Origin of the sequence: uncultured Alcanivorax sp. (assembly GCF_947258575.1) — a bacterium.
In the GTDB taxonomy this organism is placed as follows: Bacteria; Pseudomonadota; Gammaproteobacteria; order Pseudomonadales; family Alcanivoracaceae; genus Alcanivorax.
Window position 1 is genome coordinate 1 of the sequence record NZ_CAMYIV010000011.1, and the last position, 57,671, is coordinate 57,671.

Consider the following 57,671-nt stretch of genomic DNA (forward strand, 5'->3'; position numbering starts at 1 on the left):
GAAGGAAAGGAGCTAGCTTCTAGCTGCTAGCTCCGAGGTAAGACATTTTGTACGAGCGGCGCTTGAGCCGCGAACTGTTTTGGGGAATGCCTTAGCAAGTAAGTTCGCGGCTCAAGCGCCGCTCGTACAAAATGTCTTACCTCGGAGCTAGCAGCTAGAAGCTAGCTCCTTTCCTTCACCCCACCAACGCATAGCACGGCACGTAATGACTCCCGGGCAGCTTCATGCGGTGTTGCTCCACAAATGCCTGCAGCAACTCATCAAGGTGCTTCATCAACTCGCCCGGGGCGTGCAGGCGGTAGGGGCCGTGTTGTTCGATGGCGTGGATGCCCTGTTCTTTCACGTTGCCAGCGACGATGCCGGAGAAGGCGCGGCGCAGGTTGGCGGCCAACAGGTGGACCGGCTGATTGGCGCTGAGATCCAGGCTGGCCATGGCCTCGTGGGTAGGCTCGAACGGTTGTTGGAATTCCAGGGGGATTTTCAGTCGCCAGTTGAAGTAGAAGGCGTCGTCGTTATCCCGGCGGAACAGGGTGAGGCGATCAATGCCGGCGCACATGGCCAGGGCCACGGCCTCCGGATCATCAATGATGATCTGGTAGCGCTCGGCGGCTTTCTCTCCCAGGGTATAACGGATAAAGGCATCCACCTGGCGAAAATACTCCGCGCTGCTGGCTGGCCCGGTCAGCACCATGGGCAGCGGCATATCTGCGTTGTCGGGATGCAGTAACACGCCGAGCAGATAAAGAATTTCCTCGGTGGTGCCTACCCCGCCAGGGAAGACAATGATGCCGTGACCCACCCGCAGAAACGCTTCCAGTCGTTTCTCGATATCCGGCATGATCACCAATTCGTTGACGATAGGGTTGGGGGCCTCAGCGGCGATAATGCCCGGCTCGGAGATTCCCAGGTAACGACCGTCCTTGAAGCGTTGTTTGGCATGGGCCACATGGGCGCCCTTCATGGGCCCTTTCATGGCGCCGGGCCCGCAGCCGGTGCAGATATCCTTGTGGCGTAAGCCGAGCTGGTAGCCCACGCTCTTGCTGTAGTCATATTCGACCCGGGAAATACTGTGGCCCCCCCAGCACACCACCATATTGGGGGACGCCCCGGCTCGAAGCGCCCCGGCATTACGGAGGATATGGAACACCGCATTGGTGATGCCCTGGCTGCTGCTCAGGTTGAAGCTGTCGTTATTCTGGATTTCGTTGGCCACATAAACCAGATCGCGCAGCACTGCAGACAGGTGCTCGCGAATCCCGCGAATCATGCGCCCGTCCACAAAGGCCCCGGCAGGGGCATTGTCCACCTTGAGTCGTAGCCCCCGGTCCTCCTGGATCACCTCGATATCAAAATCCTTGTAGGTCTCCAGCACCTGACGGCTGTCATCGGTGGGGGTGCCGCAGTTGAGCACCGCCAGGGCGCAACGGCGTAGCAGCTCGTGCAGGCCGCTGCCGGAGGTGTCACGCAGGCGTTCGACTTCGTGCTGGCTGAGTACTTCCAGGCTGCCTTCCGGAGCAACAATGGTGGATACCGTTTCGGTCATAGGGTCGGGTCCGTCGCAAAATAATCGTTATTCGGGGGCTGCCGGGCAGCCCGTGCGGCTACGAAGCCGTCGCCGCCCATCCCAAAGACAGGGGCACTTTACAAGAGTACCCCAGATGACAATCCCTGTGAGTGAAGAGTTGCAGGCCCGGCGTCCCTGGGGTTACGACAGACTCTTTTACAATTTGCCGGGAACGCCACGCCGCCCCAGGCGTCCGAATCTTTATCAAGTCTGGCACACTGACTGCATGGTTGATCTGTGTCATATGGCTGTCGCTAAGCGTCGCCATACTTGGTCGATTGGGAACCGGCACAATGCCGGCCCGTTAATGAGGTTTTATCTGGAGCAAAGCATGTTGCTCAAATATCTGAATCAGCTGGAACAGGCGGTGAAGGCCGCGTCCGAACACCCGGATACGGATTCCATGAACCGCTGTGCCGATTGTGTGGCCACCCTGGATGCCTACCTGGATGCCCAGATGGAGCCGGTACAGCGCCGGGGCCGGGAACTGATGGATGGGCTGATCCCTTCGGATTTGCACAGTCGCGTCTGCCAGCGGGTGCATTGAAGCTCCCACGTTCCCGGTAGGAGCGTCGCTGGCGGCGCGATAGCCAAAGGCCGGAAAAGATAGATTTACCACAGAGGGCACAGAGCTCGCTGAGGAAAAGAACGGATTTTCTTGGTGAGCTCTGTGCCCTCCGTGGTGAAAATCCTTTTGATCCGGGTCTGTTATTGGCGCCGCCCCTAGAGCCGATTACGCTGATGCCGCAGCGCTTTTTCCCTTTCTTCCGGAAACAGGTCCGGCTGCTGCGGGGCTTTCAGGTCGCGCAGGCGAGCGCCGATACCGATCAGGCGGGCAGGGCCCTGGCGGCGTTCCCATAGCTGTCGCAGAAGTGCCTCGAAATGGGCCGGGTCCAGATCGTCTCCCACTTTGTCGCAGCTCAGGCTGACAAAATCCTGATACTTCACCTTGGCGGTCAGCCCGCTGATCAGATAGTGCTGGTCGAGCTTGTCGAAGCGGGCCTTGAGCTTTTCCAGCAGGCCATCCAGCTCTCTCAGCCAGGCATTCAGATCCACCTGATCCTTGTCGTAGGTTCGCTCTACAGACACGGATTTGCGACGCCGGCCGGTTTGCACGGGCCGATTATCTTCGCCACGACTCAGGTGGTAAAGCCGCTCACCGAAACTGCCGAAGTGCTGAGACAGTTCCAGCCGACTCATGTTCTGCAGGTCGCCGCAGGTATGCAGGTTTAGCCCGGCCATGCGCTCGCCGGTAACCCGGCCCACGCCGGAAATCTTTTTTACCGGCAGGGCCGCCACAAAGTCGTCTACCTGAGCGGGGGGAATCACAAAGAGCCCGTCCGGCTTGCGCCAGTCGCTGGCCACCTTGGCGAGAAACTTGTTGGGGGCCACGCCAGCGGACACGGTAATTCCCAGTTCCCGACGAATGTCCTGCCTTAACGCCTCGGCAATGCGGGTTGCGCTATTATCGAACTGGTCGCTGGCGCTCACGTCCAGAAACGCCTCGTCCAGCGACAAGGGCTCGATCAGGCTGGTGTAACGGCGAAAGATGTCATGGATCTGTGTGGAGACCTTGCGATACTTGTCGAAGTTGGGCGGTACAATGACCAGTTCCGGGCAGAGTCGCAGAGCCTGTGACGAGGCCATGGCTGAATGCACCCCGAAATGACGGGCCGGATAATTGCAGGTGGCGATAACGCCGCGTCGGTTAGGGTCGCCCCCGACGGCCACGGGACGATGACGCAAGGTCGGGTCATCACGCATTTCCACGGCGGCATAGAAGCAGTCGCAGTCCACGTGGATAATCTTGCGTGAGGCCTGTGCCATGAATGAACTCTGGGATGTGGCAGGATTGAAAATCGGGTTGCCTGTGTCACACGGGCAGCCCTAAGGAGAGTGTAACATCGGCATTACCGGTAACCGCACACCGCAGGTCCTGATTGTTGGCGCCGGCCCCACAGGCCTGGCGCTGGGGATCGGCCTGCGTCGACACGGCATTGATTGCTGCATTATCGACCGGCTCGCCGAGCCGTCCCCCTGGTCCAGGGCCCTGGGGCTACACGCCCGTAGCCTGGAAATTTTTGCTGCCCTGGAAGTGCTGGCACCGATCCGCAAGGCCTCGCGCACCATGCGCGCCGTGTCTGTCTATGGTGACAAGGGCTTCCTGTTCGAGTTGGATCTGACCAGCCTGGATGCCCCGTATCCCTGGGTGCTGAGCTGCCCCCAGTCCGATGTGGAAAAAGCCCTGACGGAACGCTATCGAAGTCTTGGTGGCGAGCTGATCCGTGGCACAGAGTTGCTCGATTTTACCCAGGATGGTGCAGGCGTCCGCGCCCGGATACGGCAAGGTGCCGACGTGGAAACGGTCAGCTGTGATCTGCTTGTCGGCGCAGATGGTGTCGGTTCCACCGTGCGTCAGCAGTTGGGCATCGGCTTCAATGGCGTCGATTACGACGAACATTTCCTGCTTGCGGATGTGGACTGGCAAGGGCCCTGGCGCAGTGATAGCTCCCATGGCTTTTTGCAGGAGGACGGTCTGCTGATCGCCTTGCCGTTACCAAAAGGCTGGCGGTTGATCATGGCCAGGGAGCAGGCCTGGGAAGGTGAACTGAGCCTGCAGCCCTTTACCGACCGGCTGACGTCTATTCTTGGCGAAACGCCGGATCTGGGTGAGCCTCGCTGGATCAGCCGCTTTTCCGTGCAGAGGCGGCTGGCGCATCATTACCGGCGCAACCGGGTGTTTCTGGCCGGCGATGCCGCCCATGTACAGAGTCCGCTGGGCGCCCAGGGAATGAACACTGGCCTGGCAGATGCCTTTAATCTGAGCTGGAAACTGGCGTTCTACCTCAAGGGCTATGGCAGCGGTGCCTTGCTCGACAGCTACGAGCAGGAACGCAAACCGGTGGCAGATAAGATGCTGCACGGGGTGGACATGTTATCGCGGGCCTCGTTGGTGAAGCTGCCCATGCTGCGGCGCACCCGCGACTCCCTGTTGAAAATGGCGGGAGGACGGACCGGTCTGTCCAGGCGCTTGCTACGCAGGGCCAGCCAGCTGGATGTGCATTATCGGTCCTCGCCGCTGGTGGGCTGTGGCCCGGAAGCAGAGCTGGGCTGGCGCAATCGGGGACCGTTGCCCGGTGACCGGCTTCCCGATGCGGCGCTTCGCTCTGTGCGCACTGGCCACCTTCACCAGCTCCATGATCTGTTGCGAAAACCGGTTCATCACCTGTTGCTGCAACTGGGCGATAACCCCGAGCACAATGAACGGCTGGTGCTGTATGCACTGAGCGATCGTCTTGGTCAGGAATATCGTGAGCGTGTTCACCTGACGGTTATCGTGGCCCCTGATACCCCGAGTGAAGAGATCCCCCGGGAGGGCACCACCCGTATTTGGCAGGATCATCAAGGAGAGTTTGGCAAGGCCTTCGGCGACGGGCCGAGAATGTGGCTGATGCGCCCTGATGGTCATCTGGCCTACCGGGCGCCGGTGAGCAATGCCAACCATCTGCTGGAGTATCTGGATACGGTGCTGGGGAGAGGTAACAGTTAACAGTGAATAGTTAACAGCGACGCGCGCAGTGTCGTTTCTGTTCGTAAACGCAAGAAGCCGCGCCCAGCCTCTGGGCGCGGCTTCTTTGCTATGAATACAGCAAGCGTTTTCCGCGCAACTGCTCACTATTCACGGTTAACTGTTCACTGCTTTTGTCCATCGCTGAATCACAAAGTGCGCATTCATGGCTTTGCCGGCCAGCTTGCCGATACCAGCTTTGGCCTCGGGCTTGGCGCGCCAGTGATGTGGCGTCATGGCCAGCAGGTTTTGTAATTCCTGCTCGTCATCGGGAGTCCACTCCAGGTGGATATCCTGGCTATCGATCTGCGTAAAACGTTCATCCAGAAACTTGCCTGCATCGAACCCGGATTGACGAACCTCCTCATAGAGGGCTTCGCGCAAGGGCAGTAGATGCTGTTCTCCGGTGCCCACCACAATCAGTTCGCCACCGGGTTTCAGTACCCGGGCAATATCATCGGTGAATAGCCGTGTGAACAGCACAAAAACGCGCTGCTGGCTGGCGTCGAAGAGAGGCAACCGAGCGCCACTGGCCACCAGCCAGGTCAGTGCCTTGTCCCGCTTGGCGGCTGCATCCACGGCAAACTTGGAAATATCAACGCCCATGCCGTTGTCGCTTCCCAGCCGTCGGGCGAACTGGCAGGTATACCAGCCTTCTCCGCAACCGATATCCAGCCAGGGCTGGTCATCGTCGTCCAGCCCGGCCAGCAGCGCATCGGCGAGGGGCTGATAACGCCCCATTTCCAGAAATGCCGTACGGGCCTGCACCATGGCTTTGTCATCACCCGGTGCGCGTGAGCGGCGGTGCTGGGCCAGCAGCAGGTTGGTATAGCCGCGTTTGGCCCGGTCGAAGCGGTGGCTGTTGTCGCAGAGCCAGCTATTGCCGGTGAGTTGCAGGGGCTGGTCGCAGCTGGGGCATTTGAGGTTGGGCATGGTATGGATGCGACCCGGGAAGGGCGCATTTCACTGTGGAAGAGGGCTGCATTGTCGCAAATTATCCAGACAATAAAAAAGGGCCAGCAACGGCTGGCCCTTTTTGTGCTTCCGGTTGATGGTCAGGCTTTACGGCGATAAAGCCCTAACAGCATCAACATGGACAGTAATCCAGCCGGCAGGCTACCGCCGCCACCGCCAGAACCGCCCGGTGCCAGAGTAGCAGGAGGCGCCACACTGGGGCATTCCTCAAGGTCTTCGCGGCTGAAATCCAGTGCAACGTTAGCTTGCAGAACGGAGCCTACCTGCGCCCCGTTGTCGCTATCCACATTGATTGAAATAGTTTCGGTAGTTTCAGCTGCGGCCTTGATCGCAATGGTTGAGGTTTGTTCTGCACCGGCTTCCAGTAGGCCGAGCTGACATTCATAGTCGCCGGCTTCCACGGTACAGGATGTGCTTCTCTTGCTGACCAGAGTGATCGTTTCCGGTAGTGAGCCGAAGGCAAAAGTGCCTGTGGAATCAATCACATCGTCCAGGTTGGCCACGCTTGTTTCGATGCGCATTTCCACACCGTTATTTCGGTTGGACAGACAGACTGGCTCTGCGGTAATGGACAGTTCGGGCTGGCCCAGTTGCAAGGTGACAGTGCCGCTGTTGTTAAGACGGTGGTAATCCCGGCTGTTATCCAACTCGACAGAGACCTGGAAGGGAACAGCGATGCCGCTCTGGCTGTTGGCATCAACCGCTGTAAAGGCCAAGGGTTTGGTTGAGCCGCCGGAGATGGCCTCGCCGTCATAAACGCATTCGGTAACGTCATTGTCAGAAGGGGAGCAGGACAGCCCGGCTTCTGCCGCAGAGGGTGTCAGGGTGAATTCCTTGGGGTGTTCAATGACAAGAGAGAAATCAGTCGCTCCTCGGGTACCTGCGTTTTCTACCGGAACCTGGAAATCGATATTCACGAATCCCTGAAAATTGTTGCTTCCATCAGCAATAGTGAGGTCACGGAGCGCCAGGTTTTCACTGCTGGTTTTTCGTTCGATCCAGTCGAGATATTGTGAGACCCGGGTGTAGACAGACGGGATCTCCGGGTCGCCACATTTGTCATCCAGGGAATAGCCAAAACTGGTAATGCCGACCTGGGGGCTGTCATTCAGTGTCGCGCTGGTCAGGAACAGTGGGCCGCCACTATCGCCCTGGCAGGAGTCTTCGCCAAAAGGGTCGCCAGCATCGGGTGACGGTTCATTGGCGCAGAGCATGGTATCCAGAATCTGGTCGCCATTGGTATAGAGATCAATGATGGTCTGGCACGATGCATTGGTGACATAGTCCAGGGCTACTTCCTGAAGCTCCACAAACGCCACGGGTTCCAGGTCGGGGTCTTCGTCCCGGTTCTCATAGGTGGCGATCCCCCAGCCTAATACGCTGAGAATGTCATCGTAGCTGACAAGGTTTTCCAGGGCGTTATCGGTATCAAGCTTGGCCAGCACCCCGGTCTGGATAGTGGCAGTGCCTGTATCGGCTGGTTCTGCCAACCGGATCAATGCAATATCGTTTTCAAACGTATTTTCGTTGAAGCCGGCGTGGACGATGATATTCGCGGCGTCGAGCAAGAGCGGGCTATCTGGGGAGACCTCCAGAGTTTGGCTGCCGACCAGGAGTTCGAGTTCACTGGCCGGGGTTGTAACGATGCCGGAGCGGACACAGTGTGCTGCGGTCAGCACCCAGTCCCGGGACAGCAAGGTGCCGCCGCAGACCTGTCCTTGACCAACCGGGAAAGGTTGCTCTGCATCGATGGCGTCTTGTTTTCTCTGTTTATCAATCAGAGCAACCAGTGTGTTCCAGTTAGTGTCAGCGGTCTCCCCGCCGACAACTCTTGGTGAGGCGGTTGCAGCGAACAAGGTGCTGCAGGCCAGTGTGGAAGCCAGTGCGGCAATCAAGCGGTACTTCATGTGAAATTCCCCAGATGAATCAAAATGCCCAAAAAGCGGCATTCTAGGTGCGGTTAGCGCTGAAAGATGTAGGAAAAACGCCATACTTTTTGTAGTCAGCATGACTGGTGTGACGTGCTTCACATTCCTTGTCAGCGTTTCCGAGAGGGGTTAAGGGCTTTTTGGTAGTGGATTCCCGAACCGTTCCAGATACACCTTGCCAATCTCCGTTGACCCCACATGGTTAAGATGACTTTCATCCCGGTACAAGGGGATGCCATTCAGTACGGTCTGGCAGCGGTTTTCGCCGCAGACGGCCTGTCTCGGATTGATCCAGATGATCTCCGGGAAGCGTTCCTGCACGGTTTGCTTGAAGCGATAGAAGTTGGCCAGGCGCTTTTCGGCTTCCACCGCATCAATGGAGCAATCGTCCATATTTTTCAGCAGGCATTCCGCGTAGGACGCGGAGGGCAGTTCCGGGACGTCTTCAATGAGGATAACGGTGTGACCCTGGGCGTGCAGCCAGGCCACGGTGTCCACAAAGTAGGTCTGGAACGAGTCGTTTTGCAGGTAGGCATTCCACCAGGCGTTGACGAAGACGGTCATGGGACGCTGTTGCAGATACTCGGCCAGGGCGGCGTTGCGTTCGGTTTTTTCCGGGTCGCCGAAGGCGTTGGCGGAGTGTTCGGGGATCACGAAGGGTGTCGAGGCGCGGGTAACCACCAGCATGGAATGGCGGTTACCGATCAGCTGCTCCACGAAACCCAGCAGGGCGATGGCGTGGGAATCACCGATCAGCATGGTATCCGGCTGGCCGTTTTTCGGCTCGGCGCCGAACATGCAGGCTTTGCCCTTGTTGAACTCCGTGGGATCTCCCTTGAAGCATCGCTTGTAGAGGTCTGCGGCATTGTTCTCGGCGATGATGCTGTAAAGCTCGCGGCGATCTTCCGGGATGCGGAAGCTCAGGTCATCGGCGATGCGGATAGTGGACTGGATCGCCCAGATGATCAGCAACGGCACGAAGATGAACACCATGAAGGATTTCTTGAAGCTCCAGGGGCGGTTGCGGTAGCGGTTTTCCACCAGGCGGTAGCTCAGCCACGACAGCGCCACGACGACGGCCATCAGCAGCAGACGATTGCTCCAGGTCAGTTCTATCAGCTGATAGTGCAGCAACGCCACCGGCGGCCAGTGCCACAGATACAGGGAGTAGGAAATGCCGCCCAGAAACACCATCACCGGCAGGCTGAGCAGGCGGGCGGTTAGAGTGCCGGTCTGGTGCAGGCCGGCATAGATCACCATGGCGGTCCCCAGGGTGGGCCACAGGGCGTTATAGCCGGGGAAATGGTCATGCTTGGTCAGCAGCAGGCCGGTGGCGATGATCATGGCCAGTCCCAGACCTGCGAGAATTTCTGCACTGGGCCGGTTCAGGGCCGGAAGCTGACGGCTGAACAGGGCCACGCCGGTGCCCAGCATGAATTCGAACAGGCGGGCGGGTAGCAGGTAATAAGCGGCCGCAGGGTAGGCGCTGGCCAGGTACACCGACAGCGCAAAGGTGCCCACCAGGGTTATGCGGAACGGCCAGTGGCCGTCACGCCCCTTGCCGAACCGGTAGGCAAGGTACAGGGCCAGAGGCCAGATCAGGTAGAACTGCTCTTCCACAGCCAGCGACCAGGTGTGCAGCAGCGACAGGGAGCGGGTTTCCGGGGCGAAGTACTGGGCCAATTCCTGGAAATAGTAGATATTGCTCAGGCCTACCAGTGAGGACAGCCAGCTCTTGGCAAAGATGTAGTAGGCATCGCCGATATAGAAGGGCGAGATCATCAGGAAGGTGACGGTGGACACCAGCAGGAACAGGGGCACCAGACGGCGGATACGACGGGCGTAGAAATCGCGAAACTGGAAGGTGCCTTTTTCAAAAGCCCGCTGCAGGAGCTGGGTGATCACGAACCCGGAAATGACGAAGAACACATCCACGCCGATGAAACCGCCGGTGATGCCAGGGACGTCGTAGTGGTAGAGAATCACCAGCACAACGGCCAGCGCACGCAGCCCTTCGATATCGGCACGGTAGCTTGGCGTGGTCTTCAAGGTGTTCTCCCCGGAATGATCAGCAAAGCGGGGAGAATATAGGGCGGTGGCAGGGCAAACAAGACTGGGCGGGCTTGCCCACGCAGGGATAACGTCCTTCTCGCGTTTACCGTTTGAGCGTGACGGAGCATGGCTCGAACATGATTCAGGGTGGCGTTGATGCATGGTAATGTGAGCGCCGAGCCAATTCCTCCGGCTGTTATCAAGGAGCATTCTGTGGCGACATCCCTGCCGTTTTCCCTGCTGGAACTGGCTTCGGTCCGTGAAGGCGACACCATCGGCCAGACCCTGGCCAACAGCGTGGCCTATGCCCGCCATGCGGAGTCCCTCGGCTTCAGCCGGTTCTGGTTGGCCGAGCATCACAACATGGAGGGCATCAGCAGTGCCGCCACGTCGGTGTTGATTGGTCACATCGCCAATGCCACGGAAACCATACGGGTGGGCTCAGGTGGGGTGATGTTGCCCAATCATCCGCCACTGGTGATCGCCGAGCAGTTCGGCACCCTGGAAATCCTGCATCCCGGCCGGATCGATCTGGGGCTGGGCCGGGCCCCGGGCACCGACCCGATGACCAGCCGCGCCCTGCGCCGGGAAGGCCTGGGTGCCGAGCAGTTCCCCCATGACGTGGCCGAATTGCAGCGGCTGCTGGGGCCGCTGGATCGTTCCCGTCCGGTCAATGCCATACCCGGTGCCGGCACAGAAGTGCCGATCTGGTTGCTGGGCTCCAGCCTCTACAGTGCGCAACTGGCGGCCCAGCAGGGGCTGCCCTATGCCTTTGCCGGGCATTTTGCGCCGCGTCTCTATCGCGAAGCGCTGCGCCTCTACCGGGAGCAATTTCAGCCGTCGGCCCAGCTGGACAAGCCCTACGCCATGCTGGCGGTACCGGCGGTGGCGGCGGATTCCGATGAGGAAGCCCATTTTCTTACCACCACCAGCTATCGACGTATCCTGTCCCTGTTTCGCGGCCAGCCTCTATGGATGCGTCCGCCGGTGGAAAGCATGGAGGGGTACTGGAATCCGGAAGAAGAGGCGGGCGTAAGGGGGTTTCTGGCGCTGCAATTGCTGGGCACTGCCAACACTATCCAGGGGCAGCTGGATCAATTGCTCGATAGCGTAGAAATTGATGAATTGATGGTGACTGTCGATCTCTACGATCCGGAAAAGCGTCGCCACGCTCTGGATATTCTGGCGTCGCTGCCGCAGTTTTGTCGCGAGCAGTAGCGACAGCGCCAGACTGTGTTGTTGCAAAGCGAATGGTCCTTCGCCTTGTGAAAAAGGCGCCAACAGGACAGGAAGGGGCTAGCGGTGTTGTGCTTTGGCGCGCGTGTTGCGCAACACCAGTAGCAGCCCGGCCAGCAGGGTGAGGATGCCCGGGGCTCCACCGCCACTGCTGCCACCTCCCGTCTGCGTCGGGGCCGGGGAGGGGTATCGCAAGGTCAGTGTGACCCTGCTGTCGCTATCGTTTGGCACGTCCCCATTACCAGAGAAACCGGTAAAGGTAACGGCCTGGTTGTCTCCGGTGTCCGAGACAAACGTCAGATTCAAGGTTCGGCTGCCGCTGGCGGCTAAATTGCCAACCGGGCAGCGCAACGGGTTGGACAGGGTGCAGCCCAGTTCGTCAGCGTTTGCCAGGGTTGTATTGAGCGGCAGGGAAAAGCGGATTTCTCCATCGGTTGCGCCATTGATGGTGGACCGATTGCTGAGCGTTACCGCTACCCTGGCTTCACTGGTGTTGCCGCTCTGCTGGATGGCGGACAGTGCCAGATCCGGCTGGTTGGAGAACACCACCTTCTGCGTAATGCGGTTATTGCGGCGTCGGTAATCATCCTGATTGGCAGTGGCGGAGATGGCCACAGTGACCACCTGATCGGCGCCGCTATTGCCATCAATCACCAGATCCTGGGTAACACTGCCGCTGGCCGCGAGGCTGGCGGCGGGCCGACAGCGGTTGCCGGAAAGCAGGCCGCCACACCCGAACCAGCCCCCACTGGCAAAGGTATTGCCAGTGAGACTAAACCCCAGGATCGGATTGGTAACAGTGTTTTCCTTACTGTCGTTTTTCAGGGTCAGGGTCAGCGTCTGGCTGCCGCCGGGGGGCTGGTAGTAATACTGCGGTGGTGGTGTGAGCCATTCAGGGAGTAAGTCCACCAGAGGGATACCGGCGGAAGCGGTCAACACTTCCAGCTCCCGGGTTTCCGCAGACAGATGCGTATAACCCGATGGCGCGCCGGTGGCACAGTTACGCAGGCCAAAACTGGTCAGGCCGACCAGCCAGGGTTGTCGGTCCCGGTCCAGAAAAAGGGGGCCGCCGCTATCACCAAAGCAGGAGTCTTGCTGGACGCCGTTGACCGGGTTCAACTCGGCGGCGCAGACCGCAAAGTTGGTGATGGTAAGACTGGATAGCTCTCGACAGCGCTGCTGGGGGATGTAGTCCAGTTGCACTTCTCGGAGCACATTGCTGAGGTTGCCAGCGCCGGTATCGCCCCATCCCAGAGCAGTGACAGACTCATCCAGCGCACCGGTACTTCGCCGCTCCAGATCGTCAAAGTTGTCCTTGCTGATGATGCTGGGCCACAGAGTATTACCACGGGGGTCGATACGCAGGAGGGCCAGATCGCGGTCCAGATTTTCGTACTGACGATGTACCAGGATCTGTCGGACGGGAATGCCGTTCTGTGGGACATTATTGCGATCGGTGTCACCGATAAAAACGAAGGTTCGATTCGCTTCCGCGCGCTCGCCGCTGAGATATTCCATGCAATGAGCCGCCGTCACCAGCCATTCCGGACTGAGGTGGCTGGCGCCGCAGAGCAAATAGCCGCTCACGCTGGGGTCATCCACGGCCACTTGGGCCATCCAGGGCCAGCGGTCGACCGGTGCCGGTTCGCCACCCACAATTCGAGCGGTGGCGGTGTCTGCGAGGGCGCTGGAGAAGGGGAGTGTGGCGAGCCCTGCCAGCAGAGCGATACGACGGAACATGACAGCTGCCTTGCACGTTTCCCACCATTTTATCGGCTTTCACGGCAAGGCAGTGTGAGCTTATGTATCTGACCCGAATTCACTAATTCGGGTCTTGTTTTGGGGCCTAGGGTTCAGTGCATGGGCGGGGCGTGGGCCAGCCAATGGTCGTTGTCGTCCCGGGTGCGGGCCATGGAGCTTTGCAGGTGGGCCAGCGCCTGTTCCAGAGCGGCATCACCATCAGTCAGGGTCATGATGGCGGCGCGCAGGCCAGGGTGGCGGTCGCGCAGATCATTGAGTAGCTGCTCAGCGGCGGCGGTGGCGGTGCAGGGCAGCAGCAGGGCCAGATGCTGTTCGTCATAGCGCGCGGCCACATCGCTGCGGCGGATACGGTGGGCCACCCGGTTGGCCAGCTGGGGCAGCTCATCGTGATGCACCAGCGCCAGGGTCATGGGTGAGGAAATCCGGTCGTGCAGCGGCACCAGCCAGCCGGCGGTGCTGATCAGCGCCTCGCGGCTGATGAAATCCGTATCCGGATCCCGCCAGGTGGCTTCCAGGGCCGCCCGGGCCAGGGCCTGGTTACGCCATATCATCAGCCCGAAATAGAGCATACAGGCGCTCAGGGCGATGACCAGAAACAGGCTCGCCGAGGCAGACGGCGTGGTCACATAGCTCAGCCGGATCGGCAACACGAAGGCCAGCACGATTTCCGCACCGGCCAGCATGATCAGGAAGCGTTTGATACCGTGCAGCAGGCCGTTGCTGAGTACGGCAATAAACAATAGCGCCATGGTGGGCGGCGGGTTGCCCGGGTCCAGCAGTAGCACAATGCCCAGGGTCAGCAGATCCAGACCGGAAGCAAACGCATCGCCATTGGCAGGCCGCCAGAACAGCAGCAGTAGCTGCAGGCCCACATAGGCAGCAAACAGCAGCCAGGGCGTGGCCTTTGGCAGCGCAAAGAAGAAGCTGTCCGCGTGATGGAAATAAATCACGGCCAGGGCGGCAAACAGGGCCCGGGCCAGGTACTGCATGATCACCACACCCTGATCCGAGGTGATACGGCTGGAAGTCGTCATGATTCATCGATCCCCGGTTACTGAGCCGCCTATGTTGCGTCAGGGCCCCCCGGGAATAAAGATGTGATGCACGCTAATCTTGTTAAAAATGCGTTTTTTTGCGGTTGTCATGGCCAAGTCGAATGTGCTCAGGCATAAATGAAGGCCATACCGTTCGGCAGTTATGAAGGAGCCACAGTGGATAACAGTGTCAATACGCCCCTGAGAGATGATGTCCGTTTACTGGGGGACTTGCTGGGCGAGTGTCTGCGTCAGCAAGCCGGTGAAGATCTGTATCAGACCATCGAAACCATCCGCAAAGCCTCGGTGGCCACCCGCGGCGAGCAGGGAGCCGCATTGTCTTCCCTGCGTGATCTGCTTTCCCCCCTGGATGACGCCACCCTGCTGGAAGTGGCGCGGGCCTTCAGCCAGTTTCTCAATCTGAGCAACATTGCCGAACAGCATCACCGTGAACGCCTGCACCGTCAGCATCAGCGTTACCCCGGAGATCCCGGTGGTGATCAGGGGATCGCCAATGTGCTGCAACGCCTGCAACAGGAGCAGATCAGCGCTGATGTGATCGATGGCACCCTGCAAGACCTGTCCGTGGAGCTGGTGCTCACTGCTCACCCTACCGAAGTGACCCGTCGCACCCTGATCCGCAAATACGACCAGATGGCGGATCTGCTCGGCGAACTGGACCGGCCGGACCTGACCGATGACGAGCTGGCCTTTCGTCGTGAGAAGCTTTACCGGCTGATCCTGGCTGCCTGGAGCACCGATGAGATCCGCCGCGAACGGCCCACCCCGGTGGACGAAGCCAAGTGGGGTTTCGCCACCATTGAGCAATCCCTGTGGCAGGCGGTACCGGAAATGGTGCGGCAACTGGAGCGGGAGCTGGCCGAGCAGGGCCTGCCCCAGCCGCCGGCGGACTGGGCGCCGGTGAAGCTGGCCTCCTGGATGGGCGGCGACCGGGACGGCAACCCCAATGTGACCGCGCCCGTGACCCGGGAAGTGTTGCTGCTGGCCCGCTGGATGGCCGCGGACCTTTACCTGCGTGACGTGGAAAACCTGCTGGCGGATCTGTCCATGGAAGCCGCCAGTGAGGAATTGCTGGCAGAAACCGGCCCCAGCCATGAACCCTACCGGGTGATTCTGCGCCAGGTGCGCCAGAGGCTGAAGCTCACCCGGCGGCAGATGGAAGCCCAGGTAGAGAATCAGCCGGTGCCCGAGGGCGAGGGGTTCCTGCGCCGTGAGCAATTACTGGCCCCCCTGCAACTGATCGACCGTTCCCTGCGTGAGGTGGGGTTGGGCGATATCGCCGATGGCGATCTGAAAAACACCCTGCGCCGGCTTAATTGCTTCGGCATTACCCTGTTGCGGCTGGATATCCGCCAGGAATCCACTCGCCATCGCGATGCCGTGGATGCGGTCACCCGTTATCTGGAGCTGGGCAGCTACGCGGACTGGCCGGAGGAGCGCAAGCAGGCGTTCCTGGTGGAGGAACTCCAGGCTCGCCGTCCACTGATAGATGACAGTTTCCACGCCAGTGAGGCATGCACCGACGAGGTGGCAGAAGTGCTGGCCACCTGCCGGGTGATTGCCGAGCAGGGCAGTGAAGGGCTGGGTGCCTATGTCATCTCCATGGCCCGTGCCCCCTCGGATGTACTGGCAGTGATGCTGCTGCAGAAAATCGCCGGCGTCAGCAATCCCATGCGGGTGGTGCCGTTGTTTGAGACCCTGGATGACTTGGACAATGCCGAGGCCACCATGTCGGCCTTGCTAGCGGTGCCGTTCTACCGCCAGCGAGTGGCCGGGGGCCAGGAAGTGATGATTGGCTATTCTGATTCTGCCAAGGATGCCGGCTTTCTCGGTGCCGCCTGGGCTCAGTACCGCTCCCAGGAAAAGCTAACCGCCCTGTTTGCCGAGCACAAGATTCCACTGACCCTGTTCCATGGTCGCGGTGGTTCCATCTCGCGGGGTGGTTCGCCTACTCGCATGGCGTTGCTGTCCCAGCCGCCGGGCTCGGTGGCCGGGCGCATTCGTGTCACCGAACAGGGCGAGGTGATCCGCTTCAAGTACGGTCGCCCGGCGGTGGCCGTGTTCAACTTGGCGCAATATGTGGCCGCCACCCTGGAAGCGACCCTGTTGCCGCCCCGGGCCGCCAAGCCGCAATGGCGGGAACAGATGCAGACCCTCACCGACGTGTCCGTGGCCGGCTACCGCAGCGTAGTGCAGGAAGAGCCGGAGCTGGTGCGCTACCTGCGCACGGTAACCCCGGAAACCGAACTGTCCCGGCTGGCCCTGGGCAGTCGCCCGGCGCGGCGAAAGCAGGATGCCGGCATCAGCTCCCTGCGGGCTATCCCCTGGGTGTTCGCCTGGACCCAGATCCGCCTGATGCTGCCCGCCTGGCTGGGCACCGGCGCGGCGCTGGAAGCGGCCCAGGCGGATCCGGCGCAGAGCCGTACCGTGCAGGAAATGGTGGCGCAGTGGCCCTTCTTTCAGGGTGTGGTGGACATGCTCGAGATGGTGCTGGCCAAGGCGGACCTGCGCGTGGCGGCCTGGTACGAGCAACGCCTGGCCGGGGATGACGCTGATCTGGCCCGGTTGGGTGAGGTGTTACGCGAGCGACTCACCGGCACGGTGGATGCCCTGTCTGCCCTCACCGGGCGTGAGGATCTGCTGGACAACAACCCGGTGATGCGCTGGTCCATCCGTGTCCGCGACCCTTACACGGACCCCCTGCACCTGCTCCAGGCAGAACTGATGGCGCGCCTGCGCCAGCAGGATGGCGATAAAGTCCTGGAAAGCGCCTTGATGGTGACGATTGCGGGTATTGCAGCGGGGCTACGAAACACGGGGTGAAAACAGTGAACAGTGAATAGTGAATAGTTAACAGTGACGCGAATGGACGCGTCCCAAGCTGCAAGCGGAGAGGCCGCGCTCATACATTGGGCGCGGCCTCTCCGCTTTCTGATTCAGACATTTCTATTTCGCGCCGCTGTTACTTGTTCATTGTTCACTATTCACTATCTTCGAATGGCTGCCATCACAAACCGGCCCCTTGCCGCTGTGCTTGCAGCCGCAGAAGAACACGATCTTGTCCCGTGGGGCGGTGTAGGCCACCGGGGTGATGCCGGTGCCTTTGTGGCTGCCATCACAGTACGGCTGATTCTCGCTGCGGCCACAGGCACACCAAAACACCTTTTCCCCTTTCTTCACCGGCAACGGGTAGGGAAACCGGGAAGCAATGACAGGCTTGTCCATAGGGTCTCTCCTTTTCAAAAATGGCCGGGGCGTTGTAATTGCTACGCGCATTGCGGCGGGATCGCGCCTCCCTATTCACCCCGGAATGTCGCTCCCCCGCCTTTGCGCGCGGTCTCATGCGTTTCAGCAGCCACAGTGCCACTTCCGCGCAACTATTAACTATTCACTGTTAACTATTAACTGCCTTTAACCCCTGTCGCACAAATGTCACTCAAATGTCACTGCTGTGCCACGTCCACTGGCGAAACTGCCCGAAACTGCCAGTGGAGTACACTATGCTTGCGCAAGCCGCAGGAAAGATCAAAGCCCTTAGCCCCCACTTAAGAGGGGCCCTGGCCAAGCCGTTTACGGCCACTGCCGATATTCTCCGTTTCCCCAGGGACATGACGGCGGATGCGGAAAATGCTGGACGGTTCAGTGCCTACTTCACCCGCTCCCGACGGGAAATCATCAAGGTCCAGCGTCTGCGCTACCGTATTTTCTCCCAGGAATACGGCGCCAGTTTCAGTGCTCCCTTCGGGCTGGATCGGGACCGCTTTGATAAGCACTGTCTGCACCTGGTGGTGCGCGATAACCAGAGCGGCGAGATCGTCGGGTACACCCGGGTGTTGCCCGGTGAGCGCCTGCATCGCACCGGCGGTTTCTATTCCAGCGGCGAATTCGATCTGTCCATGCTGCGCCATCTGGATGGCCGGGTGGCAGAGATCGGCCGCACCTGCATTCATCCCGCCCACCGCAGCGGTGCCGTGATCACCGTGCTGTGGGCGCGGTTGGCCCAATACATGCTCGAAAACGATGTGCGCTACCTGCTGGGCTGCGCCAGCATTGCCCTGAGTGAGGGCTACAACGTGGCCGCCATTCAGCAGCGCATCAACCAGCGTCACCTGAGCGAGCCGGCACTGCGGGTGCAGCCGCACCTGCGTCTGGAGCGCCTGCCGGGCAATGCCGACGACGAGAGCGTGAAAATGCCGCCGTTGCTCAAGGCCTACCTGCGCATGGGCGCCCGGGTCTGTGGCGAGCCCTGCTGGGACCCGGATTTCAACTGCCTGGATTTCTTCGTGCTGATGGCGGTGGATGACCTACCGGCCCGTTATGTGCAGCACTTCCTGCAGCCCGCCCAGGCGGTTTAACGACCATCGTTTTCCCGTAGGAGCGGCGCTTGAGTCGCGAATGTACTTGCGACACACCTGCCATCTTCGCGGCTCAAGCGCCGCTCCTACGGGGCCTATACGATTCGGCTCAGGCTCTGAACTATGAGTGAAATGAACGATAGCGTCAGCGTCAGTCCTGATATGCAAAGCGGCCTCTGGCCGCAACTGCGCAGGGTGCTACGGGTTGCCCGCATCGTGCTTTATCTGCTGTGGGGTTTTGTGCTGGCATTTTTGCTGGGGGCGTTCTGGTCGCCTTATCGGCCGGTGGTGCTGGTGGCCAAGCAGCGTTGGTGTCGTCGCTTTCTGCGCATCCTCGGCGTGGAACTGACCGTCACCGGCACCCCGGTCGACGCCCCGGTGTTTCTGGTCAGCAATCATGTGTCCTGGCTGGATATTCCGTTGATCGCCAGCCAGCGCCATCTGTATTTCCTTTCCAAGGCGGAAGTGGGGGATTGGCCGTTAATCGGCACCCTGGCCCGGGCCATGGGTACCCTGTTTATCAAGCGGGGCAGCGGTGAGTCCAGCCGCAAGGCCCGGGAAATTGCCGACCGCTTGAAGCAGGGCCACACCGTACTGGTGTTCCCGGAAGGCACCACCACCGACGGCACCAGCCTGCGCCGTTTCTTCCCACAGCTGTTCGATGCGCCGCTGATGGCCGATGTGCCGGTACAACCCCTGGCGGTGCGCTACCTGGATGACAGCGGCGCCCCGGATGCCGCCATGGCCTTCATCGGCGACGACGAATTCCACCACCACCTGTGGGCCATGCTGCTGCGCAATCGCATCCGCGTGCGCCTGCACTTCTGCGAACCGCTATCGGCACAGGGCACGGATCGGAAGGGGTTGTGTGAGGGGGCGTGGGGTAAGGTGGCGGAGCAGTTAACAGTGAATAGTTAACAGCGTCGCGAATTGGGCCGTCATGGTTTCCAAGCGCAAGAGGCCGCGCCTGCATGTTGGGCGCGGCCTCTTGCGTTTGAAAACCCGAAGAGCTGCTTTCGCGCCGCTGTTAACTATTCACTATTCACTGTTAACTGGCTAGCATCGCCCTTTCCAACACATCAAGGATCTCCCCCAACCATGACCCGCGCCAGCGATCTGAAAAAATCCGACGTTATCGAAGCCAACGGTACCCTTTACGCCATTCGCCAGATTGAGGTGCAGTCGCCCTCGGCCCGGGGCGCGGCGACGCTGTATCGGGTGAAGGCCAGTGCGGTCGGTGGTGGGCCCAAGTTCGAGGAGCGGTACAAGGGGGATGACGACGTGACCACGGTGGAGTTGTTGCGCCGGCCGGTGCAGTTCTCTTATCTGGATGGTGACGATTACATCTTCATGGATAACGAGGATTTCTCCCAGTACCTGCTCAAGGCCGAGGACATTGCCGACGAGTTGGCCTTTATTACCGAGGACACCGAAGGCCTGCTGGCGCTGCGGGTGGAGGATGCGGTGATCGGCCTGGAGCTGCCTGCCTCCGTGGTGTTGGAAGTCACTGAAACGGCTCCGGCCATGAAGGCCGCCTCTGCCTCCGCACGGACCAAACCGGCCACCCTGAATACCGGGCTGGTGGTGCAGGTGCCGGAATATATCGTGGAAGGCGAAAAGGTGCGGGTGAATACCGCCGAGCGCAAATTCATGTCCCGGGCCTGATCCCGGATCATGAGGGTATTGCGGGTCGCCACGCTGGCATGCATGACCCTTCTGGGCGGCTGCCAGCTTGGCTACTACAGCCAGGCCGCCAAAGGTCACCTGTCGCTGATGGGCCAGCGTGAACCGCTGGAGGCGGTGCTGGCGGACCCCCAGATACCGCCGCAGATCGCCGCTTCCCTGCAGTTCAGCCAGCAGGTGGTCCGCTTTGCCGGGGATCAGCTGGCGCTGCCCGCCGAGGATGTTTATCACCAGTATGTGGCCCTGGAGCAGGACGCGGTGGTGTGGAATGTGCTGGCGGCCCCGGCCTGGTCCTTGACCCCCAAAACCTGGTGTTACCCGTTGATCGGCTGCGTCAGCTACCGGGGTTACTTCCTGCGCCAGGCGGCGGAAAAGACTGCCGCCAAACTGGCCGGGCAGGGACTGGATACCTATGTGGGCGGTGCCATTGCCTATTCTACCCTGGGCTGGTTTGCCGATCCGCTGACCACGCCCATGCTGCAACGCTCCCAGCCGGCGCTGGCGGAACTGTTGATCCACGAGCTGGCCCACCGGCGCCTGTATATCAAGAATGACACCCGTTTCAATGAATCCCTGGCTACCCTGGTGGGCCGTGAAGGCGCGGTGGATTTCTTCGCCGCCAGTGGCGAGCCGTTGCCGACGGATTTCTGGCAGCGCCGCGAGCAGGTCCGCCAGGCCTTTATGGCCATCGTCACCGATACCCGTGAAGCGCTGAAAAAGCTCTACACTGCTGAGCAGGATGTGACGGTGCTGGCCCGGGAAAAGGCCCGCATCCAGCAGCAGGCCCGCGAGCGCTTTGCCCGTGAGCAACAAAGCCTGCCGGCCCTGGCCGGTTACCAGGGCTTCTTTGACGGGCCGCTGAACAATGCCCAGTTAAACGGTGTCAGTGACTACAATGATCATGTGCCGGCCTTTGCCCGCCTGCTGGAACAATGTCGGCGGGACTGGGACTGTTTCTGGCAGCAGGTGGAAAACCTGGCTGCGCTGACGCCGGCACAACGTAACAACGCCCTGGAGGGCCTCGCATGGAACTGATCCGCACCCCGCAACCGGAACTGGCCGAGCTGTTTGAGCATACCCTCAAGCGCAATGGCTTTGCGGTGGCGCGCCGGGAGGAGGGCAGTGAGCAGATCATCGAGCTGCAGGACCCGGCGCAGTACAACCATGCCAAGGCCCTGCTGGAAGAGCTGATCACTGATCTCAAACATCAGCAGGGTCGCCAGCCGATTGAGCCCCTCACCGGGCGTCCCCAGCCGTTGATGTCCGGGGGCTGGTTCGCCAGCCTGGGCTGGGTCACCCGCATCGTGCTGATTGTCAGCGTTCTGGTGTATCTGACGCCGTACCTGATGGGCGATGGCGTCTACCGGGCGCTGCTGTTCCCGGCGGCACTGGACGGGCTGGAAAACCAGCCCTGGCGGCTGGTGACCCCCATGCTGCTGCACTTTTCCCTGCTGCACCTGCTGTTCAACCTGCTCTGGTGGTCGGACCTGGGCCGCCTGATCGAGCGGTTCCAGTCCAGCGGGCAGCTGGTGCTGGTTACCCTGGTCACCGGTATTACCGCCAATGTGGCCCAGTTCTTCCATACCGGGCCCATGTTCGGTGGTTTGTCCGGGGTGGTTTATGGGCTGCTCGGTTACCTGTGGATTTACGGCAAGGTGAATCCCGAGTCTGGTTACCCCCTGCGCCGGGAAATCGTTATCTTCATGCTGGCCTGGATGGTGATCTGCTTTGTGGGGCTGTCCAGTGTGGTAGCCAATGCGGCGCATCTGGCGGGGCTGGTCAGTGGTTGTCTGCTGGGGGCCGGTTTCGGCCTCTGGCGGCGGGCCCAAGGGGCCGGGGGCGTTTGAGTTACCCCGGTCGTACTGCTATAAAGACTGCCAAAACAAATGATCACAATCATGAAAGGATACCGGCGACCTATGCAGTGGCGCTTCCTACCCGGGTTTGTCCCCTCACTCCTTGTTGCAGCGGTGGTTTCCTTGCAGGGCTGTTCCCTGGCCAGCATCGACGACAACCTGCCCTATGGCGTACTCAACAACAATGACCTTGAGCTGGTGGCTGAGGGCCTGCCCACCTATCTGTTGATGGTGGACGGTCTGATCGAAAACTGGCCTGACAGTGCCTCCATGCTGGCCAGTGGGGCAGACCTTTATGGCGCCTATGCCGGCCTGTTCGTGGAAGACCCGAAACGGGCCCGCAAGCTCAGCGACAAGGCGCTGGGTTATGCCTTCCGTTCCGCCTGTGCCCACGATAGCGATTACTGCGACCTGCGTGATTTGTCCGTGCCCGAGTTCGAGGAATTGCTGGAAGATGCGGACAAGGGCGATGTGCCCATGCTGTTCACCCTGGGCAGCGCCTGGGCCGGTTACATTCAGCAGAACACCAATGACTGGAATGCGGTGGCCGAACTGGGCCGCGTGGAAGCCATCATGGAGCGCGTAGTGGTGCTGGATGATGGTTACCAGTATGGCCAGGCGCACATGTACCTGGGCGTGCTGAGCAGCATTCTGCCCGCTTCCCTGGGCGGCAAGCCGGACCAGGCAAAAGCCCATTTTGAGCAGGCCATGACCCTGTCAGAAGGCAAGAACCTGCTGGCGCCGGTGCTTTATGCCGAAAAGTACGCCCGTTTGGTGTTTGACCGTGAGCTGCATGATAGCCTGCTTGAGGATGTCCTTGCCGCTGATCCGCAGGTGCACGGTCTGACCCTGCAGAACACCTATGCGCAGGAGCAGGCCGAAGCCCTGCTCGCCGACGCTGACGATTATTTCTAGGAGTACTTATGCTGCGTCTTGCCACGATTCTGGTCGCGTTGTTGCCGGTCTGGGCTTCGGCCGCCAACACCCTGAAAATTTCCACCCTGTACCCGGACGGCACCACCATCGTCACCGGCCTGAAAGAGGCGGGTAAGGAAATCGCCGAAAAGACCGAAGGGCGAGTCAAGCTCAAGGTGTATCCCGGCGGGGTGATGGGCGATGACCGGGCGGTACAGCGCAAGATCCGCATCGGCCAGCTGCACGGTCAGGTGGCCCAGGGCGGCGCCTTTGCCTCCGCCTACAAGGACAGCCAGATTCTCAACGTGCCGCTGGCCTTCAACAACTACGACGAAGTGGATGCGGTGCGCGCCGAACTGGACCCGGTGATCAAGCAGGGCCTGGAAGAGGGCGGCTGGGTCAGCTTCGGCCTGATCGACGGCGGCTTTGCCTACGTGATGTCGGAGAAGCCGGTGAAAAGCATTACCGATCTGCGCGACCAGAAGCTGTGGTTGCCGGCCAACGATGAAGGCTCCGCCAAGGCCGCCAAGGCGTTTGAATTGTCGCCGATCATGCTCAACATCGGTTCGGTGCTGACCTCCCTGCAGACCGGGGCGGTCAATGCCTTCGCGGCCCCGCCGGTGGCGGCGCTGACATTGCAGTGGTATTCCCGGGTGAACTACCTGACCGACATGCCGCTGCTATACACCTTCGGCACCCTGGGGATTCACGAAAAGTTCTTCAAGCGACTCAGCGCCGAGGACCAGCAGGTAGTGCGTCAGGTGCTGGACAGCACCTTTGCCAAGCTGGATGCGCAAAGCCGTCAGGAAAACCTGAGTGCCTTCCAGGCGGTGAAACAGCAGGGCCTTGAAGTGGTCGAGCCCTCCCCGGAACAGCTGGCCGAATGGCGCAGCTACGCCAAGCGCGCCACCGCAGAACTGGTGGAAGAGGGCGAAATCTCCCAGGACATGCTGGACCGGCTTAACGCCATTCTGGCCCAGCAGCGCGAAGGGCAGTAATGGCGGCCTTGTTACACCGGCTCCACCGTACCCTTCACCAAATCGAGGACGGCCTGATCGTGGCCGTCCTTTTGTTTATGGTGCTGCTGGCGGTGGCCCAGATCGTGCTGCGTAATTTCTTTGGTACCAGCCTGGTATGGATTGAGCCGCTACTGCAGAACGCGGTGCTGTGGATCGGCCTGCTCGGCGCCATGATCGCCTCGCGCAATGATGAACACATCCGTATCGATGTGGCCTCGTCGCTGCTGCCGGAAAAATACCATCCTTTCCTCACCACCGTTGTGGACCTGTTCACCGCCTTTATCTGTGTACTGGTGGCCTGGTACAGCGTGGGGTTCGTGATCGAGGAATACGACTACGCCGGGGCGGCCTTTGCCAATGTGCCGAGCTGGCTGCTGCAGAGCATTATTCCGGTGGGTTTCTCGGTGATGGCCCTGCGTTATGTGGTGCTGTTTGCGCTGGGCTTGCTGGGTAAACGGCCGAAGATGCAGGAGCCGGTGCCATGATTACCGTCGCCATTATCCTGTTGGTGTTGCTGGCGCTGATGGGCGCCCCCCTGTTTGCGATCATTCTCGGCGCGGCGGCCCTGGGTTTTTATACCCTGGGCATCGAAATGTCGGTGCTGCATATCGACATCTATCAGCTCAGTAATTCCGTGGTGCTGATGGCGCTGCCGCTGTTCACCTTTGCCGGTTTCCTGCTCAGTGAATCGAAAACCGCCGACCGCATGCTACGCCTCAGCCAGGCGGCCTTCGGCTGGATGCCCGGCGGTATGGCCTTTGTGTCGCTGATCGCCTGCGCCTTCTTTACTGCCCTGACCGGTGGCTCCGGGGTCACCATCGTGGCGCTGGGTGCGCTGCTGTTGCCGGCGCTGGTAAAAGGCAATTACCCGGAAAAATTCAGCCTGGGTCTGGTGACGTCATCAGGTAGCCTGGGGCTGCTGCTGGTGCCTTCCGTGCCGTTGTTGATCTACGGCATCATCGCCCAGCAGATGTCCCAGCAACTGGACATGCCGTCGGTGGAAATCGTCGATTTGTATCTGGCCGGCCTGGTGCCGGCGCTGCTGATGGTTGTGCTGATGTACGGCTATTGTGTGTGGGCGACGCGCGGCACCACCGTGCCGCGACAGAGTTTCGATTTCCGTGAACTGGTGGATGCCCTCTGGGAAGCCCGCTGGGAGCTGCCGCTGCCGCTGGTGGTGCTGGGCGGGATCTTCTCCGGCTTTCTGGTGATCAGTGAGGCGGCAGCGGTGACGGCACTCTATGTGCTGGTGGCGGAAGTGTTCCTGTATCGGGAAATTACCCTGCGCAAGCTGCCAGGCATCATGCGTGATTCCATGATCATGGTGGGGGGGATCCTGCTGATTTTGGCGGTGGCCCTGGCCTTTACCGATTACCTGGTTTACGCCGGGGTGCCGGAGAAGCTGTTCACCCTGATCCAGACCCACGTGGAGAGCAAGATCACCTTCCTGATCCTGCTCAACATCCTGCTGCTGTTGCTGGGGGCGGTGCTGGATATCTTTGCGGCCCTGGTGATCATGGTGCCGCTGATCCTGCCGGTGGCGCTGCGCTACGGTATCGACCCGGTGCATCTGGGGATCATCTTCGTGGCCAACATGCAGATCGGCTACATCACCCCGCCGGTGGGCATGAACCTGTTCATCGCCAGCTACCGGTTCAAGAAGAAAGTCACCGAGCTGTTTGCGGCGACGTTGCCCTTCATGATGGTGCTGATCATCGCCTTGTTGATGATTACCTATATCCCGCAGCTCAGCCTCTGGTTAGTGCGGTAAAAGGCAGTTAATAGTTAACAGTGAATAGTTAATAGTTGCGCGGTCAGCGGTTGTTGATTGCTGGAATCGAGGAGGCCGCGTTCATTATCTGGACGCGGCCTCTTGCGTTTCAGCTGGTTGGTGAAGAAAAAACGTTATTTTCGTAGCGTTTTTACCTGAATGCTTTTGCCTTGCCCTTTTTGTATCTGGAACCACTTGGGGTAGGCGCGGATCATGTCGCTGAGTTTCTTGTGGCCAAACAGGCGGGTGTCGAAATCCGGTTTGCGCTTGCTCAGGTGCTGGCCCACGGTGCCCAGGTTGGCCCAGTCATCTTCGTCGGAAATGTCGTCGATCACGTTGGCAATCAGCTGCAGCGGGGGCGGTTCCTTGCTGACCGGTTCGCTGGGGGCAGGCTCATCGGTTTTGCCGGCGGTGTCTTGCGGGGTGTCCGAACGCAATACCTCGGTATAGATGAACTTGTCACAGGCGGCTACAAAGGGGCCCGGGGTTTTGCGTTCCCCGAAGCCGTAAACGGTCTGCCCCTCTTCGCGCAATCTGGCCGCCAGACGGGTGAAATCGCTGTCGCTGGATACCAGACAGAACCCGGACAGTTGTTTCGTGTACAGCAGATCCATGGCATCGATGATCATGCTGCAGTCCGTGGCGTTCTTGCCCTGGGTGTAGGCGAACTGCTGGATCGGTTGTACGGAGTGTTTCAGCAGTACGTTCTTCCAGCCACCCAGGTTGGGTTTGGTCCAGTCGCCATAGATGCGCTTGACGCTGGCAGTGCCGAATTTGGCAATTTCCTCGAACAGGCCATCGACGATTTTCGGGGGCGTATTGTCTGCGTCGATCAGCACCGCCAGCGAGGTGCTGCTGATAACGGAAGAGTCCGTGTCACTGTTGCTGCCTGCCATGATGCATTCCTTTTGCGTGGAATACCGTCAACATAACGGATTCGGTGGGGTAGAGTTAACAGTTAATAGTGAATAGTTAACAGCGTCGCGAGATAGTGTTTTCCTGGTTTCAAACGAAAGAGGCCGCGGCCAAGTGATGGGCGCGGCCTCTTCGCTTTCAGAAAAAAACATGCTGCTGGTACGCGTAGCTGTTAACTATTCACTATTAACTGTTAACTGCTTTCACCGATTTTCGGTAGACAAAATTGGCCATGGCGCGCAAAGGCATTATTCGGATCCAGATGCTTTGCAGGGTCACGGACAGGCCGGGGAGGGCGTAGCGCTTGCCCTTGTTGAGGGCCGCGTAGCCGGCTTTGGCCACCGCTTCCGGGGTGGCGATTTGTGCCGAGACAAATTCTCTGATGCCGCTGGAGGAGGTGTGTTGGCTCTGGGCGGTATCCAGAAAGGCTGTCCTGGTGGTGCTGGGGCAGAAGCAGGTGACCTGCACGCCATAGGGTTTCAGCTCTTCGTGCAGGGAGGCGCTGAAGTTGATCACGAAAGCCTTGCTGGCGCTGTAGGCAGCGAAGAAGGGCATGGGGCAGAAGCCGGCCAGTGAACCGATGTTCATGATCTTGCCGTGGCCACGGGCCTTCATGCGCGCGCCCAACAGCATGCATAGCTTGCTGAGCGGGATGTTGTTGAGGGTGAGCATGCGCTCCAGTGTCTGGCTGTCCTGTTCCACGTGCTCGCCCATCATGCCGAAGCCCACGTTATTGACCAGTACGTCCACGTCCAGCTGTTGCTGGTCCAGCCACTGCATGATCGCTTCGGCGGCACCGGGTTGGGACAGGTCCATCTGCACGGCATGGTATTCCACATCAGGGCGTTGCGCCTTCAGATCGTTGCCAAGCGCGTCCAGTTCCTCCTGCAGCAGGCTGAACACCACGATGCGATAGCCGTCCGCGTTGAACAGCTTGCAGAATTCCCGACCAATGCCGCCGGCGCCGCCGGTGATCAGAACGGTTCTTGTCATGGAGGTTCTCCTGTCAGGCGTTGCCGGGGTTGTCGTCGGGGCCAAGCTGGAACGGGCGGATAATCATGCTGCCGGAATGCGCGCGGTGATATTGCTCACGGGCCTTCCAGGCCTTGCCGTAGCGGTAGAAGGGAATGGTCGGGTAGAGGTGATGGATCAGGTGATAGTTCTGATACATCAATACCGGCGTTAGCAGCCATTCCTTGCCCATGCGCATCAGCGCGGTGGTGTGCGGGTCCACGTCCTGGCGACCGGTGTGCGGGTAGTGGGGCAATACCATGAACACCAGGCACATCAGGTAGAAGGAAAAATAGGACGGGATTAGCCACAGCATCATGGCTTCATAGGGGCGCCAGAGAAACAGGGCGGTGAGCGCCACGCCGGCTACGGCCAGTTCCCGCCAGATTTCTGCGGGTTTCACATTGGGCAGCACCTGCGGATTGCGCAGGAAGTTGATCAGATAGAGGAAGGGCCAGAAGCCCCACAGGGGCATGGTCCACAGGCTGCTGGCCATCCAGTGATCCGGATCTTTCTGCGGATCATTGGCAAAGCGGTGATGGCGCATGTGCATCAGCCGGAACATCTTGCCCTTGCCGAACGGCACCGCCACAAAGGTGGCAATGGCGAGGACCAGGTCGTTGTGCTCGGGCTTGCGGGCGGCACAGCGGTGGATGGCTTCATGGGCTGGTGTGAACATCACATAGCCGGCGATGCTGTTGATGACCAGGCCCACCCAGGCAGGCCAGAGGCCGTTGAGCACCATCACCCAACTGAGGATGTTGGCCCCGTGGGACAGCACCATGAGGGTCACGGTGGGCCAGGCGATCCGGGGGGATACCTTGAGCCGGCTCAGGGTCTTCAGTTCGTCGTGTTGCGGGGCGGTTGTCGTTGTCATGGGCGCTCTCCTGCAAGATGCTGAAACAGAGTGTTTACTTTTTGCAGGGCGAAGATAAGAGCGGAAAATGCCAACAGGGGGATAAATAATGACAATTATCAGGCGCAGAGGTGAGGAACTACGGAACCCTATTGCTCCCCACTGCGAAAGCGGCCGGGGCTGGTGCCAAACCAGCGCTGGAACGCCCGGCGGAAGCTGGCCACGTCGGTATACCCCAGCTCCTCGGCCACCATGCTGACGGTGTAGTGGGGCAGGCTGAGCAACTGGGTGGCCCGGCGGCTGAGGGTCTGGTCCCGCAATTGCTGAAAGCGGGTGTCTTCCCGTTTCAGTTTACGGATCAGAGTGCGCGGGCTGAGATGCAGGCGCTCGGCCATGGCGTCCAGGCTGGACTGGCCACGGCACTGATGCAGCAGGGCGAGCACCTGATCGCTGAGAGTGCCCTGTCGCCGCAGGCTTTCCTGGCGGGCTTCACATTGCTGCACGGCCATCCACATCAGGTCGCGGTCATGGCCGGGCAAGGGCTCGTCGCCATAACGGGATGGCAGGCAGAGCGCCACCGCCGGGGCATCAAAGACGATGCGGGTGCCCTTGAAGGTTTGCGGATAGAAGTCGGCGTGGGGTGGCGCCGGGTAATTGAAATGGGCTTCGCCTTCCTCGATGGGCTTGCCGCGCAGCACCAGATGGCAGGCATAGGCGGAGGCCATGGCGGACTCGGTGAGAAAGCGCACCACCTCATCCTGCGGGTAGGCGAATGACAGCACCAGCTTGAGGCGGTCATCGGTTTCCTGCATCTCGGAACTGAACACCCGGGTGCGGGTGTTGTTGAAGCGGGCAAACAGCTGCATGGCATCGCGCAGGGTGGGGCTGGCCATGGCGGCAATACCCATGGGGCCGTGCATGGCCGGCAGGGCGCGTAGGCCGGTTTGCAGGGCGATATCCGGGTGCTCGGTGAGCTGCAGGGCGTTACGGATCAACTGACGGGCACCGGGCCAGTCGATAAAGCCGTCGCTGTGCTGCAGGGTTTCCACATCCACGCCAGTGCCGGCTACCAGGGCTTGCAGCCCCACCTGATCCAGCCCCAGGGTCTGGGCGATCATGCGGCAGTAGGTCATTGCCAGGTCCGGAGTCATGGTCGAGCGGGTCCTGTGCGGTGGTGGTGATGCGGAACTGAGGAGAAATAGATAGTCGCACCTGGGTTTCGGGCAGGCAATGACAGAACCGCGTGGCTCATTGAGCGGCAGATCAAGGCAGACAAAAAAACGGCCGTCAGGGGTGACGGCCTAAGGGGGGGAAGCATGAACCCTCACGGGTTCCGGGTATCTCTATCTCAGAATCAACGCATGGATGTCTGTTCGGACGGCGATGGCGCCATCCGATAGGTACACAATAGCGACAGGCGCGGGGAGAACCCAGAAGGCTGGATTGAGCGATGTGATCAGATTTTTCGATCAATTAGAGGGTTTGGGGCGGATTTCAGACCAGTGACTTGCGCATGGCATGGCGAGTGAGCGTGATGCCGTCCCGGTCTGCCTGTTCCTGGCCTTCGCTGGCAAACCCCATATAGGCAAAGAAATCGTGGGCGGTGAGGCTGGCGTGGGTGGTCAGTTCGGTGATGCCCTCGATGCGGGCGCCGTCTTCCAGGTGCTGGTAGAGGAGGGTGGCGATGCCCACCCGGGAGGCCTCCGGGTGCACGAACACCATGTTGATGTAATCGCGAATGCGGTGGGCAAACCCCACCAGCTTGTCGTCCCATTCCGCCACCACGGTATCGCCTTCGCTGAGTACCGAGATCAGGCTGTCGTAGCTTTGAGCCCGGCTCCAGGCATCCCGTTGCTGCTGGTCATAATCATCCGCCGCACTGACCTGGATGGCCTCGCGGAACACGCCCAGCAGCTCGGCCATGTCCTTGCTGTCCAGGGGGCGTATCTGGAAGGGCATGAGGGCCGCGATGGGATCCGGCTCCGACGCGCGGGGAGCGGGTTCCGGCTCAGGCTGAGCGGCGGAGTGGGCCGGGGCCTCCGGTTGAACGGGGGTGCGGTGAAAAAGCTGGCGTAGCCATTGCAACATCACTGATCTGCCTGGGCAGTGTTATCTGCCTCTTCTGAGAGTTTTTTGAGTGCCTGGATTTCTTGCTGTAGCGCGTCCAGGTACTGGTCCTGTTGGCGGAGAAGTTGTTGCGCTGTGTCCTGGCGATCTTGTAATTCTGCCGCCCGCTCTGACAATTCCTGCTGTTCACGCAGGCGAGCGTCGCGCTCCTCTTCCGTGAGCAGACGGGCGTTGCTGTCCTGCTCGGCAAACAAAGTGCCGGACAGGATCAGCGCGGTAGCAGCAAACAGGTAACGCACGGACTTCCCCCAAACTGGCCGTGAAGGGAATCAGCATAGCAAAAACGGGGCGCCAAGGGGGAGGGCTAGCTACGCTCGACAGGATAGGGAAAGGGTGGAGGGTTCCCCGGATCCCGTCATTTCTACGAAGCCGCTTGTAGGAGCTATGCTTGTCCCCCAGGGGATCTGCGACATGCGAACCGCGCTTGCGCGGAAATCGACCGCAGGGCGATCAGGAATCTCAGAGCTCGACAGGTTCCAGAAAGAACGGCGGACAGACCTTTGCCTCTGTCGCCTCGCGACGCTCGGTTCGCACCTCAAGCGGTGCTCCTACGGGGCGGGGTAGAGCGGTGCAGTTCGCCTGAGGCTCAGTGCACCCTACGGTGGGGCCACAAATGCAGGAGGCCGCGTCCGGTGTTCGGGCGCGGCCTCCTGGGTCAGAGCAAGCGACACGGCTTGCCCGCGTTCCTGCTCGCAGCTAGCAGCTCGAAGCTAGCCGCTTCTCTACATCATCTGCCGCAGCACATAGTGCAGGATGCCGCCGTTTTTGTAGTACTCCACTTCCGCAGCGGTATCCAGCCGGGAAAGGGCCTCGACTTTCTGTTCCTTGCCATCCTTGCGGAATACCACGGTGACGGTGTCGCTGGGCTTCAGGTCATTGCCCAGGTCCGGGATATCCACCTCTTCCGTGCCGTCCAGGTTCAACGTCTTGCGGTCGGTGCCTTCCGGGAACTGCAGTGGCAGCACGCCCATGCCGATCAGGTTGGAGCGGTGAATGCGCTCGTAGCTTTCCGCGATCACCGCTTTTACACCCAGCAGGTTGGTGCCCTTGGCGGCCCAGTCGCGGCTGGAGCCTGTGCCGTATTCCTTGCCGGCGACCACCACGGTGGGTATGCCATCCTTCTGGTAGCGCATGGCGGCGCCATAGATGGAGATTTGCTCCCCTTCCGGCAGATGCTTGGTGAAGCCGCCTTCGATATCCGGGGTCATCTCGTTGCGGATGCGGATATTGGCGAAGGTGCCACGCATCATCACTTCGTGGTTGCCCCGGCGCGAGCCGTAGGAGTTGAAGTCGAGCGGTTCCACGTCATGGCCCTGCAGGTAATGGCCGGCGGGGGAATCCGCCTTGATGGCCCCGGCGGGGGAGATGTGGTCGGTGGTGATGGAATCACCCAGCAGCGCCAGGATGCGGGCATCCTTCACCGGCTGCACATCGTCCATTTCCTTGGTCAGCCCGTCGAAGAAGGGCGGGTTCTGGATGTAGGTGGAGCTGCTGTCCCAGGCGTAGGTTTCGGAGTCCGGGATCGGCAGGCTCTGCCACACCTCGTCGCCTTCAAATACGCTGGCGTACTGGTTGCGGAACATGGTGTTGTTGATCTTCACCAGCTCATTCTGGATCTCCTCGGAGCTGGGCCAGATGTCTTTCAGATAGACCGGCTTGCCGTCCTTGTCCTTGCCGAGAGGGTCCTTGTCCAGGTCGATCTTCACGGTACCGGCCAGGGCATAGGCTACCACCAGCGGTGGCGAGGCCAGCCAGTTGGTGCGTACGCTCTGGTGCACCCGGCCTTCAAAGTTACGGTTGCCGGACAGCACCGAGGCCACCACCAGATCGCCGTCGCTGATGGCCTTGTCGATTTCCTCGGGCAGCGGGCCGGAGTTGCCGATACAGGTGGTACAGCCGTAGCCCACCAGATCAAAGCCGATATCGTTGAGCGGTTTTTGCAGGCCGGTCACGTCCAGGTAATCGGTGACCACCTTGGAACCCGGCGCCAGGGAGGTCTTCACCCAGGGCTTGCGGTTCATGCCTTTCTCGGCGGCTTTCTTCGCCACCAGACCGGCGGCCAGCATCACGCTGGGGTTGGAGGTGTTGGTGCAGGAGGTGATGGCGGCGATCACCACATCGCCGTGGCTCATGAAGTGTTTCTGGCCGTCGATCACCACCGGCACCTGGCTGCCGCTGGGTTCGTGGTTACCTACCGCGGTCTGGCCGCCTTCGCCTTCCAGCTTGCTGATTTCGTCGTCGTTGAGCTTGAGGGTCTCGGTGACCACATCAATGAAGGTGCGCTTCACGGCGGTGAGTGGTACCCGGTCCTGGGGCCGTTTTGGGCCGGCCAGGCTGGGCACCACATCGCCCAGATCCAGTTCCAGCACGTCGGTGAATTCCGGGTCCGGGTCGCTACTGGAGCGCCACAGGCCCTGGGCCTTGCAGTAGGCTTCCACCAAAGCAATGGTGTCCGCGTCGCGACCGGACAGCTCCATATACTCGGTGGTGCGCTCGTCGATGGGGAAGAAGCCACAAGTGGCGCCATATTCCGGCGCCATGTTGGCGATGGTGGCGCGGTCGGCCAGGGTCAGGTCGGCCAGGCCGTCGCCGAAGAATTCCACGAACTTGCCCACCACACCGCGACGCCGCAGCATCTCGGTGACGGTGAGTACCAGGTCGGTGGCAGTGATGCCCTCGCGCAGTTTGCCGTTGATCTTGAAGCCGATTACCTCGGGAATCAGCATGGCAATGGGCTGGCCCAGCATGGCGGCCTCCGCCTCGATACCGCCCACACCCCAGCCCAGCACGCCCAGGCCGTTGATCATGGTGGTGTGAGAGTCGGTACCTACCAGGGTGTCCGGGTAGGCGTAGGTATTGCCGTCGTCGGCCTCGGCGGACCACACGCCCTTGGCCAGGTATTCCAGGTTCACCTGGTGGCAGATGCCGGTGCCCGGTGGTACCACCCGGAAGTTGTTGAAGGCTTTCTGGCCCCAGCGCAGGAACTGGTAGCGTTCCCGGTTACGCTGGTATTCGATGTCCACGTTTTCGGAAAAGGCCTGGGCATTGCCGAACTTGTCCACCATTACCGAGTGGTCGATGACCAGATCCACCGGTGTCAGCGGGTTGATCCGGGTAGGGTCGCCGCCGGCCTTCTTGATGGCGTCGCGCATGGCGGCCAGGTCGACCACGCCGGGTACGCCGGTAAAGTCCTGCATCAGCACCCGGGCCGGGCGGTAGTTGATTTCCTTGTCGGAGCGTTTGTTCTCCAGCCAGCGCATTACCGCTTCCACGTCGGCGGTGCTGACGCTGTCGCCGTCTTCAAAACGGAGCAGATTTTCGAGAAGGACTTTCAGGGAGAAAGGGAGCTTGCTGAGATCACCCCAGCCTTTGTCGGCGACCGTATTGATATCGAAGTAATGATAGGTCTTGCCGTTGGCTTCCAGCGTTTTCTTGCTGTTCAGGGTGTCCTGGCCAATCCGTGTCACTACACACCTCCTGGGCTCTGATTGGAGTCCCGCGCAGGCGGATAGAGCGACCGCCTGCGGGAACACTGGCGCAGGATCAGTACAGCATTGCCACAAACCGAGGCACTGATGACCCTGCGTTATGACGTTAAGTCATTTCATACTACGCCCTTATGGCGGGGACATGAAACTGCCGGGCAAGGTCTTTGGCGATATCCTGGATGTGGAATGTAACGGCTTGTTGAATAAAGGGGTTTTGACGTTGCGGGGGGGGGGGTCTTGCCTGGGTAAGGGGCGGAAAGAGCCCTTGCCGGCGTTTATAGAAGCAGGGTTGTCAGCCGCTTGCGATGTCCTGCCAGAGTAGCCAGAGGCGGGTGTCGAGCTCCAACTGGTGGTAGTCCGGCGCCATGTGCGAGCAGAGCTGGTAAAACGCCTTGTTATGGTCCGTTTCTTTGAAGTGGGCCAGTTCGTGGACCACGATCATGCGCAGAAAGGCTTCCGGCGCCGCCTTGAACTGGCTGGCGATGCGCAGGCTGTTATGGCTTCGCAGTTTGCTGCCGTGGATACGGGTTTGCCGGGTGTGCATGCCCAGTGCCTGACTCAGCGTCTTCAGCTTGGCGTCGTAATGGGCCTTGCCCAGCGGCGGTGCCTTGCGCAGGTATTGTTGCTTGAGGCTGTTGGCATACTGGAACAGGGCCTTGTCGCCCTGGATATCATGTTTGTCCGGGTAGCGCTGTTGCAGATAATCACCCAGCTGCCCGCGGTCCACCAGGGTTTGGGCCTGCTGCTGGATCTGGGTGGGGTAGCCGGTCAGGTAATGCAGGGGATTCATGGGCCGGTTATCGCTTCCTGGATGCGTTGGGCGTTAGTGCCAATGTGATCATTGAGCTGCGTGGGTATGATCGCCGCTCTCTTTGCAATGGACAATCCCATGTCTTCACCCCAGGACTCTGATTATCCCCGTCGCGGCAATGCCTTTTCCCGGTCGCTGGCCCATGGTTTTTTGCGCCTGGCAGGCTGGCGGGTGACCAATCCCATGCCGGCAGTGCCCAAGGCAGTCATCATCGGCGGGCCGCATACGTCCAACTGGGATGGTATCTATACCCTTGCGGCGATGATGCAGCTGGGGCTGGATGCTCACGTGATGATCAAGGATAGCGCCTTCAAGGGGCCGTTTGGGGCAATGCTGCGCTGGATGGGAGCGTTGCCCATTGCCCGCCACAAGGCGGGTGGGGTCGTCGAGCAGACCGTGGCGCAGTTCAACAGCCGCGACAAGCTGGTCATGGTGGTGGCGCCGGAAGGCACCCGGGGTGGGGCCACACAATGGAAAACCGGCTTCTATCGTATCGCTGAGCAGGCCGGTGTGCCCATCGTGTTGGCCACAGCGGACTACCAGAAAAAAGAGATTACCTTTGCCCGGGTGATTGAACCCTGTGGGGATGTGGAAAAGGATCTGGCGGAAATTTTTGAATGCTATGCGTCCATTCACCCGCGTCATCCGGATAAATTGTCGGCACCATTGAAAGCCCTCCGCGAGCGTCGTTAATACCTGTCAGAGCATGAGTGGCAGATCTGCCCCACTGTTCGGGACTGCCCCTCATCGCTCTTATGCAACTTCGATCTAGAAACCGCCTTCCGGTACCGGAAAGGGTTGGGTTGCGCAGCTGAAGAAGTAAGGGAGCTCGTCGACGGCGGCCAGGATAAATTTTGTCTGTGGTCCAACAACGGTCTCTTTCGTTTCCGGGTGCTGCCAGCAACCGCTCGGAAAATAGACGTCGCGTCCGTCAGTGTTTGCGGATACCACTGGTGCCACGAGTACATTCGGCCCCAGCATGAACTGCTGGTCCTGACGGCCAGCCTCCGGGTCGTTCGGGTACTCAAGCCATAGAGGCCGGGTTATCGGAATGCCGGTGGCCAGTGCTTCCTGCCAAAGACGATAAATTAGCGGTTGCGCAGCGATGTGCCTGTTCATCGCTGCGCGATAGTGCTCGACAACCTCGGGATCGTCGAATCGCCACGGCATGGGAGTGCCATTGACAGGGCCTCCATGTTGGCGGAATACGGGCATCAGGGACGCATGGTTGGCCCAGCGAATCAATAATTCCGAATCGATGGAACCGAATAGATCAATGTAGCCGCCAATCTCGGTGACAAAGCCATAGGCTCCGCCAACACTGCGATTCAGCATGTCAGGAATGACCGAGCCAAGGCCCGAGGCACGGCTCCAGTCGGCGGTGTTGTCGCCAGGCCAGCTCGCGGACTCGTAGTGTGCTGAGCCTCTACGCCCGGAGTTGCCAAAACGCACGAAGAACCACGGTTCCCTGTCCGGATTATCGGCAACAAATTCATCAAAGGCCTCCCGGGTTGCCTGATGGAACAGTGCAGCATTGCGGTTGTGCATGGCGATCCCTGAGCTGCCGTCATGGAAAACCATATCAACCTGAACCTGCTCGCCGAAGTCTTGCATAAAGCCTTCGCTGCCTTCTTCGAGACCCTTCTTGATCCGCTCTTTCCACCACTCGACGGCTTGCGGGTTTGTGAAATCAATCAGAGCGGCGATGCCACCCATCAGTGGGGAGCCAAAAATGTAAGGCAGCCCTGATGCCCGCTTTGTGACATACCCGCGGGATAGTGCTTCTTGATATACCTCGGGTTCTTCAAGCTCGTCCTCTGTCTGCCCCACAAATCCCCGATAATAGGTCAGAGGCTTGATGTTCTGTGCGCGCAGCCGCTGGATAATATCCTCGAAGGCGCCTGTCTTTTTGGTGCCAACCCACCCTTCGAAAGCAAATGCAGTGATGGGAAGTTCCAGTTCTTCGATTTGATCCAATGATTCCTTCACTTTTTCGGTGTAATTCTCCGGAGTGTCTGTGAACTCCTGAATGGTTTCAGACAGCATTGGGCCCAGTGACCAGCGTGGTGGAACCCGGTGCCGACCGTTTATTCCTGAGAGTCGGCTCACGACTTGCTTTTGATTGCCGGGGACGACCAGGAAATCCAGTTCGCTGCCCGCTACTTCGACACGCCAGGCATCGTTGCGGTCTGATGCCATTCGCCAATGAGAAAGCTCATCGCGATCCAGCATAAAACCGTAACCTTGATCTGAAATGAAAAGCGACTGGATGTAATAAGCCCCCTGGGGGCCGGTGGGGAACTGGTACTGTTCGCCGAACGTATCGCCAATAAGAGGCTCAAGTTGCTCAGGGGTTTGTGAAAACTCTTCCGCCCAATTCAAGAAAGCTTCATGGCGTTGATCGATTTTGTTGCGTCTGCCGCCAAACCCCCTGAACGCCTCATCGGGCGTTGAATCGAAACTGGCTGAGATCAGGGGGACTTCCCGGAGGACGTGATTCACCTTGACGGAGACATGGAAGCTGCTGTTTTCATCGGCCTTGACGGTGACGCGTGCCTCACGCCCGCTGGGGTCAGAGGTTCCTACGCGCAATACTAGCTGACTGCCGTCAACAGACAGGTCTTTCACATTGGTCAGACGAAACTCGACACCGGTGGATGCTGAAGCCAGCATATTTCCGACCCAGAAGGTCGCCGGGAACTGGAGGTTTAACTGATCGCCAACAACAAATGTGAAGGGTGCATACAGCGCGGGTGCTTCCGGCATGATCTCGGTCCAGCCACCCAAAAGCCGGCTTGGCAGCGGTGTTCTCAATAGCAGTGGGATCGGCGGTTGCTGCCTGTCGCTGCTTAATACTTTGTTGCCATTCTCGTCGTAAAAGCTCATGGATAATGGCGCGCGTTTTATTTCCACGTGCCCATAGTCTGTTCTCAATGTAATGAGCTCAGGGCCATCTTCTATCTGGATGTTGTCAGGTGGCGTCGTGGCGGGTGTTTCATTTTTTGCTTGCGTGGGGGCGTCTGGTTCAGAGGCCGTGATGTCGGGAGGCAGGGTAGAGGTTGACGGTGGGGGTGACATTGACGTTGGAGAAGACGAGTCGTCTCCACTGCCGCATCCCCACAATAGACCTGAGAGAAGAAGAATGAATTGGATATTTTTAGTCATGTTAGGGGCCCCATTCCAAAAACATAGCCCTGCCCTGGTGCTCTGAGAGCTGCTGTTCGGATAGTTAAAAAATAAAAACCCTCCCCTTGCGGGGAGGGGCCAAACGCTCCTCCCGGAGACAAGGGGAGGAGGGAGGGGGAAAAGCGCAGCGCTAGTTGCAGGCGCTGCCGTTGGTGTAGCTACTATCCACGACCTGATTGATCCACTGGTCCAGTAGCGTGGTGGCTTCGTCGTGGGCCACGCTGCGGGCGATGGGGGGCATCATCCGTTGCGGATCGTTTTCCGCGGCCAGGCGGCAGGAAACGATGGAGCTGTTCGCGCTGCCCGGGACCACCACATGCTGGCGACCGCAGGAGCCACCGCCGGTGGCGGTGGGCTTCTTGCAGATGCCGTAGCTGGCGTCCACTTCACGGAAGTGGTCCAGGTAGTAGCCCGTGTTGGAGGCGGCGCCCTTGTCGTTGTGACAGTGCTGGCAGTTCACTTCCAGGTAGGCTTTTACCCGACTTTCAATATCCGCATCGGAGTTGGCGGTGTTGCCGCTGTCGCCGGGCACGTTCCAGTGCGGCAGGCGCTCGATGTTGCTGGCCACGCCGTTGCTGATCTGCAGCTCCGGAGTGCCACTGAGGATGCCCACGTCAGTCCAGTACTGCAGCTGGTTGAGGCGCGGGAAGCCGGCCTGCCCAGTGTTACCCATGAAGGCGGATTCCGGTTTGTAGGCACGGTTCAGGTTGCGCGGCTTGGGGCCGATAGGGGCGCTGCCGCCGGCCTGGTCGTCGTTGCCATGGCAGGTGATGCACTGGTTGGCGTTGGGCACGGAGTAGTTGTCAGTGCTGCCGGTGAGCAGGGCACCGGAGTCGCTGTCGCGGTAATGCCAGCTGGCCGGAGTGCTGCCACCGCCCATGCTCAGAAATGCCACCGGTTTGCCATCTTCTTCGCCCCAGATATAGGGAAGACCTTCCCAGAAAGGTTTGCCGCTGCTGCTGATGCGTTTGATCAACAGGCGGGTCTCCACCAGCGTTTCATTGCTGTTGGCCTCATCGGTGAAGGCGAAGGTCTTGGCAAGCACGGTGCCGGTGGGGAAGTGAATGCCGCCATTGGGGTTGCTGCCGCCCTGGCCGTCCCGGTACACCGCCTTGGTGCCGGGAGGAACAAAGGCTACCCGGTATTTGGTGGCGTAGTCGGAGAACAGTTTGGTGTTCAGCACATAGGGCACGCCGCCTTCATTGGGCAAGCTGCGTGGGTCGCTGGCATCGGCAAACAGGTTGTACTGTTCCAGGCGCGGGCAATTTACTGCCAGGGCGTCGCGATTGATTTCACCGCTGGCCACTTCGGTGTTGCAGAGTGCTTCCACCACTTCCGGTGACGGCGCAGGATCGAAATCACCGCTGGGTTCGAAGGGGGGGATTTCCACCCGTGGCAGTGACGGTAACAGTTTGCCGAAACGGGCCTGACAGTCGTGGTCGGACAGGTTGGTATCCGAAGGCATATTGAGCAGACCCTCCAGGGCATCAAGCAGACCACCGGGGGAGAGAATCGAGAAATCCTGCTCTGCCAGCGCCAAGACCAACTCCAGTCCATCGGTACCGTGGAAGTTCAGGTAGGGTTCGCTGTCCTCGGAAAAATCGTTGTCGTGGAAACAGGAGCCCCAGGTGGGCTGGATACGTGCATTGTTTTCATCGAATTTGTAGGCGTTGTAATGACATGCCGGGTTGGGGTGCTCATTGGTGTGCAGCGGCTTGCCGTTGCTGTCCATGGGCACCGGCTCGCCATTACTGTCCACCGGGTAGGGGCAGTCTGCATCCAGGTCATCACGCAGGCCGTCCCAGACAATGTGGGCGCCTTTACCCAGGTTGAGGATGTTGTCCAGGCTGCCCAGCAATTGGGTGGGATCATTGATGATGGGCAGGTTCTTCAGGCCGATCAGGGTGGGCAACACGCTTTCTACTTCGCCGTTGGCTACTTTTTCCAGGTCCGGTGGCGGCAGGTCGTAACCGGAGTTTTTCATCACGTTGTTGTGGATGTGCAGCCCTTCGGTATAGGGGTCCAGTTTCTTGTCGGCGGTGTTGTCTTTGCCATCAATCAGTTCATAGCTGGTATAGATGACGGCGGCGGTGCTGTGGTCTTCAAATGTGTTGTTGAAGACCTCGATGTTGTCGTAGCCCAGGGTGATAAAACCGGTGCCGCGCGGCACCGCAGAGACCAGCCCGCTCTGGGCGAAGTTGTAGGTGTTGTTGTTGCGGGCCAGGTTGTTGAGCATCACCGAGGTATCGCCGTACTGGGTGATATTTTCCAGATCGTAGATCAGGAAGCCGCCGGTATTACACTCGGCCACGTTGTTGTCGTATTCGCCGCCTTGCACATTTTCGATTTCGAAACCCATGACGTTATAGACGGCACGGCTGTCACGAATAATGGCGGTGTTGGTCTGGCCCACGTAGATGCCGGCATCGGAGGCGCCCACGGATTCACTGCCTTCCACCAGGATGTTTTCCGATTCCACCGGGTAGATGCCGTAGCGGCCGCTGGTGGCACTGGGTACGTAATCGGGGGTAGGGTCACCTTCGTTGAAGGGCGGCTTGGTACAGGCCACATGCAGCCGGTCGCCGTAGTTGTCGGCGGTGATCGGCTCACCGCCACCAGACCACATGGCGCGCACATTGCGCAGGGTGCCCCATTTCACGCCCTTGAGTTTGAAGGCGTCGCCGGGGGAATCCAGGATGGTCAGGTCTTCCACGGTAATGCCGCGAATGTTGAGCGCTTCCAGGCCGGTGACGTTGGCGCTGTCTTTGAACGACAACACCGTTTCGTCCTTGCCGCAGCCTTTGATCAGCACGTCCTCGGTGGCCTGGATCAGCAGCCCCTGATCCAGGTCGAAATAGCCGCAGTCGAACTGCAGTGTGTCGCCGGGGCGCAGCTGAATCATGGCGTTGACCATGTCTTCAGTGGCGCTGTCGCCGGGGGAAATTATAAAGGTGCGGCCTTCGCCGGTGGGCGGGGTAATCGGGTCGCCACCGTTATCGCCGCCATCACTTCCTCCCCCGCCATCATCGCCGCTGTTGGCGGTAGGGGTGTTGGCTGGGTCGCTGCTGCCGCCACCACCGCAGCCGACTACGAAGGTGGTCAGTAACAGCAGAAAGAGTGACCGGGCTGTTAGTGTTTTCATGGTATTCCCCAACGGTTCTAGTTTTTGGCTCTCTTCTCTCTTGATAAGAGAAAAGTTGGGGGAGTTGGGGCATTGCGCCAGATGACCGAGCAAGCCTTGGCGCCTCTCACCCTCTCCCTGTCCCTCTCCCCTCAAGGGAGAGGGGACCTTTCTTGAAATGCTCTGGAATAGGAGCTTCCTTGATAGTTACTCATTGCGCCGCTTGTTCAAGCCGTTCCCACATGCGCAGGTAGGCTTCCGCCGAGGTGAATAACTGGTTGATGGCGTCGTCGATCTGTTCCGGCGGGCGGTCACTGTTCGCCACCATGTCGGCGATCTGATCCGGGTAGAGGCCGTAGTGGGCCACACCCCGGCCTTCATACAGGCTGAAGGCGTGGTCACCGGTGACTTGCTTGTCGAACACCACACGACCATCCACGGAGGTGAATGGATAGAGGCTGTCTTCCTGATCCGGTGTCCCCGGGTTACCGGCCAGGGCGGCGATACCGTTCACATCTGAGGCAAAGGGAGCGCCGCCGAAGGGCCCCACCTTGAAGGCATCCGGGCGCGGGCGGTTGCCATCGCGGGTGAGCTGGTCCACCCAGTCATCGCGGACACTGCCAAAGGAGGCGCTGATACCGCCCTGGGCGGCGACACGGTCACGCAGGGTTTCGGTGCCGCCCCAGTTGCCGTGGCTGTTGATGATCGGGTAGCCACGCGGGGCGGTCAGGTCGAGAATCTGGGTGGCGGCCTTGCGGCTGATGTGGTCGGTTTCAATCATCATGCCGCGTTTAGCCAGCTCTTCGATCAGGAAGAAGCCCAGGTCAGTCAGCCCGCGGGTGTTGCACAGGTGGTCGGTGCCCCGGCGCGGGTCGAGTTCGGCAAGCTCTTGCGGACTGGCCGGGAATCGCTCGCCCACATAATCCAGCTGGAACAGCAATTGCTCGAAAATGCCGTAGGGTTGCAGCGGGTTGGCCAGCGGGCTGTCATTCACCGCGTGGTCGTGATCCGGGCATTCTTCGAATTCCACGGTATGACCGGTTTCCAGCAGGTTGCCGCCGTACAGCACGGCGCCAATGCCGATGCCGTCGGAGAGATCCGGCAGGTGGCCACCGAAGGCGTTATCGAATTTGTGCACCGGGAACAGGCTGCGCACATCCATGGCATAGAGGCGGTCCAGTCGCTCCACAATTTCGTCACGGCTGCATTCGGCCACGCCCAGAAATTCTCCGCAGTTGAGAGCCTTGGAGGCTTCCACGCCGAGGATCACTGCCATCTTGCCTTCGCCGATGACCTGGCGAGCCTCGCTGGGGCTGGTGACGATGCGGAACCAGCCTTCGCCGGGGCCGCCCTGTTGGGCGTCGATGTAATCCTCCATGCGATGCATCAGTTCCGCCTGCTGCTCAATGGCGGCCACGGTGTCGCAGTCATTCTGTTTCTGCGGATTGATCTGGCAGAGGATTTCGTTGTGCACCAGGTGATTGACCAGAATCTTCAGGCCGGACAGGTGGGCCCGTTCAATCCATTTGTAATAGCTCTGATGGTGTTGCAGGGAGTCGTTGCGCGGCCAGAAGGGAAAATCCGGCCAGCCTCGGGTTTCGTGGGGGCCCGGATTGCTGGTGACCTGTTCCACCAGGCCGGTGAGGCCCTGGGGGCCATGGTTTTCTGCGCAATCGTGGAGGGCGTGATCGACACCGAATTTGTGGAAGGGGTCGCCATAGTTAACCCGGCCGCCGATGAATTCGTAGGCGGAGATATGGCTGTGGGCATCCACGTAGCCGAACAGGTCGTCGTTATCGATGCCCGGGGTGCCGCGGAAGCGATCCACCTCTTGCAGGTAAATGGCCGGGCCGCTGTCGGCCACGGTGGCGCTCAGTTCGGCTTCCGGGTAGCCGCTGCAGCCGTCGGCGTCGTTGAGCACAAAACGGGTGTCGGCGTTTTCCAGACTCGGTGAGGTAAGGGTCAGCCCGTCGTCGCCGGCGGTGAGCAGAAGGCCGGTGACCTGGGAGGCCAGGGTAAAGCTGTCGCCCTCGCTGGGATTGAGATTCCATACCGCCAGATCGTTGGCATCGGAGACCATGGCCAGAGACGGGCGCAGGGTGGTGTCGCCCAGATTGTTGCCGATACCTTCCAGGCTTTCCCCCAGTTCCCGCAGCAGGCCGCCCAGCGGCGCTACCGGGTCCAGCACCAGATTGAGCGTGTCGCCCAGGCCGGCCACCAGGTAGCTGAGTTCGCCGACGAAGTTGCCGCCCTGATCCAGCAGTTCCCCGGCGGGATCGCTGATGCCGAGCAGCTCCTTTTCCCCGGTGCTGCCGGTGGTGCGCTGGTAATCGGACACCAACAGATAGCGGCCCAGGTCGGTGGGTTTGAGGGTAAAGGCCGTAGCTTGTGCCGCCTCTGTGGTCAGGCTGTAGGCACTGCTGGCGGTGTCCGCCTGCAGGAAGCGGCCGTCGCTATTCAGGGTGTAGCAGCCATTGGCGAACTGGAAGCGATTGAGCGGTTGTGGTTCTGGTGCCGGTTCCGGGCCGGGTTCCGGCGTGGGGGCCGGGTTCTCGGTATCGGGTTGGCGCGGTTGCTCTGCGGTAGTGGTGGCGGAAGTACCACCACTACCACCACCACAGCCGGCCAGAAGGCTGGCGGCCAGTAGCAGCGAGCAGGGCAACGCAGAAGCAGTCAGGGCCGGAGCCCGGGTCAGTTGTAGCATGGCTAACCCCTTAAGGGAGTCCTCGCGATGCGGGGCGCCCGTTGTTGTTATGGGTACGTACGTTCTTATTGGTACGTTTGTACAACTAAAGGCTTGGGGGAGGCTGTAGCGTTATTGTCAAAAAGGGGGAGGGGTTTGTTACTGGAGGGGCTCGGGGGGAGATCTAGCGATAACTGTGTAGGGTGCACTGAGCCTAGGGCGAACTGCACCATCCCGGCGTCTGATCGGTGCAGTTCGCCTTAGGCTCAGTGCACCCTACGGAGAGGGGGAGAGTGGGTTGGGAGAGCGGTCGCCCCCCACAGGGCGGGCAGGCGACAGCTTCCACAAAAAACGAAAAAAGGGAGCTTACGCCGCCTGCTGGTTATCCAGCGGACGGGTCAGGTAGCCCAGCACCAGAGCGGCGATATCCACCTTGGGCTGGTAGTGCAGGAAAAAGCCGCCCAGGGTGCCGAACACCCGCGCCAGCATGATGAAGTCGCCGGGCATTTTTTCCACCGGGTCATGTTCCAGCCGGCCCAGCAGGTGACTGACCTGCTGCATCATTTCCTCGGCGCTGGGCCAGCCCTTGTCCGGGTCCGGGTAGATGATGGCGTTGCGCACCTGATCGAGAATGGCGGCGACGAACGCCAGCAGGGTATCCGGGTTGCCGCTGCGGGTGGTGAAGCCCATGGCGGTAAGGGTGTCGGCAATCACTTTCTGATCATCCACCACGCAGGCCTGCAAGACCCGGAAGTAGCCGTGCCGTGCCGCATCGCTGAGGCTCTGGGCACAACCGAAATCCAGCAGTACCAGGGTATCGTCGTCGGTGATCATGATGTTGCCCGGGTGCGGGTCAGCATGAAAGACGCCACCATGCAGCACCTGGGAGAACCAGGCATCCAGCAGCCGATGCAGCACTATACCCAGGCGCTCCGGGTCGGTGTGGTGCAGTTCATCCAGCACGGTGGTGAGCTTGCGCCCGTGTACGAATTCAGTGGTCAGCACATGGCGGCTGCTGTGTTCTGCCACCAGGGCTGGTGTGGTGATGCCGGTGACGCCGGCCAGCTGCTCGCCGATCTGTGTCATCACCCGGGCTTCGCGCTGATAGTCCAGTTCTTCGCGTACGGTGCGCTGGATTTCACTGACGATGGTGTCCATGTCCATGGGCGGCAGGGCGGATTTCACCGCGTCCATGAACACTTTTAGCAGGGTCATATCCAGCTCTACCACTTCGTCCAAGCCCGGACGCTGTACTTTGACGGCGACCTCGCGGCCATCGTGCAGCTGTGCCCGGTGTACCTGCCCGATGCTGGCTGCGGCCAGCGGCTGCGGGTCGAAATCGGCAAACAGTTCACCCAAGGGCTGACCGAACTCCTGCTCCAGCACCCTGGCAATGTCATCGAAGGGCACCGGGCTGGCTTGATCCTGCAAGATCGTCAGTTCATCCACCCAGGCCTGGGGTAACAGGTCCGGTCGGCTGGACAGCAGTTGGCCGATCTTCAGGAAGGCGCCGCCCTGTTCCAGGGAGGTATCGCGGAAGCGGCGGGCATTGCGCTGGTGCAGGCTCTCCAGGGCGGCCTCGCGCATGCTGGTTGGCAAAAAGGCAGAGCGGGTGCCCCACAGGCGGTAGCTGGCCACCACCTTGGTGAGCATCCAGCCGGTTTTGCTCAGGCGCTTGAGGCGGGTCGGCCAGCGGCGCGCCTCGTCAGCCAGGATCTGCATTTCCTCGTTCACGGCGTTGGCGCCACGGCCCACCGCCTTGCAGGCCTTGAGCGCCTGGTCGGCGATGTCGCGACCCTGCCAGGCGGTTTTCTCGATGGCCCGGATACAGCCCTCCACCACGGACAGCCAGGCCTTCAGGCCACTGTCTTTCTGCTTGCGCTCGGCAAAGTCGTTGAGCGGCTGCCAGTTGGGCTCTGCCGGGGTGGTCGGGGTTTGTTGCAATGACGTGTTTTTCATAAGGCACGCCTCCGCTTTGTGAATAGGTGTTCACAAAATAGGGATGAAGGGCTCGATTGGCAAGCAAAAATGTTTACGACCGTTCACTTTGTAGGGCAATTCAGGTCGGGGCGTTGATGCAACGGGGTTCCAGTGCGTCAGGGAATGATGGCTTGGTGCTACCACGGGTAACCTTTCTTTGGTTCTTTCGTACTAAATTCAAAGGGTTACGTGTTTCGGTGTGATGGGCGGTACAGCCATATGGATAACCGGCACTGCAGGCAACGTCTCCCTCACCCACAGTGGACAGACTCCGATACCGTTTGGGAACGGCGGGTCGGTGCCCTTAACGATAATAACAACGTAATCAGAGGAACCTGATGACAACCACTACCAGGATGTTGGTACCAGCCGTGTTGTTGCTGGCACCGGTGGTCCAGGCGCAATCTCCTGCGTCGCTGGAAGACATGGAGCGGCGTCTTGAGCAACTGGAAATGCAGCAGTACGAAAAGCAGAACAACTGGAGCGACCGTATCTCCGTTAACGGCTTCATGACCTATGGCGTTACCCGTCACGATGTTCATGTTCGCGCTAATAACGGTGAGCCGATCGATTACATTGATCGTACTAGCGACGAGATTTCCCACCGGGAGCTGTCACGGGCGGGGATTCAGTTCAATGCAACCATCAGCGATGAGACCAGTGCTACGGTCCAGGTGCTGGCCCGGGGGCGGGATGATTACGATGCACAAGTGCAGTGGGCTTACCTGAGCCATGATCTGTCGCCGTCGGTGACGGTTCGGGCCGGCCGTATGGTGTTGCCATTTTTCATGCACACCCAGTACAACAATGTGGGTTACACCTACCACTGGGCGACCTTGCCCGGTGAGGCCTATGACGTGGTGCCGTTTGACACCATGGAAGGGGTAGACCTGAGCTGGAATCTGAACACCGGTCCCGTCTCCCATCGTCTCAATGTATATGGCGGTGCCACCGATGTGCCCAGTTTTTCGCTGCCGGCCCCGGTGGTGTATGAAGTCAGCGAGTTGACCGGCATCAATCTGACCAGCCAATGGCGGGACTGGACCAGCTGGCTCAGTTACAGCCACGCGGAAGTGACCCTGGATCTTACCGACCTTGCCGGCCCTACCGGTTTGCCGGTGGCGGCATTGGAAGAGCCGGTCAGCCTGGATGAGGCTCAGACCTATATCAGTAGTGTGGGCTTGCAGTATGACAATGGTGCCATGGTGCTGATGGCAGAGCGCACCCAGCTGGGTATCGAGGGCTGGTTTCCCACCAAGTGGGGGGGGTATGTCAGCGCAGGGTATCGCTTTGGGCCGTGGATGCCGCACGTGACCTGGGGCGCTGCCAATGCCCACGGCGTCAGTGAAGCACAAAGCGAAGGACCGGTAGCTGCCAATTTCTCTGCGGCCAATCAGGTGCGCAGTAAAAGCTGGACGCTGGGTTTGCGTTACGAATTGGAAGTGGGCGTTGCCGTGAAACTGGAAGCGCAGCGCTTTTATGACATGAGTAACGACAAGATCATGACTAACGGTCTGTTCACTCCCCAGGGGTCGGCACCTTCCATTGAAGAGGAAGAACCGACGGTATTCCGGCTCACTGTCGATGCGGCCTTTTAAGGGAGAATGATCATGTTGCAGAAATTAAGTGTTTTCTTCCTGGCTCTGTGCTGTCCCGCCCTGTCATTCGCCGGCTTGTTGGTGGTGGTGGCGGAATCGTCGCCACTGGCAGAGATGGACCGCCATGAGGTGCGTCAGCTCTATATGGACAATGCCTCCCGCGTCGACGGCCATGCTGTGACCGTGCTGGATATGCCGGAAGGCAGCCAGCAGCGCGAACGCTTTTATCAGGGCGCCACCGGCAAATCCGCTTCCCAGCTGAAGAGCTACTGGGCAAGGATGATTTTCACCGGCCAGGGTATGCCGCCGCGGCAGGTGAAAAATGCCCGGGATATGGTGCAGCAGGTAAAACAGAATCCCCGTGCCGTTGGCTATGTGCAGGAAGCCGATATGCAGGAGGGGTTGCGGGTGTTGTTACGGTTGCCATGACAGGGAGTTGCAAGTTCAAAGTTGAAAGTTGCAACGCGTAAGATGACGAGCCAACCGAAACCATGACCGCCGCGATCCTGCGGCGGTTTTTTATGATGTCATAACCCGCCTTGAATCGCGGCCACTGCCGGTGCAGCGTCTATTACCGCTGTCGCGCGTTGTAACTTTCAACTTTGAACTTGCAACTGCTTCACCCCCCCAGCAAGCGGTTTTCCGCCGCTTCTACCGCCTCCAGTGGACCATAAAGAATCACCGTATCACCTGGTTCGAGAACCAGCTCTTCGTCAGGACTTTCCAGGGTCTTGTCTTGCCGTTTTACCGCCCGGATTTCCACATCCCGTAATGCACAGCGTGCAATGCTCCGACCGATGCCCCGGGCCTTGTCGGATAACGTCACTGCATGCAACAGCCGGTACGGGTTACCGGCACTGTCGGTAGTGGGCAGGGTGTCGCCGTGATAATACCCCTGCAACATACGGTAGCGTTCCCGGCGGGTCTTGCGCAGCGTGGCCATGACCCGGTCGAAGGGCACATCCAGCATCATCAGGGCATGGGCAACCAGCATCAGGGAGGCTTCCAGTACTTCGGGCACCACTTCTTCCGCGCCGGCGCTGATCAGGGCGTCCAGGTGGGTGTCGTCCCGGGTGCGCACCAGCACGCGGATATTGGGATTGAGCTCCCGTGCTGTGTGCAGAATGCGCTCTGCCAGGCGCGCGTCATCAAAGGTCACTACCAGTAGGCGAGCATGCTGAATGCCGGCGTTGACCAGGATTTCCTTGCGGCTGGAATCACCAAACAGGATGTGTTCACCGGCGGCGCTGGCTTCCTGTAGCCGTACCAGATCTCGATCCACCGCCACCGCCTTGAGGTGGAAACTGTTCAGGTAGCGCATCAGGTTCTGACCCACCCGGCCATAGCCGCAGAGGATCACGTGGTTGCGGGTTTCATCGGAGATGGGCGTGTCTTCGGGAATCTTTTGCCAGCGTTGCAGCAAGCGGCGGGTAAGGCGCCCGCTGTTGTCCAGCAAGGCGGGCGTGAACACCATGGTCAGCACCACGATGGAGACCAGCAAGCCAGCCTTGTCCGGCGTAATCAGCTGATGAGAGACCCCCAGTGCAACCAGCACAAAACCGAACTCCCCCGCCTGGGAGAGAATCAGCCCGCTTCGCATTGCGGTATCGCTGCGCTCTTTCAACAAGCGCAGCAGCGTAAATATCAGCACCCCCTTGAACAGCATCAATGCCGCAGCGGCCAGTATGATCCAGTGCCACTGATCGGCGAACAGGTTCGGGTCCACCAGCATGCCGACACTGATAAAGAACAAGCCCAGCAGCAGATCCCGGAAGGGGCGCAGGTCGGCTTCGATCTGATGGCGGAAGTGACTTTCGCCCAGCATCATGCCGGCCAGAAAAGCGCCCAGTGCCATGGACAGGCCCAGCCAATGGGTCACCCAGGCCGCCAGCAATGCCAGCAGCAGGGCGGTCATGACAAAGACTTCATCGGAACGGGCCCGGCCGGTTTCTTCCAGCATGCGTGGCAGCACCCAACGGCCGATCACATAGATACCGGCAAACAACAGCAGGGATTTGCCCAGCGTCAGTGACGCCACGGACCACATGGGGCCGCTGTTTTCTTGAGTGAGGATCGGCAACATCACCAGCATGATCACGGCGGCCAGATCCTGGAACAGCAGTATGCCGGTGGAGGTTCTGCCGTAGCCGGTATTGACCGATCCCCGGGATATCAGATCGCGGATCACAATGGCGGTTGAGGAGAGGGAGAGAGCACAGGCGGTAATCAGAGAGGGTGTGTAGTCAAACCCGAGTAACCGCATGATAGCGAACACTGCCAGGCCGGTTAGGGCGACTTGCAGCGGGCCGGCGCCGAACACAATGCGGCGAAGGGTCATCAGCCGGGGAATGGAAAATTCCAGCCCCAGGGTGAACAGCAAAAAGACGATGCCAAACTCGGCCAGATGCTGAATGCCTTCAGTATTACTGACCCAGCCAAAGCCGAATGGGCCGGCGGCCAGGCCGCAGAGCAGGTAGGCCAGAATGGGCGGCATGCCAAGGCGCCGAAACAGCACCACGGCTGCCACGGCGGTGCCGAGCAGGACAACAATGAGTGTCAGGGCATCATGCATAAACGTGTCGGGTTCCCCAAAATTCAGACTACCAGTGTAGCAGCCCGGTCATGGCAGGCCAGAACCGTATCTTGATCGGTATCAACAGGATTGGGGAAGGATTCAGAAACAGCTGAAACGGAAGCTGTCGTCCAGTGCCAGGGGCAGGGTCATGGAGCGGTAGCCTAATACATCCATATGTTCGCAGTGGAATGCTCTCTCTCCGGCATCCTGGCTGAACCGGTAGTCGATGTGCAGCACCGGTTTGCCGGCATCAATGAAGGGTTGCAGCAGATGGCACTCGCGCCATTCATGGCAGGATTCGTTGATGGCAAAGTCAGCGTAGTCCACCAGCTCATCCACTTGCTGCAGGTCGTTTTTCAGGGACACGGCCAGGCCATGCTGGTGGGCGGTGCGGAACAGGAAACGGTTATAAGACAGTTGCTGTTTGCCATTCAGGGGGAAGCCGGTTTCATTGGTGTAGCCATCCACATTGTCCGGATCGACCCCGTCGCAGCCTTTTTCAGCAGCCAGTTCAATGCGGTCCGCCATGCGCTTGCGAACATTCAGCGAGCGGATATCCAGCCAGCGTTCTCCCGGCCAGTTACCCAGGCGTCGGCCCTTGTCCGTGGGCAGGAAACGGTAGCGGTCCGGGCGCCAGTTTTCGTAGGTGCCGGCGGAAAAATAGCAGATCACCTTTTTGCCGGCGGCCTGCAGGTCATGAATGACACTCTCTTGGGTATCGAACAGGTCTACCACATACAGTTCCACGTCATAGCCGGTGTTGATCGCACCTTGCAGCTGGATCTGCCACTGCACATCCACGGGCGGCTGGTACCACTCGGGCGCCAGATTGCCGCCATCGGTGGGTAATGGCAGTAGCAGAGCTGAGACGAGACTGAGCGAAAGATGCATGGCGACATACCGGAATTGAACACCTGGATGCTAGCGGGTTTCCGGGTCGGCGAATGTTACGTTATGAGATTTCTTTGTAAGAATGGGGCAGGGTGCGCGGCCTCATTAGAGGCCCCGTTATTATCTCTGTTCCATGATTTCCCGGGATGCCTCGATGATGGCTTCCACACGCCGGTTGCGGGCACGGCCCTCTTCGCTGTCGTTGTCAGCCACCGGCTGGCTCTCGCCCAGGCCGAGCGTATCAATGCGGGTTGCATCAATCTGGAAGCGGTCAATCAGTACTCGCTTGACCGCCCCGGCTCGGGCCTGCGAGAGGGCCTGGTTGTAGACGGCGCGCCCTACGCTGTCCGTATGCCCCTCCAGCATGAGCTGGCTATTCGGGTATTTCACCATCACGGCGGCGATTTTTCCGATGTCAGTCAGGTAGCGCCCCGGGACCTCGGTACTGTTGAATGAAAACTCGATATCCAGGGTGATGTTGACCGATTCGGTCAGCATGATGGGGCAACCTTCCGCATCCACTTTGGCGCCCTGTGGTGTGTCAGGGCATTTGTCCTTCCGGTCTTCTACCCCATCACCATCACTGTCGACCCAGGGGGCAGGTTTCGGTGCCGGCTTGGGCTCAGGTGCGGGCGCGGGAGGATATTGCTGACCCAAACGGTAATTGAGGGCAATAAAGGGGTGCTGGTCAGTAAAGTTATCGCCGGTGTCGACCAGATGACGGTAGCCCACATCCAGCATCAGGTGTTGACCCAGCAAACGTTGCACGCCGAGTTCCAGCAGGGCCATGTTTTCCTTGACCGGGTCCTGCGACTCCGTGGACAGTTCGTGACGTGCATAGCCCAGCCCCAGGTAGGGATGGGTGGTGAACAGATTAATGCCATTGCCGTGTAGCCTGGCCTGCAGGATTAATTGACTGTGTTCCACTTCCCGTTCGTCATCGCGCAGGGTTCTGCCGGCCTCTCCATACTGAACCTGGGTGGATAGATACCGGTTGAAACGGCGGCCAACCTGGAAGGCTGGGCGCCAGAAATCCGGCAGTTGGCCTGTTCTTTCGTCATCCTGCTCGATCATGTAATAGCCCACTTCACCCCCCACGTACCAGTAGGAAACAGGCTTCTTTTCGTGGCTTCCCATGTCAGCGAATAAAGTGACAGGAGCCAACAGAGCGGCCAGGGCCAGACGCGGGAAACCGAAGTGCGTATTCATTGTGGAGTTGCCGCCATAAAGAGACCTTCAAAGCATGCCGATGACATATCCGGGTTAGTTGAACTCCAGGGTGACGGTCACCGTGTCGCTGTATTGTCCGGCCGGCCCCCACTGATTGATGGGGATCCTTCCGTACACGGTCAGTAACCGGGTGCAAAGTAACAGGCAACTGCCCGAAAAAGTGGTAGTGCCCACGGTTCCATCGCCCAGAATCTGGGTCCGTTGAATGTCGGTGTATAAATTGTAGTTGAGCGTGGCGCCGGAGCTATGCATGAGCTGCCGTGGGGTAAAGGTGCCGGAATTGCCTTCGTCGACGCTGATTTGAAAAGTAACAGGAGTAAGCAGGTCCGGTGAGCAACTGAATGTGATCTGTCCCTGGCCATCGGCAGGATTGCTTTGCAAGGACATCACGGTATTGAAGTTGACCAAGGTGCTGCCATCCGGAGTAATGAAACTGCAGGAGGCAGCAAACAGTGGCAGAGGCAGGCTGCTGGCGAGAAGCACGAGTAGGACAATGAATCTGGGCATGCTGAAGTTCCTCGTCATGGCGCCATTACGCAGTTTACCGGTGAAAGCTGCGGGGTTCGCTCGCCGGCGGGGGGGATCGCCACGGTGATTTCACATGATTGGGTTCCGTCTTGGTTCACAGACAGTGTGACGTTTTCCTTGGCGGTTTTCACATAGACCAGGCCATCAAACCCGACAGGGTAAGGCTCCGCATCAGGAGCACTGGCGTCCGTGACAAGCGCCGCTGCAGACAGCGGCTCGCTGACGCCATTGGCATTAATAACGACAACGGGTACCAGCGCATCGCGATAGATAATGAAATCCGGGGTAACACGAACCAGCGACAACGCTTTGGGCGCGGCCAGGATTCTCTCGTCGCCCAGTGTGGTGTTGTAGGGAAGGTCGCGTTGGTTGATGTGCAGCTCTGTTTCCTGAAAAGGGGGTAGTCCGACCAGCATGGACCGGCCTTTCTTGTCGGTGGGAATGGCGTTGACACGAACGCCGGCAAACTCCGGGCCAAGATCGATCAGGGCAAAACCACCATTGGCAAAACGAGTGGGTTTGATGAAGCCTTCGCTCATCACGACACCACCGGCAACCCCGGCACGATAACTGCGAATGCCTGCCGCATCCACGGCAGAGGCAAAGGCGCCATAGGCAGGGCGCTCCACGGATGCGGAAATGGCTGTCAGGTCGCCGCCCTGCAATCGGTGCCTCACCTGCACGCTGGGATACCCTGCCTTCCCTAGTACCCGCAACTGAGCATCTACCACAGCTTCTTCATCGCGCGCCTTGCTGGCTTCCAGGCTGCCACGGGTGCGGGGCCTGCTGGACAGGGGCATTTCGAAGCTGGCCAGGGTCAGGCCGTCCCTGTCGGGTTTCAGCTGTTCGGTATGGGAAAGGCGAACACGCAGTTGTCGGCGGATATGGAAGTAGATGCCGGTGGTCAGGGCTGTTCGCACGGGGGCACTGTCCGGATCGCGATACTGGAAGCCGAAACGCAGCCCCACACCCTGCCAGGGCTGGCCGGCAATACTACCAACCCATTGCTGGAAGCCGTCCGTATCTAGCGGGGTGGTGTCCAGCGAAGGGGTAAAACCATTCTGCTGCTGTTCGTAGGAAAAGGCGTAGCTATAGCCCTTGTACTGGTTGCTCAGCGTAGCGGCTGCGGCCCAGGGCTGGTCCGCATCGGGCAAATCCCGGGAGGTGGCAAGGTGGGTTTGCAGGGCGCCGATTCGGGGCAGGGTGGTTTGCGCGAAGATCCCGCCATTGACGTGCTGCTCCGAGGCGGCGGCTGCGCCGACCCCGAGGGTGAGCCAGCGGCTCATGCCCCGGCGATAACTGAATGATGAGACCAGTTGATCGTAGTCATTGCTGAAGCCCTGACGTTGCAAGCCTGCCGAGATCTCGAAATCATCAAAGCCCTGTCGCAGCTGGCCCACCGTGAAGTAGGAAGGAATCTCAAGCGTACTGATGGTTCCATCCGCTTCACGCACGGTCAGGGTCTGGATGGTGTTGCTGAACAGGGGCTGGTTGATCACATCCACGGGACCGGGAGGCACCTGGTATCCGCTGCCGAAGTAGGCATTGCCGATGACTTCGGGTTGGTCGAGCCCTCGCTGGGCGAGCAGCAATTGCGCCTGGGTATCGACGATAGCCTGGAAATCGATCACCGGCCCGGTGACCAGTTCGGGGCGGGTGGCGTAGTTACGGGTAATCTGGAAACCGGCCAGCGCGGCACCTGTGCGCCATGGCGTGCGCCCGGCAAAGGCATCGCCGATACGGAAGGTGGTGGTTTCATCCGGGTTGTCGAATTGCCAGTAGGTGGCAATGCGTTGTGTCACGGTGTCATCGCCGATGACATAGCCGGAATGCTGGCTTTGCAGCACGCCCCAGTCGCCAAAGGCGCCCAGGCCAAGAAAGCCGTTATAAGCGGTGTCAGTATTTTCTGTCTGGCTGGCAGTCACGTTGTAGTTCACAAAGCCACCGGTTTGAGGCTCTCCCAATCTGGCTCTTGGCGTTTGCGCTGACATATCAATGCGGGTGGGGCAGAAAGAGTCGGCTGTCGCACTCAGGATGAGAGTCTGGTTGCTCTCATCAATATGCAGCGCAATGCCATCCTGTTTATCAAGGCGTCGATAATGGCGCTGATCAACGGTGGTGACAGGAGCTGTTTTCAGGGCACAGAGTCTGGCCTTGCGCAGGTCTTCGGTCAGTGCGAGGACGGCGCCACAGTTATCACGCAGGATAAAGTGCTCCCCCAGGTCGCGGCCGTTGACGATCCATTTCAGCAGGCGCATGGACGAGTCGTCGTAGCGGGTGCTTTCCCGTTGCGGGTTATCGCAACCTGGCTGTGGACCTGTCGAGTCTGCAACGGCGCCTTGATGACCAGAAACGCTGAACAATAAAAGCAGAACCGGTCCGGTCAGCGTCAGGGACCTTTTTTGTTTTCTGGCGCTCCCAGCCATACAGTCCCTCTTTCATCAAACCCCTGGCTGCGATACCCGTAAATATCGGTACGAAGGCGAATCTGGGCATTAGCCGGGGCTTTCACGTGCCATTCCCGGGTCTGGTCGGCAAACACATAGGGAAAGCCTTGAACGGGCTGGGTGGACTGTTCCAGCAAATCGTTTTTTGTCAGATCATCACGGTCGGCGTTAGCTCGAAAGGCATCCAGACCGATGACCCGAAAGTTGGCACTGCCGACATTGCTGACACGGACTTGCCAGATGCCGTTCTGGTAACCGGTGACGATTCTGGGTTCTGGTTCAATGTTGTCAGGCGATACAAAAACAGGAAGGCCGATGCGCACTGCCATATTAGCGCCACCAGATTGCCGGGCCCGGGCGGCGGTGTCCTGAAGGTAAAGCCGGTAGCCTTTCTCTTCATCGGGCATGGCCGGCATATGGCGTAAACGGATGACCTGACGGCCCCCGGGCTTCAGCATCAGAATCGGCGGCGAGACGAAGATGTCATTGCTGGGCGTGAGATTGTCCTGATCACCGTCCTGTTGCCATCGCATCACTGTGGTTTGTAGCGTCACGGTGCTGTCGCTGTTGTTCTCGATGCTGAGTTGCGTGGTCGGGTTGTTGTCGTCGAACTGAACCCGCAACGGCGTGATGCGAAAACTGCCGGCTTGTGAGGAACAAGCCAGCAGGAATGACAACAAAAAAACAAGCAGGCGCGGGCGAAATGCCAGGCAATACCTGGCTCCGGCGACGGGCATCCAGAGACTCCTCAGAATTCTACTGTGGCAGTCAGAACGTCCGTATAGTTACCCGCTACGACGGTGTTGCCGGTTTGATCCCCGGGAATGCTGCCGATAGAGGTATAGAGGCCAGTGAAGAGATTGACCAGCCCAAGCACATCCTGGCTGACCACGGTTTCCGTGAAGCTCAGCTCGTAGTTGACCTGGTTGGTCGTGGCGACCGCACCGCCACCCACACCATCCATGATGCTGGTTACGATCGGGCCCTGTGAACCTGCGGTAGTGGTGGTGGTGAAGCTGACTGACCCGCCTGTCACTCTCGGGCCTTCCAGGGTAACGCTGACTGGTGAAGTGGTGCAGGCCACGTAAACCCCGGGTATCGTCAAGGCTTGTGCTGTCAGGGGATCCAGAATGGCGGCAAGGGCAGTGTTGAGCACACCGATGGGGGTGTTCAGCGTCAGCGTATCATCATTGCCTGCGCCGCCATCTGCGCCAGCATTGGGATGCGCATCGTTACCGGTAATGGCATTGCCGGTAGCGGTATTAGCGGTGATCACGTTGTTCACACCTCCTGACGGGATCGGCGCGGACAGCACACCAAAGTCAGTACCAATAGCTGCCACGTCACAGGCATCTGCCAGGGTCACGATATTGGTCATGGTGTTGGTGACGGCCGTAGCATTCATGGAAGCGGCTACCAGAATGGAGCCAACGCCGGCTAACTGGATATGTTTTTTCATCACAACAAGCTCCTTGCCTGGAGGTTTCCCTGCGCACATGGTGGTCGGCACGATCACAAGTGGTCGTTAATCTGCCGCTACTTTCCGATTGCGCAATACACGAAAAATAGTGAACTACTTCACAAATAGCATAAGTCTATTGATGTACAGAAAAATAGTTAAAGATTGTGTTTTTCGTATGAATGGCGTTCGCCTGACGTTTGCCGCGTGCGCTGATGGAGGGTTGAAGCAGGGTAGAGGGGGCGCGGTTAACTAGCCTGTTCGGGTCGGTATCATAAAAACGGGCCCGCCATCTTGCGATGACGGGCCCGTGCTCCCTGGTCCTGAGGGAGGTAACCGGTCAGGGCTGCGGTGTGCGAATCACCAGCAGCCGTTCTTCTGTCATGTCATTGATGGCCCAGCGGATGCCTTCGCGGCCCAGGCCGGAGTCCTTCACGCCGCCGTAGGGCATGTTGTCCACTCGCCAGCTGGGTACGTCGCCGATCACCACGCCACCCACTTCCAGCTCGTCCCAGGCTTTCTGGGCCTTGTACAGGTCGCGGGTGAAGATGCCGGCCTGCAGGCCGAACTTGGATTCGTTGACGGTGTTCAGGGCGTCGTCGAAATCACTGAAGCGGCTGATCACTGCCACCGGGCCGAAGGCTTCCTCTTCGACGATGTTGGTTCCCTTGGGGGCGTCTTCCAGCAGGGTAGCCTGCAGCATGGCGCCGTCGCGCTTGCCGCCCACCAGCAGGGTGGCGCCGGCATCCACCGCTTCATTGATCCATTTTTCCAGGCGGGTGGCTTCGCCTTCGGAAATCACCGGGCCGATAAAGGTGTCTTCGTCTTTCGGGTCACCCATTTTCAGGGAGGCGGTTTTTTCCACCAGTTTGGCTTTCAACTCGTCGTAGATGGCGTCGTGGATCAGGATGCGCTGTACGCCGATGCAGCTCTGGCCAGACTGGTAGAAGGCGCCGAAGACGATACGCTCCATGGCATCGTTCAGGTCTGCATCTTCATCGACGATCACGGCGGCATTGCCGCCCAG

At 59.8% G+C, this 57,671-nt stretch carries 44 protein-coding genes (1 of these 44 running past the window's edge); 16 read left to right on the forward strand and 28 right to left on the reverse strand.

Annotation, left to right across the window (positions count from 1 at the left end):
* Positions 1 to 175: 175 nt before the first annotated feature.
* Positions 176 to 1,543 carry a nucleotide 5'-monophosphate nucleosidase PpnN gene (gene ppnN, locus Q0Y02_RS11150; protein WP_297768113.1) on the reverse strand — a complete coding sequence of 456 codons (1,368 nt, stop codon included), beginning with the start codon at positions 1,541 to 1,543 and terminating at the stop codon, positions 176 to 178.
* A gap of 352 nt (positions 1,544 to 1,895) precedes the next feature.
* On the opposite strand from ppnN, the gene Q0Y02_RS11155 reads away from it, so the two are divergent.
* Positions 1,896 to 2,111, forward strand: a complete 216-nt coding sequence (locus tag Q0Y02_RS11155) for a hypothetical protein (protein ID WP_297768116.1) — start codon at positions 1,896 to 1,898, stop codon at positions 2,109 to 2,111.
* Between the two features lie 176 nt (positions 2,112 to 2,287).
* Here the strand turns inward: Q0Y02_RS11155 and dinB are convergent, their stop codons facing one another.
* Positions 2,288 to 3,391, reverse strand: coding sequence for a DNA polymerase IV (gene dinB / locus Q0Y02_RS11160; RefSeq protein ID WP_297768118.1), 1,104 nt, complete (start codon positions 3,389 to 3,391; stop codon positions 2,288 to 2,290).
* 112 nt (positions 3,392 to 3,503) lie between these two features.
* On the opposite strand from dinB, the gene Q0Y02_RS11165 reads away from it, so the two are divergent.
* The gene (locus tag Q0Y02_RS11165; RefSeq protein ID WP_297769419.1) at positions 3,504 to 5,114 is read left to right on the forward strand and encodes an FAD-dependent monooxygenase; all 1,611 of its coding nucleotides are present in this window, start codon (positions 3,504 to 3,506) and stop codon (positions 5,112 to 5,114) included.
* A 135-nt stretch (positions 5,115 to 5,249) separates the two neighbouring features.
* Here the strand turns inward: Q0Y02_RS11165 and Q0Y02_RS11170 are convergent, their stop codons facing one another.
* The 3 genes from Q0Y02_RS11170 to Q0Y02_RS11180 all read right to left on the reverse strand — a co-directional run bounded on the left by Q0Y02_RS11170 (position 5,250) and on the right by Q0Y02_RS11180 (position 10,084).
* Complete coding sequence (locus Q0Y02_RS11170) at positions 5,250 to 6,065, reverse strand: putative RNA methyltransferase (RefSeq protein WP_297768120.1); 816 nt, start codon at positions 6,063 to 6,065, stop codon at positions 5,250 to 5,252.
* 122 nt (positions 6,066 to 6,187) lie between these two features.
* The gene (locus Q0Y02_RS11175) at positions 6,188 to 8,137 is read right to left on the reverse strand and encodes a serine protease (RefSeq protein ID WP_297768123.1); all 1,950 of its coding nucleotides are present in this window, start codon (positions 8,135 to 8,137) and stop codon (positions 6,188 to 6,190) included.
* 27 nt (positions 8,138 to 8,164) lie between these two features.
* The gene (locus tag Q0Y02_RS11180; RefSeq protein ID WP_297768126.1) at positions 8,165 to 10,084 is read right to left on the reverse strand and encodes an acyltransferase family protein; all 1,920 of its coding nucleotides are present in this window, start codon (positions 10,082 to 10,084) and stop codon (positions 8,165 to 8,167) included.
* A gap of 216 nt (positions 10,085 to 10,300) precedes the next feature.
* On the opposite strand from Q0Y02_RS11180, the gene Q0Y02_RS11185 reads away from it, so the two are divergent.
* Positions 10,301 to 11,305: an LLM class flavin-dependent oxidoreductase gene (locus tag Q0Y02_RS11185; protein WP_297768129.1), complete on the forward strand. Its 1,005-nt coding sequence runs from the start codon at positions 10,301 to 10,303 to the stop codon at positions 11,303 to 11,305.
* 78 nt (positions 11,306 to 11,383) lie between these two features.
* Here the strand turns inward: Q0Y02_RS11185 and Q0Y02_RS11190 are convergent, their stop codons facing one another.
* Entirely contained in the window at positions 11,384 to 13,063 is a 1,680-nt protein-coding gene (locus Q0Y02_RS11190) for a serine protease (RefSeq protein ID WP_297768132.1), read from the reverse strand.
* Between the two features lie 113 nt (positions 13,064 to 13,176).
* The gene (locus Q0Y02_RS11195; RefSeq protein WP_297768135.1) at positions 13,177 to 14,118 is read right to left on the reverse strand and encodes a GGDEF domain-containing protein; all 942 of its coding nucleotides are present in this window, start codon (positions 14,116 to 14,118) and stop codon (positions 13,177 to 13,179) included.
* 177 nt (positions 14,119 to 14,295) lie between these two features.
* Here Q0Y02_RS11195 and ppc point away from each other — a divergent pair, with 177 nt between their 5' ends.
* Positions 14,296 to 16,962: a phosphoenolpyruvate carboxylase gene (ppc, locus tag Q0Y02_RS11200; RefSeq protein ID WP_297768138.1), complete on the forward strand. Its 2,667-nt coding sequence runs from the start codon at positions 14,296 to 14,298 to the stop codon at positions 16,960 to 16,962.
* A gap of 147 nt (positions 16,963 to 17,109) precedes the next feature.
* Here the strand turns inward: ppc and Q0Y02_RS11205 are convergent, their stop codons facing one another.
* The gene (locus Q0Y02_RS11205; protein WP_297768140.1) at positions 17,110 to 17,364 is read right to left on the reverse strand and encodes a CDGSH iron-sulfur domain-containing protein; all 255 of its coding nucleotides are present in this window, start codon (positions 17,362 to 17,364) and stop codon (positions 17,110 to 17,112) included.
* A 275-nt stretch (positions 17,365 to 17,639) separates the two neighbouring features.
* On the opposite strand from Q0Y02_RS11205, the gene Q0Y02_RS11210 reads away from it, so the two are divergent.
* The 9 genes from Q0Y02_RS11210 to Q0Y02_RS11250 all read left to right on the forward strand — a co-directional run bounded on the left by Q0Y02_RS11210 (position 17,640) and on the right by Q0Y02_RS11250 (position 25,738).
* On the forward strand, positions 17,640 to 18,494 hold the full coding sequence (locus Q0Y02_RS11210; protein WP_297768143.1) for a GNAT family N-acetyltransferase: 855 nt from the start codon (positions 17,640 to 17,642) through the stop codon (positions 18,492 to 18,494).
* A gap of 123 nt (positions 18,495 to 18,617) precedes the next feature.
* On the forward strand, positions 18,618 to 19,412 hold the full coding sequence (locus tag Q0Y02_RS11215) for a lysophospholipid acyltransferase family protein (protein ID WP_297768146.1): 795 nt from the start codon (positions 18,618 to 18,620) through the stop codon (positions 19,410 to 19,412).
* 180 nt (positions 19,413 to 19,592) lie between these two features.
* A complete protein-coding gene (gene yeiP / locus Q0Y02_RS11220; RefSeq protein WP_297768149.1) occupies positions 19,593 to 20,159 on the forward strand; it encodes an elongation factor P-like protein YeiP in 567 nt (188 codons plus the stop codon).
* Between the two features lie 42 nt (positions 20,160 to 20,201).
* Positions 20,202 to 21,212 carry an aminopeptidase gene (locus Q0Y02_RS11225; protein ID WP_297768152.1) on the forward strand — a complete coding sequence of 337 codons (1,011 nt, stop codon included), beginning with the start codon at positions 20,202 to 20,204 and terminating at the stop codon, positions 21,210 to 21,212.
* Positions 21,203 to 22,024: a rhomboid family intramembrane serine protease gene (locus tag Q0Y02_RS11230; protein ID WP_297768155.1), complete on the forward strand. Its 822-nt coding sequence runs from the start codon at positions 21,203 to 21,205 to the stop codon at positions 22,022 to 22,024. Before Q0Y02_RS11225 ends, Q0Y02_RS11230 begins: the two co-directional genes overlap by 10 nt.
* A 72-nt stretch (positions 22,025 to 22,096) precedes the next feature.
* Positions 22,097 to 22,948, forward strand: coding sequence for a TRAP transporter TatT component family protein (locus Q0Y02_RS11235; RefSeq protein ID WP_297768158.1), 852 nt, complete (start codon positions 22,097 to 22,099; stop codon positions 22,946 to 22,948).
* Positions 22,949 to 22,956: 8 nt separating this feature from the next.
* Positions 22,957 to 23,946 (forward strand): TRAP transporter substrate-binding protein DctP, encoded by a 990-nt coding sequence (dctP, locus tag Q0Y02_RS11240; RefSeq protein ID WP_297768161.1) that lies wholly within the window; start codon positions 22,957 to 22,959, stop codon positions 23,944 to 23,946.
* Positions 23,946 to 24,452 carry a TRAP transporter small permease gene (locus tag Q0Y02_RS11245; protein WP_297768163.1) on the forward strand — a complete coding sequence of 169 codons (507 nt, stop codon included), beginning with the start codon at positions 23,946 to 23,948 and terminating at the stop codon, positions 24,450 to 24,452. Before dctP ends, Q0Y02_RS11245 begins: the two co-directional genes overlap by 1 nt.
* Positions 24,449 to 25,738 (forward strand): TRAP transporter large permease subunit, encoded by a 1,290-nt coding sequence (locus Q0Y02_RS11250; RefSeq protein ID WP_297768167.1) that lies wholly within the window; start codon positions 24,449 to 24,451, stop codon positions 25,736 to 25,738. The genes Q0Y02_RS11245 and Q0Y02_RS11250 overlap by 4 nt, the downstream gene beginning before the upstream one ends.
* Before the next feature lie 134 nt (positions 25,739 to 25,872).
* On the opposite strand, the gene Q0Y02_RS11255 is transcribed toward Q0Y02_RS11250, so the two are convergent.
* The 8 genes from Q0Y02_RS11255 to Q0Y02_RS11290 all read right to left on the reverse strand — a co-directional run bounded on the left by Q0Y02_RS11255 (position 25,873) and on the right by Q0Y02_RS11290 (position 34,925).
* Positions 25,873 to 26,634, reverse strand: a complete 762-nt coding sequence (locus tag Q0Y02_RS11255) for an NYN domain-containing protein (protein ID WP_297768170.1) — start codon at positions 26,632 to 26,634, stop codon at positions 25,873 to 25,875.
* Positions 26,635 to 26,839: 205 nt separating this feature from the next.
* Positions 26,840 to 27,646: an SDR family NAD(P)-dependent oxidoreductase gene (locus tag Q0Y02_RS11260; protein WP_297768173.1), complete on the reverse strand. Its 807-nt coding sequence runs from the start codon at positions 27,644 to 27,646 to the stop codon at positions 26,840 to 26,842.
* A 13-nt stretch (positions 27,647 to 27,659) separates the two neighbouring features.
* On the reverse strand, positions 27,660 to 28,541 hold the full coding sequence (locus tag Q0Y02_RS11265; protein WP_297768176.1) for a fatty acid desaturase: 882 nt from the start codon (positions 28,539 to 28,541) through the stop codon (positions 27,660 to 27,662).
* A 128-nt stretch (positions 28,542 to 28,669) separates the two neighbouring features.
* The gene (locus tag Q0Y02_RS11270; protein WP_297768179.1) at positions 28,670 to 29,671 is read right to left on the reverse strand and encodes an AraC family transcriptional regulator; all 1,002 of its coding nucleotides are present in this window, start codon (positions 29,669 to 29,671) and stop codon (positions 28,670 to 28,672) included.
* A 343-nt stretch (positions 29,672 to 30,014) separates the two neighbouring features.
* The gene (locus tag Q0Y02_RS11275) at positions 30,015 to 30,608 is read right to left on the reverse strand and encodes a GNAT family N-acetyltransferase (RefSeq protein WP_297768182.1); all 594 of its coding nucleotides are present in this window, start codon (positions 30,606 to 30,608) and stop codon (positions 30,015 to 30,017) included.
* The gene (locus tag Q0Y02_RS11280) at positions 30,608 to 30,886 is read right to left on the reverse strand and encodes a hypothetical protein (RefSeq protein ID WP_297768186.1); all 279 of its coding nucleotides are present in this window, start codon (positions 30,884 to 30,886) and stop codon (positions 30,608 to 30,610) included. Before Q0Y02_RS11280 ends, Q0Y02_RS11275 begins: the two co-directional genes overlap by 1 nt.
* A gap of 483 nt (positions 30,887 to 31,369) precedes the next feature.
* On the reverse strand, positions 31,370 to 34,114 hold the full coding sequence (gene acnA, locus Q0Y02_RS11285) for an aconitate hydratase AcnA (RefSeq protein ID WP_297768189.1): 2,745 nt from the start codon (positions 34,112 to 34,114) through the stop codon (positions 31,370 to 31,372).
* Between the two features lie 313 nt (positions 34,115 to 34,427).
* Positions 34,428 to 34,925 (reverse strand): M48 family metallopeptidase, encoded by a 498-nt coding sequence (locus tag Q0Y02_RS11290; RefSeq protein WP_297768192.1) that lies wholly within the window; start codon positions 34,923 to 34,925, stop codon positions 34,428 to 34,430.
* A 99-nt stretch (positions 34,926 to 35,024) separates the two neighbouring features.
* On the opposite strand from Q0Y02_RS11290, the gene Q0Y02_RS11295 reads away from it, so the two are divergent.
* Positions 35,025 to 35,639 (forward strand): lysophospholipid acyltransferase family protein, encoded by a 615-nt coding sequence (locus Q0Y02_RS11295; RefSeq protein WP_297768196.1) that lies wholly within the window; start codon positions 35,025 to 35,027, stop codon positions 35,637 to 35,639.
* A 75-nt stretch (positions 35,640 to 35,714) separates the two neighbouring features.
* Here Q0Y02_RS11295 and Q0Y02_RS11300 read toward each other — a convergent pair whose 3' ends face one another.
* From Q0Y02_RS11300 to Q0Y02_RS11315, 4 genes are all read right to left on the reverse strand, one after another.
* Positions 35,715 to 38,111 carry a TIM-barrel domain-containing protein gene (locus Q0Y02_RS11300; protein ID WP_297768199.1) on the reverse strand — a complete coding sequence of 799 codons (2,397 nt, stop codon included), beginning with the start codon at positions 38,109 to 38,111 and terminating at the stop codon, positions 35,715 to 35,717.
* A gap of 151 nt (positions 38,112 to 38,262) precedes the next feature.
* Entirely contained in the window at positions 38,263 to 41,274 is a 3,012-nt protein-coding gene (locus Q0Y02_RS11305) for a parallel beta-helix domain-containing protein (protein ID WP_297768202.1), read from the reverse strand.
* A gap of 190 nt (positions 41,275 to 41,464) precedes the next feature.
* The gene (locus tag Q0Y02_RS11310) at positions 41,465 to 43,957 is read right to left on the reverse strand and encodes a membrane dipeptidase (protein WP_297768205.1); all 2,493 of its coding nucleotides are present in this window, start codon (positions 43,955 to 43,957) and stop codon (positions 41,465 to 41,467) included.
* Between the two features lie 345 nt (positions 43,958 to 44,302).
* Complete coding sequence (locus Q0Y02_RS11315; RefSeq protein WP_297768208.1) at positions 44,303 to 45,895, reverse strand: AarF/UbiB family protein; 1,593 nt, start codon at positions 45,893 to 45,895, stop codon at positions 44,303 to 44,305.
* A 359-nt stretch (positions 45,896 to 46,254) separates the two neighbouring features.
* Here Q0Y02_RS11315 and Q0Y02_RS11320 point away from each other — a divergent pair, with 359 nt between their 5' ends.
* Together Q0Y02_RS11320 and Q0Y02_RS11325 are read left to right on the forward strand one after the other, a co-directional pair.
* The gene (locus Q0Y02_RS11320; RefSeq protein WP_297768211.1) at positions 46,255 to 47,514 is read left to right on the forward strand and encodes a hypothetical protein; all 1,260 of its coding nucleotides are present in this window, start codon (positions 46,255 to 46,257) and stop codon (positions 47,512 to 47,514) included.
* A gap of 12 nt (positions 47,515 to 47,526) precedes the next feature.
* Positions 47,527 to 47,943: a hypothetical protein gene (locus tag Q0Y02_RS11325; RefSeq protein ID WP_297768214.1), complete on the forward strand. Its 417-nt coding sequence runs from the start codon at positions 47,527 to 47,529 to the stop codon at positions 47,941 to 47,943.
* Between the two features lie 190 nt (positions 47,944 to 48,133).
* On the opposite strand, the gene Q0Y02_RS11330 is transcribed toward Q0Y02_RS11325, so the two are convergent.
* The 8 genes from Q0Y02_RS11330 to Q0Y02_RS11365 form a co-directional block, all read right to left on the reverse strand.
* Positions 48,134 to 50,086 (reverse strand): monovalent cation:proton antiporter family protein, encoded by a 1,953-nt coding sequence (locus Q0Y02_RS11330; protein WP_297768217.1) that lies wholly within the window; start codon positions 50,084 to 50,086, stop codon positions 48,134 to 48,136.
* 102 nt (positions 50,087 to 50,188) lie between these two features.
* The gene (locus Q0Y02_RS11335; protein ID WP_297768220.1) at positions 50,189 to 50,980 is read right to left on the reverse strand and encodes an endo alpha-1,4 polygalactosaminidase; all 792 of its coding nucleotides are present in this window, start codon (positions 50,978 to 50,980) and stop codon (positions 50,189 to 50,191) included.
* A 120-nt stretch (positions 50,981 to 51,100) separates the two neighbouring features.
* Positions 51,101 to 52,189, reverse strand: coding sequence for an OmpA family protein (locus tag Q0Y02_RS11340; protein ID WP_297768223.1), 1,089 nt, complete (start codon positions 52,187 to 52,189; stop codon positions 51,101 to 51,103).
* A 54-nt stretch (positions 52,190 to 52,243) separates the two neighbouring features.
* On the reverse strand, positions 52,244 to 52,717 hold the full coding sequence (locus Q0Y02_RS11345) for a spore coat U domain-containing protein (protein WP_297768226.1): 474 nt from the start codon (positions 52,715 to 52,717) through the stop codon (positions 52,244 to 52,246).
* A gap of 14 nt (positions 52,718 to 52,731) precedes the next feature.
* Positions 52,732 to 54,996 carry a fimbria/pilus outer membrane usher protein gene (locus Q0Y02_RS11350; protein ID WP_297768229.1) on the reverse strand — a complete coding sequence of 755 codons (2,265 nt, stop codon included), beginning with the start codon at positions 54,994 to 54,996 and terminating at the stop codon, positions 52,732 to 52,734.
* 131 nt (positions 54,997 to 55,127) lie between these two features.
* Entirely contained in the window at positions 55,128 to 55,922 is a 795-nt protein-coding gene (locus Q0Y02_RS11355) for a fimbria/pilus periplasmic chaperone (RefSeq protein WP_297768233.1), read from the reverse strand.
* Between the two features lie 11 nt (positions 55,923 to 55,933).
* The gene (locus Q0Y02_RS11360) at positions 55,934 to 56,644 is read right to left on the reverse strand and encodes a hypothetical protein (RefSeq protein WP_297768238.1); all 711 of its coding nucleotides are present in this window, start codon (positions 56,642 to 56,644) and stop codon (positions 55,934 to 55,936) included.
* Between the two features lie 340 nt (positions 56,645 to 56,984).
* Positions 56,985 to 57,671, reverse strand: partial view of an aldehyde dehydrogenase family protein gene (locus tag Q0Y02_RS11365; RefSeq protein WP_297768241.1) — the final stretch only. The gene runs 747 nt beyond the window's last position; the window shows 687 of its 1,434 coding nt (coding positions 748-1,434); its start codon lies off the right edge, out of view; its stop codon occupies positions 56,985 to 56,987.

Bases quoted from the DNA above. Each gene is read 5' to 3' on its own strand.
- ppnN (WP_297768113.1), bottom strand. From the start codon at position 1,543: ATGACCGAAACGGTATCCACCATTGTTGCTCCGGAAGGCAGCCTGGAA.
- Q0Y02_RS11155 (WP_297768116.1), top strand. From the start codon at position 1,896: ATGTTGCTCAAATATCTGAATCAGCTGGAACAGGCGGTGAAGGCCGCG.
- dinB (WP_297768118.1), bottom strand. From the start codon at position 3,391: ATGGCACAGGCCTCACGCAAGATTATCCACGTGGACTGCGACTGCTTC.
- Q0Y02_RS11170 (WP_297768120.1), bottom strand. From the start codon at position 6,065: ATGCCCAACCTCAAATGCCCCAGCTGCGACCAGCCCCTGCAACTCACC.
- Q0Y02_RS11190 (WP_297768132.1), bottom strand. From the start codon at position 13,063: ATGTTCCGTCGTATCGCTCTGCTGGCAGGGCTCGCCACACTCCCCTTC.
- Q0Y02_RS11195 (WP_297768135.1), bottom strand. From the start codon at position 14,118: ATGACGACTTCCAGCCGTATCACCTCGGATCAGGGTGTGGTGATCATG.
- Q0Y02_RS11205 (WP_297768140.1), bottom strand. From the start codon at position 17,364: ATGGACAAGCCTGTCATTGCTTCCCGGTTTCCCTACCCGTTGCCGGTG.
- Q0Y02_RS11210 (WP_297768143.1), top strand. From the start codon at position 17,640: ATGCTTGCGCAAGCCGCAGGAAAGATCAAAGCCCTTAGCCCCCACTTA.
- Q0Y02_RS11215 (WP_297768146.1), top strand. From the start codon at position 18,618: ATGAGTGAAATGAACGATAGCGTCAGCGTCAGTCCTGATATGCAAAGC.
- yeiP (WP_297768149.1), top strand. From the start codon at position 19,593: ATGACCCGCGCCAGCGATCTGAAAAAATCCGACGTTATCGAAGCCAAC.
- Q0Y02_RS11225 (WP_297768152.1), top strand. From the start codon at position 20,202: ATGACCCTTCTGGGCGGCTGCCAGCTTGGCTACTACAGCCAGGCCGCC.
- Q0Y02_RS11230 (WP_297768155.1), top strand. From the start codon at position 21,203: ATGGAACTGATCCGCACCCCGCAACCGGAACTGGCCGAGCTGTTTGAG.
- Q0Y02_RS11235 (WP_297768158.1), top strand. From the start codon at position 22,097: ATGCAGTGGCGCTTCCTACCCGGGTTTGTCCCCTCACTCCTTGTTGCA.
- dctP (WP_297768161.1), top strand. From the start codon at position 22,957: ATGCTGCGTCTTGCCACGATTCTGGTCGCGTTGTTGCCGGTCTGGGCT.
- Q0Y02_RS11245 (WP_297768163.1), top strand. From the start codon at position 23,946: ATGGCGGCCTTGTTACACCGGCTCCACCGTACCCTTCACCAAATCGAG.
- Q0Y02_RS11250 (WP_297768167.1), top strand. From the start codon at position 24,449: ATGATTACCGTCGCCATTATCCTGTTGGTGTTGCTGGCGCTGATGGGC.
- Q0Y02_RS11255 (WP_297768170.1), bottom strand. From the start codon at position 26,634: ATGGCAGGCAGCAACAGTGACACGGACTCTTCCGTTATCAGCAGCACC.
- Q0Y02_RS11260 (WP_297768173.1), bottom strand. From the start codon at position 27,646: ATGACAAGAACCGTTCTGATCACCGGCGGCGCCGGCGGCATTGGTCGG.
- Q0Y02_RS11265 (WP_297768176.1), bottom strand. From the start codon at position 28,541: ATGACAACGACAACCGCCCCGCAACACGACGAACTGAAGACCCTGAGC.
- Q0Y02_RS11270 (WP_297768179.1), bottom strand. From the start codon at position 29,671: ATGACTCCGGACCTGGCAATGACCTACTGCCGCATGATCGCCCAGACC.
- Q0Y02_RS11275 (WP_297768182.1), bottom strand. From the start codon at position 30,608: ATGTTGCAATGGCTACGCCAGCTTTTTCACCGCACCCCCGTTCAACCG.
- Q0Y02_RS11290 (WP_297768192.1), bottom strand. From the start codon at position 34,925: ATGAATCCCCTGCATTACCTGACCGGCTACCCCACCCAGATCCAGCAG.
- Q0Y02_RS11295 (WP_297768196.1), top strand. From the start codon at position 35,025: ATGTCTTCACCCCAGGACTCTGATTATCCCCGTCGCGGCAATGCCTTT.
- Q0Y02_RS11300 (WP_297768199.1), bottom strand. From the start codon at position 38,111: ATGACTAAAAATATCCAATTCATTCTTCTTCTCTCAGGTCTATTGTGG.
- Q0Y02_RS11305 (WP_297768202.1), bottom strand. From the start codon at position 41,274: ATGAAAACACTAACAGCCCGGTCACTCTTTCTGCTGTTACTGACCACC.
- Q0Y02_RS11310 (WP_297768205.1), bottom strand. From the start codon at position 43,957: ATGCTACAACTGACCCGGGCTCCGGCCCTGACTGCTTCTGCGTTGCCC.
- Q0Y02_RS11315 (WP_297768208.1), bottom strand. From the start codon at position 45,895: ATGAAAAACACGTCATTGCAACAAACCCCGACCACCCCGGCAGAGCCC.
- Q0Y02_RS11320 (WP_297768211.1), top strand. From the start codon at position 46,255: ATGACAACCACTACCAGGATGTTGGTACCAGCCGTGTTGTTGCTGGCA.
- Q0Y02_RS11325 (WP_297768214.1), top strand. From the start codon at position 47,527: ATGTTGCAGAAATTAAGTGTTTTCTTCCTGGCTCTGTGCTGTCCCGCC.
- Q0Y02_RS11330 (WP_297768217.1), bottom strand. From the start codon at position 50,086: ATGCATGATGCCCTGACACTCATTGTTGTCCTGCTCGGCACCGCCGTG.
- Q0Y02_RS11335 (WP_297768220.1), bottom strand. From the start codon at position 50,980: ATGCATCTTTCGCTCAGTCTCGTCTCAGCTCTGCTACTGCCATTACCC.
- Q0Y02_RS11340 (WP_297768223.1), bottom strand. From the start codon at position 52,189: ATGAATACGCACTTCGGTTTCCCGCGTCTGGCCCTGGCCGCTCTGTTG.
- Q0Y02_RS11345 (WP_297768226.1), bottom strand. From the start codon at position 52,717: ATGCCCAGATTCATTGTCCTACTCGTGCTTCTCGCCAGCAGCCTGCCT.
- Q0Y02_RS11350 (WP_297768229.1), bottom strand. From the start codon at position 54,996: ATGCGCCTGCTGAAATGGATCGTCAACGGCCGCGACCTGGGGGAGCAC.
- Q0Y02_RS11355 (WP_297768233.1), bottom strand. From the start codon at position 55,922: ATGCCCGTCGCCGGAGCCAGGTATTGCCTGGCATTTCGCCCGCGCCTG.
- Q0Y02_RS11360 (WP_297768238.1), bottom strand. From the start codon at position 56,644: ATGAAAAAACATATCCAGTTAGCCGGCGTTGGCTCCATTCTGGTAGCC.